General features: G+C 60.5%; 49 protein-coding genes and 1 tRNA gene (2 of these 50 only partly in view). 20 read left to right on the forward strand and 30 right to left on the reverse strand.

Features of this window, described 5'->3' with window-relative positions; genetic code table 11:
• On the reverse strand, nucleotides 1–305 hold the beginning of the coding sequence (locus FIV39_RS17215; RefSeq protein ID WP_090401777.1) for a ComF family protein. 433 nt of this gene lie to the left of the window's left edge; 305 of the gene's 738 nt are visible here — the first part of the coding sequence; the start codon lies at nucleotides 303–305; its stop codon lies off the left edge, out of view.
• A 92-nt stretch (nucleotides 306–397) separates the two neighbouring features.
• Here FIV39_RS17215 and bioB point away from each other — a divergent pair, with 92 nt between their 5' ends.
• The 10 genes from bioB (at nucleotide 398) to FIV39_RS17265 (ending at nucleotide 12680) form a co-directional block, all read left to right on the forward strand.
• Nucleotides 398–1453 carry a biotin synthase BioB gene (gene bioB, locus FIV39_RS17220; RefSeq protein WP_090401778.1) on the forward strand — a complete coding sequence of 352 codons (1056 nt, stop codon included), beginning with the start codon at nucleotides 398–400 and terminating at the stop codon, nucleotides 1451–1453.
• A gap of 140 nt (nucleotides 1454–1593) precedes the next feature.
• The gene (gene bioF, locus FIV39_RS17225) at nucleotides 1594–2775 is read left to right on the forward strand and encodes an 8-amino-7-oxononanoate synthase (RefSeq protein WP_090401779.1); all 1182 of its coding nucleotides are present in this window, start codon (nucleotides 1594–1596) and stop codon (nucleotides 2773–2775) included.
• The gene (locus FIV39_RS17230) at nucleotides 2768–3499 is read left to right on the forward strand and encodes an alpha/beta fold hydrolase (protein WP_090401780.1); all 732 of its coding nucleotides are present in this window, start codon (nucleotides 2768–2770) and stop codon (nucleotides 3497–3499) included. The genes bioF and FIV39_RS17230 overlap by 8 nt, the downstream gene beginning before the upstream one ends.
• Nucleotides 3492–4304 carry a malonyl-ACP O-methyltransferase BioC gene (bioC, locus tag FIV39_RS17235; RefSeq protein WP_090401781.1) on the forward strand — a complete coding sequence of 271 codons (813 nt, stop codon included), beginning with the start codon at nucleotides 3492–3494 and terminating at the stop codon, nucleotides 4302–4304. Before FIV39_RS17230 ends, bioC begins: the two co-directional genes overlap by 8 nt.
• Complete coding sequence (gene bioD / locus FIV39_RS17240; RefSeq protein ID WP_090401782.1) at nucleotides 4301–4981, forward strand: dethiobiotin synthase; 681 nt, start codon at nucleotides 4301–4303, stop codon at nucleotides 4979–4981. The genes bioC and bioD overlap by 4 nt, the downstream gene beginning before the upstream one ends.
• 106 nt (nucleotides 4982–5087) lie before the next feature.
• Nucleotides 5088–5369, forward strand: a complete 282-nt coding sequence (locus FIV39_RS17245) for a pyrroloquinoline quinone biosynthesis protein PqqE (RefSeq protein WP_065938217.1) — start codon at nucleotides 5088–5090, stop codon at nucleotides 5367–5369.
• A gap of 251 nt (nucleotides 5370–5620) precedes the next feature.
• Nucleotides 5621–7426: a phenylacyl-CoA dehydrogenase gene (locus tag FIV39_RS17250; protein WP_090401783.1), complete on the forward strand. Its 1806-nt coding sequence runs from the start codon at nucleotides 5621–5623 to the stop codon at nucleotides 7424–7426.
• Between the two features lie 203 nt (nucleotides 7427–7629).
• The gene (locus FIV39_RS17255) at nucleotides 7630–8919 is read left to right on the forward strand and encodes a GGDEF domain-containing protein (protein WP_090401784.1); all 1290 of its coding nucleotides are present in this window, start codon (nucleotides 7630–7632) and stop codon (nucleotides 8917–8919) included.
• A 90-nt stretch (nucleotides 8920–9009) separates the two neighbouring features.
• On the forward strand, nucleotides 9010–10779 hold the full coding sequence (locus FIV39_RS17260; protein ID WP_090401785.1) for an acyl-CoA dehydrogenase C-terminal domain-containing protein: 1770 nt from the start codon (nucleotides 9010–9012) through the stop codon (nucleotides 10777–10779).
• Nucleotides 10780–10901: 122 nt separating this feature from the next.
• Nucleotides 10902–12680, forward strand: a complete 1779-nt coding sequence (locus FIV39_RS17265) for an acyl-CoA dehydrogenase C-terminal domain-containing protein (RefSeq protein WP_090401786.1) — start codon at nucleotides 10902–10904, stop codon at nucleotides 12678–12680.
• 240 nt (nucleotides 12681–12920) lie between these two features.
• Here the strand turns inward: FIV39_RS17265 and FIV39_RS17270 are convergent, their stop codons facing one another.
• Entirely contained in the window at nucleotides 12921–13820 is a 900-nt protein-coding gene (locus FIV39_RS17270) for a LysR family transcriptional regulator (protein ID WP_090401787.1), read from the reverse strand.
• A 209-nt stretch (nucleotides 13821–14029) separates the two neighbouring features.
• Here FIV39_RS17270 and FIV39_RS17275 point away from each other — a divergent pair, with 209 nt between their 5' ends.
• Together FIV39_RS17275 and FIV39_RS17280 are read left to right on the forward strand one after the other, a co-directional pair.
• Nucleotides 14030–15298 carry an aspartate aminotransferase family protein gene (locus tag FIV39_RS17275; RefSeq protein WP_090401788.1) on the forward strand — a complete coding sequence of 423 codons (1269 nt, stop codon included), beginning with the start codon at nucleotides 14030–14032 and terminating at the stop codon, nucleotides 15296–15298.
• A 181-nt stretch (nucleotides 15299–15479) separates the two neighbouring features.
• Entirely contained in the window at nucleotides 15480–15638 is a 159-nt protein-coding gene (locus tag FIV39_RS17280) for a YqaE/Pmp3 family membrane protein (protein ID WP_010207008.1), read from the forward strand.
• 5 nt (nucleotides 15639–15643) lie between these two features.
• Here the strand turns inward: FIV39_RS17280 and pqqE are convergent, their stop codons facing one another.
• The 10 genes from pqqE to FIV39_RS17330 form a co-directional block, all read right to left on the reverse strand.
• On the reverse strand, nucleotides 15644–16774 hold the full coding sequence (pqqE, locus tag FIV39_RS17285; RefSeq protein ID WP_090401789.1) for a pyrroloquinoline quinone biosynthesis protein PqqE: 1131 nt from the start codon (nucleotides 16772–16774) through the stop codon (nucleotides 15644–15646).
• Nucleotides 16767–17042: a pyrroloquinoline quinone biosynthesis peptide chaperone PqqD gene (pqqD, locus tag FIV39_RS17290; RefSeq protein WP_090401790.1), complete on the reverse strand. Its 276-nt coding sequence runs from the start codon at nucleotides 17040–17042 to the stop codon at nucleotides 16767–16769. The genes pqqE and pqqD overlap by 8 nt, the downstream gene beginning before the upstream one ends.
• Nucleotides 17039–17791, reverse strand: a complete 753-nt coding sequence (gene pqqC / locus FIV39_RS17295) for a pyrroloquinoline-quinone synthase PqqC (protein WP_090401791.1) — start codon at nucleotides 17789–17791, stop codon at nucleotides 17039–17041. The genes pqqD and pqqC overlap by 4 nt, the downstream gene beginning before the upstream one ends.
• Before the next feature lie 11 nt (nucleotides 17792–17802).
• Nucleotides 17803–18714 (reverse strand): pyrroloquinoline quinone biosynthesis protein PqqB, encoded by a 912-nt coding sequence (pqqB, locus tag FIV39_RS17300; RefSeq protein ID WP_090401792.1) that lies wholly within the window; start codon nucleotides 18712–18714, stop codon nucleotides 17803–17805.
• Nucleotides 18715–18785: 71 nt separating this feature from the next.
• Entirely contained in the window at nucleotides 18786–18860 is a 75-nt protein-coding gene (pqqA, locus tag FIV39_RS17305) for a pyrroloquinoline quinone precursor peptide PqqA (RefSeq protein WP_003194766.1), read from the reverse strand.
• Between the two features lie 159 nt (nucleotides 18861–19019).
• Nucleotides 19020–21389, reverse strand: coding sequence for a pyrroloquinoline quinone biosynthesis protein PqqF (gene pqqF / locus FIV39_RS17310; protein ID WP_090401793.1), 2370 nt, complete (start codon nucleotides 21387–21389; stop codon nucleotides 19020–19022).
• A gap of 48 nt (nucleotides 21390–21437) precedes the next feature.
• Nucleotides 21438–22232: a carbon-nitrogen hydrolase family protein gene (locus FIV39_RS17315; RefSeq protein WP_090401794.1), complete on the reverse strand. Its 795-nt coding sequence runs from the start codon at nucleotides 22230–22232 to the stop codon at nucleotides 21438–21440.
• Nucleotides 22233–22242: 10 nt separating this feature from the next.
• A complete protein-coding gene (locus FIV39_RS17320) occupies nucleotides 22243–23925 on the reverse strand; it encodes a flavin monoamine oxidase family protein (RefSeq protein WP_090409864.1) in 1683 nt (560 codons plus the stop codon).
• A 168-nt stretch (nucleotides 23926–24093) separates the two neighbouring features.
• Complete coding sequence (locus tag FIV39_RS17325; RefSeq protein ID WP_090401795.1) at nucleotides 24094–24540, reverse strand: Lrp/AsnC family transcriptional regulator; 447 nt, start codon at nucleotides 24538–24540, stop codon at nucleotides 24094–24096.
• Between the two features lie 36 nt (nucleotides 24541–24576).
• A complete protein-coding gene (locus FIV39_RS17330; RefSeq protein WP_090401796.1) occupies nucleotides 24577–25446 on the reverse strand; it encodes a LysR family transcriptional regulator in 870 nt (289 codons plus the stop codon).
• Between the two features lie 112 nt (nucleotides 25447–25558).
• On the opposite strand from FIV39_RS17330, the gene FIV39_RS17335 reads away from it, so the two are divergent.
• Complete coding sequence (locus tag FIV39_RS17335) at nucleotides 25559–25984, forward strand: VOC family protein (RefSeq protein ID WP_090401797.1); 426 nt, start codon at nucleotides 25559–25561, stop codon at nucleotides 25982–25984.
• A gap of 74 nt (nucleotides 25985–26058) precedes the next feature.
• On the opposite strand, the gene FIV39_RS17340 is transcribed toward FIV39_RS17335, so the two are convergent.
• From FIV39_RS17340 to rpsU, 5 genes are all read right to left on the reverse strand, one after another.
• Nucleotides 26059–26135 (reverse strand) — tRNA-Ile (locus tag FIV39_RS17340).
• A 15-nt stretch (nucleotides 26136–26150) separates the two neighbouring features.
• Nucleotides 26151–29894, reverse strand: coding sequence for an EAL domain-containing protein (locus tag FIV39_RS17345; protein WP_090401798.1), 3744 nt, complete (start codon nucleotides 29892–29894; stop codon nucleotides 26151–26153).
• Nucleotides 29895–30015: 121 nt separating this feature from the next.
• Nucleotides 30016–31866 (reverse strand): RNA polymerase sigma factor RpoD, encoded by a 1851-nt coding sequence (gene rpoD / locus FIV39_RS17350; protein WP_027605925.1) that lies wholly within the window; start codon nucleotides 31864–31866, stop codon nucleotides 30016–30018.
• Between the two features lie 67 nt (nucleotides 31867–31933).
• On the reverse strand, nucleotides 31934–33904 hold the full coding sequence (dnaG, locus tag FIV39_RS17355; RefSeq protein ID WP_090401799.1) for a DNA primase: 1971 nt from the start codon (nucleotides 33902–33904) through the stop codon (nucleotides 31934–31936).
• A gap of 445 nt (nucleotides 33905–34349) precedes the next feature.
• Nucleotides 34350–34565, reverse strand: coding sequence for a 30S ribosomal protein S21 (rpsU, locus tag FIV39_RS17360; protein WP_002551877.1), 216 nt, complete (start codon nucleotides 34563–34565; stop codon nucleotides 34350–34352).
• Nucleotides 34566–34768: 203 nt separating this feature from the next.
• Here rpsU and tsaD point away from each other — a divergent pair, with 203 nt between their 5' ends.
• On the forward strand, nucleotides 34769–35794 hold the full coding sequence (gene tsaD, locus FIV39_RS17365) for a tRNA (adenosine(37)-N6)-threonylcarbamoyltransferase complex transferase subunit TsaD (RefSeq protein WP_090401800.1): 1026 nt from the start codon (nucleotides 34769–34771) through the stop codon (nucleotides 35792–35794).
• A 33-nt stretch (nucleotides 35795–35827) separates the two neighbouring features.
• Here tsaD and plsY read toward each other — a convergent pair whose 3' ends face one another.
• Nucleotides 35828–36397, reverse strand: coding sequence for a glycerol-3-phosphate 1-O-acyltransferase PlsY (plsY, locus tag FIV39_RS17370; RefSeq protein WP_090401801.1), 570 nt, complete (start codon nucleotides 36395–36397; stop codon nucleotides 35828–35830).
• Nucleotides 36398–36469: 72 nt separating this feature from the next.
• Here plsY and folB point away from each other — a divergent pair, with 72 nt between their 5' ends.
• The gene (gene folB / locus FIV39_RS17375; RefSeq protein WP_090401802.1) at nucleotides 36470–36823 is read left to right on the forward strand and encodes a dihydroneopterin aldolase; all 354 of its coding nucleotides are present in this window, start codon (nucleotides 36470–36472) and stop codon (nucleotides 36821–36823) included.
• A complete protein-coding gene (folK, locus tag FIV39_RS17380) occupies nucleotides 36814–37332 on the forward strand; it encodes a 2-amino-4-hydroxy-6-hydroxymethyldihydropteridine diphosphokinase (RefSeq protein ID WP_090401803.1) in 519 nt (172 codons plus the stop codon). Before folB ends, folK begins: the two co-directional genes overlap by 10 nt.
• Nucleotides 37333–37404: 72 nt before the next feature.
• On the opposite strand, the gene FIV39_RS17385 is transcribed toward folK, so the two are convergent.
• The 11 genes from FIV39_RS17385 to FIV39_RS17435 form a co-directional block, all read right to left on the reverse strand.
• Nucleotides 37405–38637 (reverse strand): multifunctional CCA addition/repair protein, encoded by a 1233-nt coding sequence (locus tag FIV39_RS17385; protein WP_090401804.1) that lies wholly within the window; start codon nucleotides 38635–38637, stop codon nucleotides 37405–37407.
• Nucleotides 38638–38700: 63 nt separating this feature from the next.
• Nucleotides 38701–40266, reverse strand: a complete 1566-nt coding sequence (locus FIV39_RS17390) for a SpoVR family protein (protein ID WP_090401805.1) — start codon at nucleotides 40264–40266, stop codon at nucleotides 38701–38703.
• Entirely contained in the window at nucleotides 40263–41534 is a 1272-nt protein-coding gene (locus FIV39_RS17395) for a YeaH/YhbH family protein (protein ID WP_065925392.1), read from the reverse strand. Before FIV39_RS17395 ends, FIV39_RS17390 begins: the two co-directional genes overlap by 4 nt.
• 101 nt (nucleotides 41535–41635) lie before the next feature.
• On the reverse strand, nucleotides 41636–43558 hold the full coding sequence (locus tag FIV39_RS17400; RefSeq protein WP_003194732.1) for a PrkA family serine protein kinase: 1923 nt from the start codon (nucleotides 43556–43558) through the stop codon (nucleotides 41636–41638).
• A 285-nt stretch (nucleotides 43559–43843) separates the two neighbouring features.
• The gene (gene glpE / locus FIV39_RS17405; RefSeq protein ID WP_090401806.1) at nucleotides 43844–44173 is read right to left on the reverse strand and encodes a thiosulfate sulfurtransferase GlpE; all 330 of its coding nucleotides are present in this window, start codon (nucleotides 44171–44173) and stop codon (nucleotides 43844–43846) included.
• Between the two features lie 9 nt (nucleotides 44174–44182).
• Nucleotides 44183–45034 carry a symmetrical bis(5'-nucleosyl)-tetraphosphatase gene (locus tag FIV39_RS17410; RefSeq protein WP_090401807.1) on the reverse strand — a complete coding sequence of 284 codons (852 nt, stop codon included), beginning with the start codon at nucleotides 45032–45034 and terminating at the stop codon, nucleotides 44183–44185.
• Complete coding sequence (apaG, locus tag FIV39_RS17415) at nucleotides 45034–45414, reverse strand: Co2+/Mg2+ efflux protein ApaG (RefSeq protein ID WP_090401808.1); 381 nt, start codon at nucleotides 45412–45414, stop codon at nucleotides 45034–45036. The genes FIV39_RS17410 and apaG overlap by 1 nt, the downstream gene beginning before the upstream one ends.
• Nucleotides 45415–45517: 103 nt before the next feature.
• On the reverse strand, nucleotides 45518–46330 hold the full coding sequence (rsmA, locus tag FIV39_RS17420) for a 16S rRNA (adenine(1518)-N(6)/adenine(1519)-N(6))-dimethyltransferase RsmA (protein ID WP_090401809.1): 813 nt from the start codon (nucleotides 46328–46330) through the stop codon (nucleotides 45518–45520).
• Nucleotides 46327–47316, reverse strand: coding sequence for a 4-hydroxythreonine-4-phosphate dehydrogenase PdxA (pdxA, locus tag FIV39_RS17425; protein ID WP_090401810.1), 990 nt, complete (start codon nucleotides 47314–47316; stop codon nucleotides 46327–46329). The genes rsmA and pdxA overlap by 4 nt, the downstream gene beginning before the upstream one ends.
• Nucleotides 47313–48653 (reverse strand): peptidylprolyl isomerase, encoded by a 1341-nt coding sequence (locus FIV39_RS17430; RefSeq protein WP_090401811.1) that lies wholly within the window; start codon nucleotides 48651–48653, stop codon nucleotides 47313–47315. The genes pdxA and FIV39_RS17430 overlap by 4 nt, the downstream gene beginning before the upstream one ends.
• Nucleotides 48628–51441 carry an LPS-assembly protein LptD gene (locus tag FIV39_RS17435; RefSeq protein ID WP_090401812.1) on the reverse strand — a complete coding sequence of 938 codons (2814 nt, stop codon included), beginning with the start codon at nucleotides 51439–51441 and terminating at the stop codon, nucleotides 48628–48630. The genes FIV39_RS17430 and FIV39_RS17435 overlap by 26 nt, the downstream gene beginning before the upstream one ends.
• A gap of 130 nt (nucleotides 51442–51571) precedes the next feature.
• Here FIV39_RS17435 and FIV39_RS17440 point away from each other — a divergent pair, with 130 nt between their 5' ends.
• From FIV39_RS17440 to FIV39_RS17450, 3 genes are read left to right on the forward strand one after another with little or no spacing between them, the layout of a single operon-like run.
• Nucleotides 51572–52597 carry an aminoglycoside phosphotransferase family protein gene (locus FIV39_RS17440; protein ID WP_090401813.1) on the forward strand — a complete coding sequence of 342 codons (1026 nt, stop codon included), beginning with the start codon at nucleotides 51572–51574 and terminating at the stop codon, nucleotides 52595–52597.
• Nucleotides 52594–53268: an N-acetylmuramate alpha-1-phosphate uridylyltransferase MurU gene (murU, locus tag FIV39_RS17445; RefSeq protein ID WP_090401814.1), complete on the forward strand. Its 675-nt coding sequence runs from the start codon at nucleotides 52594–52596 to the stop codon at nucleotides 53266–53268. The genes FIV39_RS17440 and murU overlap by 4 nt, the downstream gene beginning before the upstream one ends.
• 1 nt (nucleotide 53269) lies before the next feature.
• On the forward strand, nucleotides 53270–54037 hold the full coding sequence (locus FIV39_RS17450; protein WP_090401815.1) for a TerB family tellurite resistance protein: 768 nt from the start codon (nucleotides 53270–53272) through the stop codon (nucleotides 54035–54037).
• Between the two features lie 58 nt (nucleotides 54038–54095).
• Here the strand turns inward: FIV39_RS17450 and FIV39_RS17455 are convergent, their stop codons facing one another.
• Entirely contained in the window at nucleotides 54096–55070 is a 975-nt protein-coding gene (locus tag FIV39_RS17455; RefSeq protein WP_090401816.1) for an alpha/beta hydrolase family protein, read from the reverse strand.
• A gap of 77 nt (nucleotides 55071–55147) precedes the next feature.
• Here FIV39_RS17455 and FIV39_RS17460 point away from each other — a divergent pair, with 77 nt between their 5' ends.
• On the forward strand, nucleotides 55148–56845 hold the 5' portion of the coding sequence (locus tag FIV39_RS17460) for a PAS domain-containing sensor histidine kinase (protein WP_090401817.1). Its footprint extends 297 nt past the window's final position; only the first 1698 of its 1995 coding nucleotides appear in the window; the start codon lies at nucleotides 55148–55150; its stop codon lies beyond the right edge, outside the window.

Below are 56845 nucleotides of genomic sequence, written 5' to 3' on the forward strand. Positions count from 1 at the left end.
CCGAGGGGCCAGCGTGCCTGGTGCTTGAAGCGACTGATCAGGGTGTCCACGGGAAAGCTGTAGGTCCAGGGGGCGATCACTTGTTTAAAGGCGGGTGGTTGTTTCAAGCATTGGCCGCAGACCAAACCGTCCATCGGCAAAGGCAAGGCGCAGACTTCGCAATGCTCCATCAGCCAGGGCAGCTCGGTTTCGCAGACGTTGCAGACGCAGTCGGCTGTTTCAGTCGTCTCGTCGCAGATTAAACACTTCTGTATGTTTTTTAACCAGATGTAAACTTCGTGTTTGTATCTTGGTTGACAGTGCATGAATCTTCCTTAAATATGCCGAGCATCCGTGTCGCGCCTGTGGGTATTGCCCTTTCCGCAGCGCTTGCCAAAGCATAATCAAGGAATCGCCCATGAGCGCCAGCACCACCGCCACCTTGCGTCACGATTGGTCCCTAGCCGAAGTCAAAGCGCTGTTCGTGCAGCCGTTCAATGACCTGTTGTTCCAGGCGCAGACCGTGCACCGCGCGCACTTCGATGCCAACCGTGTACAGGTGTCGACCCTGCTGTCGATCAAGACCGGCGCCTGCCCGGAAGATTGCAAATATTGTCCGCAGTCGGGCCACTACAACACTGGCCTGGAAAAAGAAAAGCTGATGGAAGTGCAGAAGGTCCTCGAAGAGGCCGCCCGCGCCAAGGCCATCGGTTCGACCCGTTTCTGCATGGGCGCCGCCTGGAAACACCCGTCGGCCAAAGACATGCCCTACGTGCTGCAGATGGTCAAAGGCGTAAAGGCCATGGGCCTGGAAACCTGCATGACCCTCGGCCGTCTCGACCAGGACCAGACCGAAGCCCTGGCCCAGGCCGGCCTCGATTACTACAACCACAACCTCGATACATCGCCGGAGTTCTACGGCTCGATCATCACCACCCGCACCTACAGCGAGCGCCTGCAAACCCTGGCCTATGTGCGTGATTCGGGGATGAAGATCTGCTCCGGCGGCATCCTTGGCATGGGCGAGTCCCTCGATGACCGCGCCAACCTGCTGATCCAGTTGGCCAACCTGCCGGAGCATCCGGAGTCGGTGCCGATCAACATGCTGGTGAAAGTCGCCGGTACACCGCTGGAAAACGCCGAGGACATCGACCCGTTCGACTTCATCCGCATGCTGGCCGTGGCGCGCATTCTGATGCCGCAATCCCATGTGCGCCTGTCGGCGGGTCGCGAAGCGATGAACGAGCAGATGCAGGCCCTGGCGTTTTTTGCCGGTGCCAACTCGATCTTCTACGGTGACAAACTGCTGACCACCGCCAACCCGCAGGCCGACAAGGACATGCAACTGTTCTCGCGCCTGGGCATCCTGCCGGAAGCCCGTGAAGAGCACGCGGATGAAGTGCACCAGGCGGCGATCGAGCAGGCCTTGGTGGAGCAGAAGAGCAGCGAGCAGTTCTACAACGCTGCTGTTTGATTGAAATGAGTTCCGAATGTGGGAGGGGGCTTGCCCCCGATGAGGGCGGTCCAGTCAGTACATCTACCGACTGATCCACCGTAATCGGGGGCAGGCCCCTCCCACATTTGACTGAGTGAACCTATTAAACCGAGGCCTGCATGTCTTTTGATCTCTCCGCGCGCCTCGCTGCCCGCCGTGCCGAACACCTTTACCGTCAACGCCCGCTGCTCCAGAGCCCTCAAGGCCCGGAAGTGGTGGTCGACGGCCAACCGCTCCTGGCGTTCTGCAACAACGATTACCTGGGTCTGGCCAATCACCCGCAAGTGATCGAGGCCTGGCGCGCCGGGGCGGCCCGTTGGGGCGTGGGCGGTGGTGCTTCGCACTTGGTGGTGGGCCATGCCACGCCGCACCATGAGCTGGAAGAAGCGCTCGCCGACCTCACCGGCCGCCCGCGGGCATTGTTGTTTACTACCGGTTACATGGCCAACCTCGGTGCGGTCACGGCGTTGGTGGGGCAGGGCGATACGGTGCTGGAAGACCGTCTCAACCATGCCTCGCTGCTGGATGCCGGTTTGCTGTCCGGTGCGCGCTTCAATCGCTACCTGCACAACGACGCCACCAGCCTGGCCAAGCGCCTGGAGAAAGCCACTGGCAATACGCTGGTGGTCACCGATGGTGTGTTCAGCATGGACGGCGACCTGGCCGACCTGCCGGCGTTGGCCCGTGAAGCCAGGGCCAAAGGCGCCTGGTTGATGGTGGATGATGCCCATGGCTTTGGTCCGCTCGGTGCTAATGGCGGCGGGATCGTCGAGCATTTCGGCTTGAGCCAGGACGACGTGCCGGTCCTGGTCGGCACCCTGGGTAAGGCGTTCGGCACGGCTGGGGCATTTGTGGCAGGCAGTGAGGATTTGGTCGAAAGCCTGATCCAGTTCGCCCGGCCGTATATCTACACCACCAGCCAACCGCCGGCGCTGGCCTGCGCCACCCTGAAAAGCCTGGAGCTGCTACGCACCGAACATTGGCGGCGCGAGCACCTCAACCGTCTGATTCGTCAGTTTCGCCAGGGCGCCGAGCAGCTTGGCCTGGACTTGATGGACAGCTTTACACCGATCCAGCCGATCCTGATCGGTGACAGTGCCAAAGCCATGCGCCTGTCGCAGATGCTGCGTGAACGCGGCCTGATGGTCACGGCGATCCGCCCGCCCACCGTACCCGCCGGCAGCGCGCGTTTGCGCGTGACCTTGACCGCAGCCCACAGCGAGGCGCAGGTGCAGCTATTGTTAAACGCATTGGAAGAGTGTTTCCGCTTGTCTGGTGCCACGGAGCCCGACCATGCGTGATCGACTGATCTTGCTGCCCGGCTGGGGCCTCGGCGTATCGCCGCTGGAGCCTTTGGCTGCCGCCTTGCGTGGCCTGGACGAACACCTGCAGGTGCAGATCGAGCCGTTGCCGGCGCTCGATTCCAGCGACCTTGATGAATGGCTCGATGAACTCGACGCCACCCTGCCTGACAACGCCTGGCTGGGCGGCTGGTCCCTCGGCGGCATGCTCGCCTCCGAACTGGCGGCGCGGCGCGGCGAGCGTTGCTGCGGCTTGCTGACCCTGGCGAGCAACCCGTGTTTCGTCGCCCACGACGGCTGGCCCCATGCGATGCCCGCCGAGACCTTCGATGCGTTCCTGGCCGGCTGTCACGCCGACTCCCAAGTCACCCTCAAGCGCTTCGGCTTGTTGTGCGCCAAAGGCGCCGAAGACCCGCGCGGGCTGTCGCGCCTGCTGGTCAGTGGCGCGCCGAATTCAGCGTCCAGCGTGTTGATGCCCGGTCTGGAATTGCTGGCCCAACTGGACACCCGCGACGCCTTGCTGGCCTATCGCGGCCCACAGTTGCACCTGTTCGCGGGCATGGATGGATTGGTGCCCGCGGAAGCCGCCAGCGACCTGCTGGTGTTGCTCCCCGATGTGGAAATCGGCCTGATTGAACAGGCTGGTCACGCTTTTCTTCTGGAAGATCCCCATGGCGTAGCGGGGGCCATCCAGGCTTTTTTGCATGAGTGCGTCGATGACTGATTTATCCCATCCCTCCCTGCCGGGCGCCTTGCCGGACAAGCGCCAGGTGGCGGCGTCGTTTTCCCGTGCGGCAGCCAGTTACGACAGCGTCGCCGAGTTGCAGCGAGCGGTGGGGCATGAGCTGCTGGCCCATCTGCCATCAGCGTGTACGCCGCGGCGTTGGCTGGATATGGGCTGCGGCACGGGTTATTTCAGCCGTGTGCTGGGTGAGTTGTTGCCCGCCAGCCAAGGTGTGGCGCTGGATATTGCCGAAGGCATGCTTAACCATGCGCAGCCTTTGGGTGGCGCGCATCATTTTGTCGCGGGTGATGCAGAACGCTTGCCGCTAAAAACTGAGAGCTTCGAGCTGCTCTTCTCCAGCCTCGCGGTACAGTGGTGTGCGAACTTCGATGCGGTGCTCAGCGAGGCCTATCGCGTGCTGCAACCGGGTGGCGTGCTGGCGTTCGCCAGTTTGTGCGTCGGCACGCTCGATGAGCTGCGCGAAAGCTGGCGGGCGGCGGATGGCCTGGTGCACGTCAATCGCTTCCGCACCTTTGAGGCGTACCAGCAGTTGTGCGCGGCCAGTGGTTTGCGCGTGCTCAGCCTGGAGCGGCGTCCCCATGTGCTGCATTACCCGGATGTGCGCAGCCTGACCCATGAACTCAAGGCGCTGGGGGCGCACAATCTCAATCCGGGCCGCCCGGGAGGGTTGACGGGCCGTGCGCGGATTGTTGCACTGGTAGACGCCTACGAGCAGTTCCGTCAGGCCGAGGGACTGCCGGCTACTTATCAAGTGGTGTACGCCGTCCTGGAGAAGCCCCTATGAGCGCCGCTTATTTCATCACCGGCACCGATACGGATGTCGGCAAGACCACCATCGCCGCAGGCCTGTTGCACGCCGCGCGCCAAACCGGCAAAAGCACCGCGGCTGGAAAACCCGTGGCTTCCGGTTGCGCAGTTACGCCCAAGGGCTTGCGCAACGCCGATGCCCTGGCGTTGTTGGCCGAGTGTTCATTGCCGTTGAGTTATGCCGAGGTCAACCCGGTGGCGTTCGAACCCGCCATCGCCCCCCATCTGGCCGCGCGGGAGGCAGGCGTTGCGCTGACGGTGCAATCGTTGTTGAAACCCATGCAGCAGATCCTGGCGCGACAAGCGGATTTCACCCTCATCGAAGGCGCGGGCGGTTGGCGCGTGCCGCTGGCCGATCAGGACAACCTGTCGGACCTGGCCATGGCGCTGCAGTTGCCGGTGATCCTGGTGGTGGGCGTGCGCCTGGGTTGCATCAGCCATGCCTTGCTCACCGCCGAAGCCATCGCACGGGACGGTTTGTCCTTGGCCGGTTGGGTGGCGAATATCATCGACCCCAAGACCTCTCGTCTGGAAGAAAACCTCGCGACCCTGGCCGAACGCTTGCCCGCGCCGTGCCTGGGCCGAGTGCCCAAGCTCAAGCACGCCAGCGCCGAAGCAGTGGCTGAGCACCTGCAACTGGACCTGCTTGACTGATTCTGGCTATCGACAAGGCATTATGCCATTAGTGTTTTTGACGGGCTTTTTGCCAGGATGTCTGCTTCAATTCAACTTCACGATTCTCTAAAGGCAGGTTAAAGCCATGGAAATCTCTGGCAGCAGCGCGTTTTACTCGGGGCTGAGCACTATTCAGGCCGGGCAGAGCCGTGTCGACCAGGCCGCCGGCAGAATTGCCAGCGCCGCGACCACCCAGCCGTCGGACGCACAGAGCGACCGGTTGCAGGCAAATGACCGCGCCCAGCCGACGAACTCGGCGAGCAATATGGTCGAAATGGCCCAAGGCAAGTTTCAAGTGGAGTTGGGCGCCAAAGTCGCCAAGGCTTCGGATGAAATGCTCGGTACCCTGATCGACACCTTCGCTTAATCCCTCTTTCGTATGACCGGCTTCTTCCTGAGGCTGGTCGCCCTGCGTAATCCTTCATTTTCTTCTGAACACCTTGTGGCGTGACGCCGCAGGCCTCCCTATGCCTGCCATTGACCCGCGTCATGACAAACGGTGTCTGGACGACGCTTGACATCCCCAGGTCGTAAACGTATGTTTCAAACACCTGTTTGACCGCCATAACAAATCCACGCGGTTGTTCATTCCAGATACATCAGCAGAGGTTTATCGCTATGCCTGACTACAAGGCCCCCTTGCGTGATATTCGCTTCGTTCGTGACGAACTGCTCGGCTATGAAGCGCACTATCAGAGCCTGCCGGCTTGCCAGGACGCTACCCCGGACATGGTTGACGCCATTCTCGAAGAAGGCGCCAAGTTTTGTGAGCAAGTGCTGGCACCGTTGAACCGCGTGGGTGACATCGAAGGGTGCACCTGGAGTGAGTCTGGCGTTAAAACCCCTGCTGGTTTCAAAGAAGCCTACAAACAATTCGTCGAAGGTGGCTGGCCAAGCCTGGCCCACGACGTGGAGCACGGTGGCCAAGGCCTGCCGGAATCCCTGGGCCTGGCCGTGAGCGAAATGGTCGGCGAAGCCAACTGGTCGTGGGGCATGTACCCTGGCCTGTCCCATGGTGCGATGAACACCATTTCCGAGCACGGTACCCCCGAGCAGCAAGAGGCTTACCTGACCAAGCTGGTATCGGGCGAATGGACCGGCACCATGTGCCTGACCGAGCCACACTGCGGTACCGACCTGGGCATGCTGCGCACCAAAGCCGAGCCTCAGGCTGACGGTTCCTACAAAGTTTCCGGCACCAAGATCTTCATCTCGGCCGGTGAACACGACATGGCCGACAACATCGTCCACATCGTGCTGGCCCGCCTGCCGGACGCGCCGGCCGGTACCAAAGGCATCTCGCTGTTCATCGTGCCGAAATTCCTGCCTGACGCCGATGGTTCGATCGGTGCGCGTAACGCAGTGAGCTGTGGTTCCCTGGAACACAAGATGGGTATCCACGGCAACGCCACGTGCGTGATGAACTTCGACGCGGCCACCGGTTTCCTGATCGGCCCGGCGAACAAAGGCCTGAACTGCATGTTCACCTTTATGAACACCGCTCGCCTGGGCACCGCGCTGCAAGGCTTGGCCCACGCCGAGATCGGCTTCCAGGGCGGCCTGAAATATGCCCGCGATCGCCTGCAGATGCGCTCCCTGACTGGCCCTAAAGCGCCGGAAAAGGCCGCTGACCCGATCATCGTGCACCCCGACGTGCGCCGCATGCTGCTGACCATGAAAGCCTTCGCCGAAGGTAACCGTGCGATGGTGTACTTCACCGCCAAGCAAGTGGACATCGTCAAGTACGGCACCGACGACGAGGCCAAGAAACAGGCCGACGGCCTGCTGGCATTCATGACCCCGATTGCCAAGGCGTTCATGACCGAAGTCGGTTTTGAATCCGCCAACCACGGCGTGCAGATCTATGGCGGCCACGGCTTCATCGCCGAGTGGGGCATGGAGCAGAACGTTCGCGACAGCCGTATCTCCATGCTGTACGAAGGCACCACCGGTATCCAGGCGCTGGACCTGCTCGGCCGTAAAGTGCTGATGACCCAGGGCGAAGCGCTCAAGGGCTTCACCAAGATCGTGCACAAGTTCTGCCAGGCTAACGAAGGCAACGAAGCGGTCAAAGAGTTCGTGACGCCGCTGGCTGCGCTGAACAAGGAGTGGGGCGATTTGACCATGAAGGTCGGCATGGCCGCGATGAAAGACCGTGAAGAAGTGGGCGCCGCCTCGGTGGATTACCTGATGTATTCCGGTTACGCGTGCCTGGCTTACTTCTGGGCCGACATGGCACGCCTGGCGGCCGAAAAACTGGCTGCCGGTACCAGCGAAGAAGCGTTCTATACCGCCAAGTTGCAAACCGCGCGGTTCTACTTCCAGCGCATCCTGCCGCGTACCCGCACTCACGTGGTGACCATGCTGTCGGGCGCCAACAACCTGATGGACATGAAAGAAGAAGACTTCGGCCTGGCTTACTAAGCCTTACCGGGTTCATCTGAAACCGTCGCTTCCCTTGGGAGCGGCGGTTTTTTATTGGGGGATAAAAAACACAGTACAGCGCTCAGGGATTGCCTCCGGCTGCCGTTACAGTGATGGCGATGTGATACACGACGGGCAGGTTGTGCTTAACTGTCCGCATCAAGGCACAGTGCCATTACTTTTTTGCGGGTCGGAGTTTACCCTTGTCACGCGTGTCTGCTTTACGTTTCAGTCACTTTCTCCCTTCGTTGCTGCTGTTACTGGCCGGGCTCTCGGCTGCGTACGTCAAGGACCTCAGCGTCTTCTTCACTTCACTGTTCAATGTATTGCCGACCCTGGTGCTGTTGCTGGGCGGTTCGTACTGCGCGGTGTATCGCCGTCAGCGTGAATTGTTCCTGATGATCACGGTGTACATCGCCTATTTCCTGCTCGATACCCAGACTGACTTCTACCGCGACAATGGCCGCGTGCGCGAAGACGCGGCCGTGGTGTTTCACCTGTGTTGCCTGTTATTGCCGCTGCTGTTCAGCGTCTACGCGCTGTGGCAGGAGAAGACCCACCTGTTCCGCGACTTCGTCGCCCGTTGTGCGGTGCTGCTGGCAATCGGCAGCGTGGCGCTGGCGCTGGAGCAAAGTTATCCCCAGGCACTCCTGAACTGGCTGGCGGAGATCCGCTGGCCCGCCCTGCATGGGACCTGGATGAGCCTGATCCAGCTGTCGTACCCGATGTTCCTGGTCGGCTTCCTCGCCCTGGCGGCGCAATACTGGTACCAGCCGCGCCCGCTGCATGCCGCGCAACTGGTGGGCTTGCTGGGGTTGTTCTGGATGTTGCCGCAGACCTTCATCCTGCCGTTTACGCTGAATATCATGTGCAGCCAGGTCATGCTGATGATCGCCGCCGGCGTGGCTCACGAGGCCTATCAAATGGCGTTCCGCGACGAACTGACCGGCCTGCCGGGGCGCCGTGCCCTGAATGAACGCATGCAGCGGCTGGGGCGCAACTATGTGCTGGCGATGACCGACGTCGATCACTTCAAGCGCTTCAATGACACCCATGGTCACGATGTGGGCGACCAGGTGCTGCGCCTGGTGGCGAGCAAGCTGTCCAAGGTCAATGGTGGTGGGCGTGCCTATCGCTACGGCGGTGAAGAATTCGCCGTGGTGTTTGCCGGCAAGACCCTGGATGAGTGCATGCCGCACCTGGAGGAAATCCGCGAGATCGTCGCCAACTACGACATCAAGCTGCGCAACTCGGACCGGCCCCAGGATGATCAACAAGGCCGTCAACGCCGGGCGGGCAGCGGCGCGTCGAGTGTGTCGGTGACGGTCAGCATCGGCGTGGCCGAACGCCAGATCGACCAGCGCACGCCTGAAGAAGTGCTCAAGTCCGCCGACCAGGCGCTGTACGCCGCCAAGGGCGCGGGGCGTAACTGTGTGATCGCGTCCGGACAAACCCGCCGTGGCGCGGTGCGTATGCAGGGCGCTGCCGGTTGAGTGATGGCGGTGTATTCAGCGGTTCTACAATGATTGTCCGGGGCACTGGCCGGCAGTAGGTTAAAAGAATCTGCTGCCGGAGACATCGCCATGCCTGAGTACAAAGCTCCCCTGCGCGACATGCGCTTTCTGATCGACAACGTGTTTGATTTCCACGGCCACTACGCTGCCCTGGGCGCCACGGACGCCAGCCCGGACATGGTCAATGCAATCCTCGAAGAAGGCGCGAAATTCTGCGAGAACGTGCTTTCGCCACTCAACCGCAGTGGTGATGAAGAGGGCTGCCATTTCGACAATGGCGTGGTGACCACACCCAAGGGTTTCAAGGAAGCCTTCGCCCAGTACGTCGAAGGTGGTTGGCACGGCGTGGCGGCGGACCCGGCCTACGGTGGCCAGGGCCTGCCGCAATCGTTGGGCCTGGTGCTCAGCGAGATGATCGGCTCCAGCAACACCTCGTGGGGCATGTATCCGGGCCTGACCCACGGGGCGATGTCGGCGATTCACGCCCACGGCACCGAAGAGCAGAAGGCCACGTTCCTGAGCAAACTCACCGCAGGCGAATGGACCGGCACCATGTGCCTGACCGAAGCCCATTGCGGCACTGACCTGGGCCTGATCAAGACCCGCGCCGTGCCCCAGGCGGATGGCAGCTATGCGATCACCGGGAGCAAGATCTTCATCTCGGCCGGTGAGCACGACATGAGCGCCAATATCATCCACCTGGTGCTGGCCAAGCTGCCGGATGCGCCGGCGGGCACCAAGGGTATCTCGTTGTTTATCGTGCCCAAGTTCCATGCGGATTCGGCTGAGCGCAACGCGGTGCACTGCGGCTCTATCGAGCACAAGATGGGCATCAAGGCCTCGGCCACCTGCGTACTCAACTTCGACGGCGCCAAGGGCTTTTTGATTGGCGAAGCGAACAAAGGCCTCAACTGCATGTTCACCATGATGAACCACGCCCGTCTGGGCACCGGCATGCAGGGCCTGTGCAATGGCGAGGCGAGCTTCCAGGGCGCGATCAAATACGCCAACGATCGCCTGCAAATGCGCGCGCTGACCGGCGCCAAAGCGCCGGAGAAAGCCGCTGACCCGATCATCGTGCATCCCGATGTGCGCCGTATGCTGCTGACCATGAAAGCCTTCAACGAAGGCAACCGCGCACTGACCTATTTCACTGCGCAGTTGCTCGACACCGCGCACCTGAGCAGCGACGCCGGCCAGCGCCAGGAGGCCGAAGACCTGTTGGCGTTCCTCACTCCCATCTGCAAAGCCTTTATGACCGACACCGGGCTGGAGGTGACCAACCACGGCATGCAGATATTCGGCGGGCATGGCTACATTCGTGAGTGGGGCATGGAGCAACTGGCGCGCGATGCGCGGATTGCGCCGATCTATGAAGGCACCAATGGCATCCAGGCCCTCGACCTGCTGGGCCGCAAGGTGCTGGGCAGCCAGGGCAAGCTGTTGCGCGGCTTTACCAAAATTGTGCATAAGTTTTGCGCGGCAAATGCCGAACATGCACAGCTCAAGGGCTATGTGGCGCAGCTCAATCAACTGAATCAGGAATGGGGCGAGCTGACCACCCGGGTCGGTATGGCCGCGATGAAAAACCCTGATGAGGTGGGCGCAGCGGCTGTGGATTACTTGATGTACAGCGGTTACATCATCCTCGCCTATCTGTGGCTGCGGATGGCTATTGCAGCGCTGGCGCACGATGACACTGAGTTTGCCAAGGCCAAGCTGGCGACCTGCGACTTCTACTTCAAGCGCCTGCTGCCACGTACCGCAACCCATCGCGCCGCCGTGGAAGCGGGCAGCGAATGCCTGATGAGTCTGCCCGCGGAGTCGTTTGCGCTGTGATGACTTAAAAATACCAGTCGGTCACAAGTGGACCCTATGTGTCTGAAAAGTTGTTCGGGTACACTCGGAGCCTGTAAAACCGATCCCATCGAATCACTTTTCACGTTCTTACGAGGTTTGCCATGGCTGATTACAAAGCGCCGCTGCGTGATATGCGCTTCGTCCTCAACGAAGTCTTTGAGGTCGCCACCACTTGGGCCCAATTGCCGGCATTGGCAGACACCGTTGACGCCGAAACCGTAGAGGCCATCCTCGAAGAAGCCGGCAAGGTCACCGCCAAATCCATCGCCCCGCTCAGTCGCGGTGGCGATGAGCAGGGCTGCCGCTGGGATAACACGGCGGTGTTTACTCCAGATGGTTATCCACAGGCCTACAAAACCTACGCTGAAGGTGGCTGGGTCGGCGTAGGCGGTGATCCCGTGTTTGGCGGCATGGGCATGCCCAAGTCGGTATCGGCCCAGGTTGAAGAGATGATCAACTCGTCGAGCCTGGCGTTCGGCCTGTACCCGATGCTGACCTCCGGTGCCTGCGTGTCGATCAACACTCACGCCAGCGAAGAGCTCAAGGCCACCTATCTGCCGAAGATGTACTCCGGTGAGTGGGCCGGCTCCATGTGCCTGACGGAAGCGCACGCTGGTACCGACCTGGGGATTATCCGCACCAAGGCCGAGCCGCATGTAGACGGTTCCTACACGATCAGCGGGACCAAGATCTTTATCACTGGCGGTGAACACGACCTCACCGAGAACATCATTCACTTGGTGCTGGCCAAGTTGCCGGACGCACCGGCCGGTCCCAAGGGCATTTCGCTGTTCCTGGTGCCGAAGTTCATGGTTAACGCCGACGGCAGCCTGGGCGCGCGCAACCCGGTGAGCTGTGGCTCCATCGAACACAAGATGGGTATCCAGGCGTCCGCCACCTGCGTAATGAACTTCGACGAAGCCGTGGGCTACCTGGTGGGCGAGCCCAACCGTGGGTTGGCGGCGATGTTCACCATGATGAACTACGAGCGTCTTGGCGTCGGTATCCAGGGCCTGGCGTCCGGCGAGCGTTCCTACCAGAACGCTATTGAATATGCCCGCGATCGCCTGCAAAGCCGTTCGCCGACCGGTGCCCAGGCCAAAGACAAAGTGGCCGACCCGATCATTGTCCACCCCGACGTGCGCCGTATGCTGCTGACCATGAAAGCCGCGAACGAAGGCGGTCGCGCGTTCTCCACCTATGTGGCGACGCAGCTGGACATCGCCAAGTTCAGTGAAGATGCCGCTGCCCGCGAGCGTGCCGATAACCTGGTGGCATTGTTGACGCCGGTCGCCAAGGCGTTCCTCACCGACCTGGGCCTGGAAACCACCGTGCTCGGCCAGCAAGTGTTTGGCGGCCACGGTTACATTCGTGAGTGGGGCCAGGAGCAACTGGTGCGTGATGTACGCATCACCCAGATCTATGAAGGCACCAACGGCATTCAGGCACTGGACTTGATGGGGCGCAAGATCGTCGGCAGCGGCGGTGCGTTCTACACCTTGTTCGCCGACGAGATCCGCCAGTTCATCGCCTCGGCGGGTCCCGAACTGGCTGAGTTCACCCAACCGCTGAGCACGGCGGTGGATAACCTGGACGAGTTGACCGCCTGGGTCCTGGATCGCGCCAAGACCAACCCGAACGAGATCGGCGCAGCCTCGGTGGAGTATTTGCATGCATTTGGATACATGGCCTACGCCTACATGTGGGCGCGTATGGCCAAGGCCGCGTTGGGCAAAGAGACTGAGGAAGACTTCTACGCCAGCAAGCTAGGCACCGCGCGCTTCTACTTTGCGCGGCTGTTGCCACGTATTCACTCGCTGAGTGCGTCGGTAAAAGCCGGTAGCGAGTCACTGTTTTTGCTGGATGAGGCACTGTTCTAAGGGCTTGGAGGGCGTGTAAGCATTCTCTTACATGACGTACTGCTAATCGTCCTCTATCGCCAAATTGGATCCACAGATAATCTACTTCACATGGACGTCGCGCAGGAAGCGCAAAGCAACAACACGGACACGTAGGATTCTGCCAGGATGGCGGAGTGAAATGGATGTCAGGGAAACAGTCTGCAAAGCCCCGCTTCGGCGGGGTTTTCTTTTGCCTGCGAAAAAGTCAGTCCCTGAGTTTCAGGCCAGGGCCGGCGGCGCATTCATCACGTCTTCCAGCAACGTGCGCAACAGGGCCACCGTCGCCTGTTGGCGCTGCACATCGCGACAGACCAGCCCGACTTTCAGCGGCACCCTCGGTTCGCTCAAGGGTTTCCACAGCAGCATTTGACTGTTGTGCTCATCCTGAGAGCGCCCCGGCAGCACCGTTGCCAATTGGGTGTTAGGCAAGCTGTCGAGAATCCCCACCATGGTATTGAGCTCCGCCTGAACCTGAGGCCGTCGCCCAAGGTTTGCGAGCTGGCCTTGCCAGATCTGCCTGACTTGAAACTCCTCCCCCAACAGCAACATCGGCAACTCGGCGGCCTGTTTCAGCGAGACTTTCTTGAATTCGCGCAGCGGATGATCTTCGGGGATAACCACCTTCAGCTCATCCTCATACAGCAACACACCGTGCAGCCCCGGCTGGCGTGGCGGCAGGTAGCTGATGCCGATGTCCAGCGAGCCGTTAAGCAACCGCCGTTCAATCTCAAGCCCGGTCAATTCGTAGATCTGCACCACGAGGTGCGGCTGGGCCTTGCGCACGCGCTCCAACATTTGCGGGACCAGGCTGGTGTGCACGGTTTGCAGTACGCCGATGGCCAGGGTGCGCATGGCCTGGCCCTTGAAGTTACGCAAGGCTTCGACGGCTTGCTGCATGCCGTCGATCAGCGGCAAGGCGTGGTTGTACAACGTATGGGCGGCCAGGGTGGGCAGCAGGCGTTTGCTGCTGCGTTCAAACAGGCTCACATCGAGGTTCTGCTCCAACTGGCGGATCTGTTGTGACAGCGCCGGCTGGGAGATCGACAGGCGTTCAGCGGCACGGCCCACATGGCCTTCTTCGTACACCGCGACGAAATAACGCAGTTGCTTAAAATCCATAAGGTTTACTTATCGAAAAAGCTGGAAAATCGAAATGGCCGTTGGCCCCCGAGGCGCCTAGTCTAGCGCCTATTCGCAGGGCTTACAGGGCCGGATCGGGCAATGAACAGCGTTTATGTTGATGGCGTTTACATAGGCAAGGCAACACACGAGCAGACAGCGATTGCAGGAAAACCCCACCAAGGCCCGGTTGCCATCGGGGGCAAGCTGTGAATCTATTCAATATGCGTCGCCCCGTGCCCAGCCTGGATGACCTGGTTCTGGAGGCTTCACCCGATACGCTGTCCAGTGAGGCGCTGATGCCCACGGTAGCGAGACCAGCTCAGGTGTTCGTACGCGGCCAGGGTTCCTGGCTGTGGGACAGCGACGACCGTGCCTACCTGGATTTCAGCCAGGGCAACGCTGCCAACAGCCTCGGCCACAGCCCGCAGGTCTTGATCAAAGCCCTCGCCGACCAGACGCAGGCCCTGATCAATCCGGGCATGGGCCTGCATAACCGCGCTCAACTCAACCTTGTCGACCGCCTGTGCCATCGTACCGGCAGCGACCAGGCCTACCTGCTCAACAGTGGCGCCGAGGCCTGCGAAGCGGCGATCAAGCTGGCGCGCAAGTGGGGCCAACTGCATCGCGGCGGGGCCTACCGCATCATCAGCGCGAGCAATGGTTGCCATGGGCGCAGTTTCGCGGCACTGGCGGCGTCGGCGGGCGCACTGGAAAACCGCTTTGAACCGCAATTGCCCGGCTTCAGCCATGTGCCCTTCAACGACCTGCCGGCCCTGCATGCAGCGGTCGATGCACAGACGGTCGCCATCATGCTGGAGCCGGTTCAGAGCGAGGCCGGTGTGATCCCCGCAACGGAGCATTACCTCAAGGGGGTTGAACGGCTGTGCCGCGAACTGGGGATCCTGCTGATCCTCGACGAAGTACAAACCGGCCTCGGCCGTTGCGGCACCTTGCTTGCCGAACAGCAGTACGGCGTACGGGCCGACATCGTCACCCTCGGCAAAGGCCTGGGCGGCGGCGTGCCGTTGGCAGCCCTGCTGGCGCGCGGCAGCGCCTGTTGCTTCGAAGTGGGTGAGCTGGAAGGCACCCATCATGGCAACGCGCTGATGGCATCGGCCGGGCTGGCGGTGCTCGATACGGTGCTGGAGCACGGCTTCCTGGAACACGTACGTGAATCCGGTCTTTACCTGAGCGAAGGCCTTGCCCGGCTGGCCTACCGCTACGACCTGGGCCCATTGCGCGGCCACGGTCTGATGTGGGGCCTGACGTTGTCGGATGATTCTGCAGATGCAGTGGTAAAAGCCGCCCTGCACGAAGGCCTGATCCTCAACGCCCCGCAACCTGACTGCCTGCGCTTCACTCCGGCGCTTACGGTGAGCAAAAGCAACATCGACGAAATGCTCCTGCGCCTGGCCCGCGCCTTCTCCCGCGTGCGCACTGCACAGTTGCAATGCCGCAAGGGCATCGCCGTTTAACCCACATTCCTGAACCGTCTCGCGGTATACGCGGCGCCTCCAGCCTGATTTTTTCGGCTGGGGGCGTTTTTTTGTCTGATCATTAAAGGATGGCCCGGTGCCAGATCCCAATGAACCCTCACGAACGCCCAAGGTCGATTAGCTACACGGCTCACACGAGCCGATTTTCTGGAGCTGACCCATGGACATCATTCGTATCATCATCGCCATTCTGCTGCCGCCACTGGGTGTGTTCCTGCAAGTGGGTTTCGCTGGCGCGTTCTGGCTGAATATTCTGCTGACCTTGTGCGGTTACTTCCCGGGCATCATTCACGCCGTGTACATCATCGCCAAACGCTGATGGCCTCAGCCTTTTGCGATGAGCCGTGAATTGCGCTCATTGCGAAAGGCCAGTTGCTCGATGGTCTGGGTGGCATGTTCGGCTTCTTCCCGCGCCTTGAGGATGATGCCGTGCTGCTCGGACTTGCTGCACACCGGGTCGGCATTGCTTGCATCCCCGGTGAGCATGAAGGCCTGGCAACGGCAGCCGCCGAAGTCCTTTTCTTTTTCATCGCATGAACGACACGGCTCGGGCATCCAGTCGTAGCCGCGAAAGCGGTTGAAGCCAAACGAGTCGTACCAGATGTGCTGCATGCTGTGGTCGCGCACATTGGGAAACTGCACCGGCATCTGTCGGGCGCCGTGACAGGGCAGGGCGGTGCCGTCTGGCGTCACGGTCAGAAAAATGCTGCCCCACCCGTTCATGCAGGCCTTCGGGCGCTCCTCGTAGTAATCCGGTGTCACGAAAATCAGCTTGCACGGGTGGCCTTCGGCTTCGAGCTTGGCGCGGTACTCGTTGGTGATGCGTTCAGCGCGCACCAGTTGTTCCTGGGTCGGCAACAACCCCACGCGATTGAGTTGCGCCCAGCCATAGAACTGGCACGTGGCGAGCTCGACAAAGTCGGCCTCCAGCGCGATGCACAGTTCGATGATGCGGTCGATCTTGTCGATATTGTGCCGATGGGTGACGAAGTTCAGCACCATTGGGTAGCCGTGCGCCTTCACGGCACGGGCCATTTCCAGCTTTTGCGCGAAGGCTTTTTTCGAACCGGCCAGCAGGTTGTTCACCTGTTCGTCGCTGGCCTGGAAGCTGATCTGGATATGGTCCAGGCCAGCTTTCTTGAAGTCGCTGATCTTCTGTTCGGTCAGGCCGATGCCCGAGGTAATCAGGTTGGTGTAGAACCCCAGCTTGCGCGCCTCGGCGATCAACTCGGCAAGGTCCTGGCGCACCAGCGGCTCACCGCCGGAAAACCCCAATTGCGCGGCGCCCATCTCACGGGCCTCGCGAAACACCTTGATCCACTGCTCGGTGCTCAGCTCCTTGCCCTGCTCGGCAAAGTCCAGCGGGTTGGAGCAATACGGGCACTGCAACGGGCAGCGGTAGGTCAGCTCGGCGAGCAACCACAGCGGCAGGCCGATGGCTGGTTTTTCAGGCAAGGGTGATCCAGTGCTCAGCACGGGCGACCTCCATGAATTGCTCGATGTCGTCACCCAACTCAGGCACGCCGGGGAACTGTGCTTCGAGCGCGGCAATGATCGCCGCCACGTCGCGCTCACCGTCAATCAAGCCACCAATCAGCGCGGCGCTGTCGTTGAGCTTGATCATGCCTTCGGGGTAGAGCAACACATGGCCTTTTTGCGCGGGTTCGTACTGGTAGCGGTAGCCCTGGCGCCAGGTCGGTTTTCTGCTGCGATCGAAGCTCATAAGGTGATCCCTTTGTGCCAGACCCGCTGCTCGGTCACGCTGTGGTACGGCGGGCGTTTCAGTTCGTAGGCCATGCTCATGGCATCCAGCATGCTCCACAGGATGTCGAGTTTGAACTGGAGAATTTCCAGCATGCGCTCCTGGCCTTCACGGGTGGTGTAGTGCTGCAAGGTGATTGCCAAGCCGTGCTCCACATCGCGCCGGGCCTGGCCCAGGCGGGTGCGGAAGTACTCGTAGCCAGTGGGGTCGATCCATGGGTAATGCTGCGGCCAGCTGTCGAGACGCGACTGGTGGATCTGCGGCGCGAACAGCTCGGTGAGCGAGCTGCTGGCGGCTTCCTGCCAACTGGCGCGGCGCGCAAAGTTGACGTAGGCGTCTACCGCAAAGCGCACGCCGGGCAGCACCAGTTCCTGGGAACGCAACTGGTCCGGGTCGAGGCCGACCGCTTGGCCCAAACGCAGCCAGGCTTCGATACCGCCGTCTTCACCCGGTGCGCCATCGTGGTCGAGCAGGCGCTGGATCCACTCGCGACGGATCTCACGGTCCGGGCAGTTGGCCAGGATCGCGGCGTCTTTCAGCGGGATGTTCACCTGATAGTAGAACCGGTTGGCGACCCAACCCTGGATCTGCTCGCGGGTTGCGCGGCCTTCATACATCGCCACATGGTATGGGTGATGGATATGGTAGAAGGCGCCCTTGGCCCGCAAGGCTGCTTCGAATTCGGTTGTGGTCAACGGTGCGTCAGTCATGTCGTCTGCTCCTACAATTCAATGCTCATGCCGTCGTAAGCGACTTCGACATTGCGCCGCACCAGTTCCGCGCGCTCGGGGGAGTCTTCATCGAGGATCGGGTTGGTGTTGTTGATGTGGATAAGCACCTTGCGCTGCTTGGGCAACTGCTCCAGCACTTCGAGCATGCCGCCGGGGCCATTCTGCGCCAGGTGGCCCATCTCGCGGCCGGTACGGGTGCCGACGCCACGGCGCTGCATTTCGTCGTCGTCCCACATCGTGCCATCCACCAGCAGGCAGTCGCTGCCGGCCATGATCTGCAGCAATGGCGCGTCGACCTTGCCCAGGCCCGGGGCGTAGAACAGTTTGCCGCCAGTGCGCAGGTCTTCGACGATCAGGCCGATGTTGTCGCCTGGGTGCGGGTCGAAGCGGTGCGGCGAGTAGGGCGGGGCGGCACTGCGCAGTGGCAGTGGGGTGAAGCGCAGGTTGGGGCAGGCCGGGATGGTGAAGCTGGCATCCAGCTCGATACGGTTCCAGGCCAGGCCGCCGTTCCAGTGGGTGAGCATGGTGAACAGTGGGAAGCCGGTGCTCAGGTCTTCGTGGACCATGTCGGTGCACCACACCTGGTGTGGGCAACCTTCGCGCAGGCTCAATAAACCGGTGGTGTGGTCGATCTGGCTGTCCATCAGGATTATGGCACTGATGCCGGTATCGCGCAGTGCGCGGCCGGGCTGCATCGGCGCAAAACCCTGGAGTTGCGCGCGGATATCCGGCGAGGCATTGCACAGTACCCAGTTCACGCCATCGTCGGAAATCGCGATGGATGACTGGGTCCGCGCCTGCGCCCGCAGGCTGCCGTCACGAAAACCTACGCAATTCACGCAGTTGCAGTTCCACTGCGGGAAGCCGCCGCCAGCGGCGGAACCTAGAATCTGGACAAACATGGCCGCTCCATCAAGCAAAGCTCAAAACAAAAACGCCCCGGGCGAACCGAGGCGTTGTATTACCCAGCGGCTTAGCGACTGGCGAAGTACATGGTGACTTCGAAGCCGATGCGCAGATCAGTGTAAGCAGGTTTGGACCAGGTCATATTCTTACTCCTACGAAGGGATGGGACGTTTACTACCAAGTAATACATATAGTCCACCTCCAGTCGGAGATGTTCAGATGTGTGCGTGGGAATGTTACGCAATTCTTTTCAAGTTAGCGCTGTCTTGGTGGAAAAAGCCTGTTGCAGGGTTGGCAATGATCAGCTCGCCGGTTGCCAGCTCTCGTCGATGCGTGGGCCGGTGGCGATGCAGCGCCAGCCGCCAGTCGCGTCCTGCAGCTGTTGGGCAGCGCGTTGCAGATCCTCCGGGGTTCGGGTCTGGATCAGTGTTTGAAGCTGGCACAGATAATCCGACGGATGGCCCGCCAAGCGTGCGTGCCACAGCAGTTCGGCGCTTTGGGTGATCGGTAGCGTCGCGGCGCAGAACTGCTGTGCCAAGGCGTGATTGCCCAAGTCATCGCTGCCATCAATCAGCAACGGTAGATGTTTAAGAAAGGTGTGCAGGTGATCGACGATACCTTCCAATGAAACGCTGGGTGATTGCACACCAAACAGCAGGCCGGTTTGCCCGTTGATCTGTCGGACGCCGCTGAATACGGCGTAGCCCAATTGCAGCTCGACCCTCAGGCGTTGGTAGAACGGCCCTTGGAGCAGGTGCCCAAGCAGTCGCCAGGACGCTTCATCGTCCAGGGATTGGCTGGGTGTCGGGCAAAACAGCAGCGCGGCGGCTTCGGTTGAGTCGGTTTTAACCGTATGCCACACACGTTGACCGCTGAGGTGTTGAAGAGGCCGTTCGAATTGTGCAGGTTGCCCAGGCAGACGGGCTGCGGCGGTCTTTATCAACGCCTCACACGCGGCGGGCATGCCCAGCCCCAGGCCGTGCCAGCGCGCCGTGGCCCAGGATGCAGGCTGCTCGCTGGCGTCGACATTGCCGATGGCGCAGCACGTCGGCAGGGCCTTGAGCAGTTCCCGGATAGCAATCATTGGCGCGGGGGCTGGGGGCGCTTCTTGCGGCAGCTGCAGGCGCTGAGCCAACGCCTCCAGGACGGCCGGCATGGGCTCGTGCAGCCCGCTCATCTTCATCAGCCAATCATTGCCGGCGGTTTCGAAAGATAATTCGACGCCCGCCTGGCGCGCATTCTCACGCAGTGGCTGCAAGGTGCTTTCCAGCCCAGCAGGCACTGGCGCGTCGAAGCGCCACTGCAAGTACAGCGCGCCCTCATCGCTGTCATCCGCCAAGGCCGGGCTGAAGGTCAGCGCCGATATGTCCCTTCGGCCCCGTGAACGGTCCTGGGCAAACGTGCGCAAGCCTCGGTGAGCGCTGGTTTGGCCGCGAATCAGGCCAGCGCGTTCTTCTTTGACCGGTGGGCGCAGGAACGGGTTGTTCGGGGGCAACTGCCAACGGTGTTCGGCGAGCGGCAAGTGCAGCGAATCAAGCAGGGCCTTGAGCGCAGCGACGCTCTGTTCACTGAGGTCTTCGCTGTCGTTCCGAGCCAGTGCCAGGGCGCCCTGGGTCTGTTGTTGGCGAGCGTTCAGCAGGGCGAACTCTTCGCGCAGTGGCGTCCAATCGCTGTGTGCGAAAAAGCTCAGCCAGTCGTGCAACAGCGCCTCGATTTGTGTCGTCGGTTCGTTTTCGGTATCGAGCGTAAAGTCGATGTCCAGTACGGCCTGTCCGGCGAAGTGGTACAGCACTGACGCTTGCAGTGCGCTGGCCACGTGTCGGGTTTTCAGCTCGGCGAGCAGCCCGCCCTGCGCAGGCGCATTGAGCCAGGTGCAGAGGAACTCCAGGGCTTCACGGGGCGCGTCACAGGTGATGACGTGGTGCAGATGGCCGCTGGCTATGTGTTGATAACGCCGAGCCTGGCCTCGCATCAAGGCCGCTGGTGAGGCCTGCGGATGCAGGGGGCCAGTGATCAGTTGCGTGCTGAAGCGCTGCGCCAGGGCTTCCAGTTCTTGCAGCGGTTGCGGGCCGGCAAGGCTCAGTGTCATCTGCCCGCTTTGATAGAAATGCGCGTGGAATTCCCGCAGTGCTTGCTGAAACGCCTCACGCTCCACGGGCAGGCTGTCGCGGTTGCCCGCGTGAAAGCCGCGCAGCGGGTGATCCGCCGCCAAACCTTCGAGCAGCGCCACCTGCTGCTGCGCCTTGGCATCCTGGGACCAGGCGACGTACTCGGCGTGCAGCACTTCGCGCTCGCGCAGTTGATCTTCCAGGGCCAGGTGCGGGTGGGACAGCATGTCCGCCAGGCGCTCCAGCCCGGGCGCAAAGGCTGAAACCGGTAGTTCAAAAAAGAAGTCCGTGGTGCGTTCGCGGGTGCTTGCATTCACCTGGCCGCCGTGGCGCTGCACGTAGGTCATAAGCCCTTCGCCCGCGGGAAAACGCTCGGTCCCCAGAAACAACAAATGCTCAAGAAAATGTGCGAGCCCCGGCCAGGCCAACGGCACGTCGTGGCTACCGGCAGCCACCCGCAGCACCGCTGCGCAACGCTTTAAGCGCGGTGTATGGCGCAGGGAAACCCGCAGGCCATTGGCCAGGGTCAGGTGAACGGGATAAAGGTGGGCCGGGGCGGGCATGGGCACTTCCAGAGCGGGGCAAGTGCCTATGCTAACAAACCCGTTCAATCAGGGCTTGTGCAGCGGGCCGTAAAGCTCGGGACGCCGGTCTTGCAGGTAGTGGTTGGCGGCGCGGGCGTCGAGGATCGATTGCCGGTTCAGTGTCCCGACAATCAAGGCTTCATCCAGGCCCGCCTGGGCGATTCGCTGGCCATCCGGCGCGGCAATGCTGCTTTGCCCACAGTACTGAATCTCGCCTTCGTGCCCGCAGTAATTGGCGTAGGCCACGTAGCACTGGTTTTCGAAGGCCCGCGCCCGCACGGTGACGTCGGCGACGAAGTCGAACGGCACCATATTGGCGGTGGGCACCAGGATCAGCTCGGCACCGGCCAGGGCCAGGCGTCGGGTGTTTTCCGGGAACTCGAGGTCATAGCAGATCAAGAACCCCAGCTTCCATCCGTTGAGCTCCACCAGGGGGAAATCATCGTCGCCGGCACTGAACATCGAGTGATCCAGATCGCCGAACAGATGGGTCTTGCGGTAGTTGCACAGGCGCTGACCGTGGGCGTCGATCAACTGCACGGCGTTGTAGATCTGCCCGTCTTCGGCCCGCTCCGGATAGCCGTACAGAATCGCCAGGCCGGCGCTTTGCGCCAGTTCGGCAATCGCTTGCGCCGACGCCCCATCCTGGGCCTCGGCCAGTGCCCCAACCGCCTCGGTGCCAATGTTGTAGCCGCTGAGAAACATCTCCGGCAGCACCAGCACATCCGCACCGCAGGCTTCATGCGCCAGCTGGTGCAGACGCTTGAGGTTGCCCGCGACATCCAGCGGCAACGGCGGGCATTGGTACAGGGCGACGCGCATGTTCAACTCCTTAGTCAGCCAGGGCAATCGGCCCGATCTCATCAAACACATCACCCGGCCCCGGGTTTTCGGGGTGAGTGCTGCCGCCAAAGTGGGTCATGATGCCCCATACCGCGTTCAGTGAGGTTTGCACCGCACCCTCCACCCACGCAGGGGTCCAGGATACGTCGTCACCGGCGATAAAAATTCCACGCTGTTCAGCGGGCATGTCCTTCTGCATGAAATGCGCATACATGCGCTGGTTATAGCGATAGTGGCCGGGCAACGCGCCTTTGAAGGCCCCAAGGAAATGCGGGTCGGCTTCCCAGGACACGGTGATCGGGTCGCCGATGATGCGCGCCTTGATGTCGACTTTCGGGTAGATCTTGTTCAAGGCGTCCAGCGCCAGTTTCACCCGCTTATCGATGGGCTGCGGGAGCATTTTCAGTGCGTCGCTCATCCACGAGTACGACAGGCAGATCACCCCTGGTTTATCGTCGCCGTTGTCGAAAAGGTAAGTGCCGCGAGTGAGGCGATCGGTGAGGGTCATGCTCATCAGGTCGCGGCCGGTCTCCGGGTCTTTGTCTTTCCAGAACGGGCGGTCGACCATCACGAAGGTCTTCGACGATTGCATGTAGCGCGTACGGTCCAGGGCCATCCACATCTTTTGCGAGAACAGTGTTTCATCGCACTCGATCTGGGTGGTCAGCAGCCAGCTTTGGCAGGTGGTGAGCACGGCGGCGTATTCGCGGGTATCGCCGTAGTTGTCGGTCACCGCGAAACGGCCATCGGCAGCATGGGCGATGCGTTTAACCCCGGCCCGTGGTGCACCGCGGTGCAGCGAACTCAGGCTGGTACCGGCGGGCCAGTGGGCGCATCGTTCCGGCACGTGGCGCCAGATGCCCATCGGCACCTGGGCAACGCCGCCGACGACCAAATGTTGGTGGTCGTCGCAGTTGGTCATCACCACACGGAAGATCTCCAGCATCGAGTTGGGGAAATCCGAGTCCCAGCCACCGGTGCCAAAACCCACTTGGCCAAACACTTCGCGGTGGTGAAACGATAATTTTGCGAAGGCCTTGGAGGTCGCCACGAAGTCGTAGAAGGTGCGGTCGTCCCACAATGGCACCAGCTTGTTCCACAACGCCTTGAGGCGCGGTACATCACGGTCGCGGATGGCTTGCTGGATGTCGCCGAATTGCGAGCCGGCTTCCAGGGCATCGGCCCAGGCGTCAGCCACTTCCTGGAACAGCGCAGGCAAATCGGACAGCTTTTGTGCGTAGTGCGTCTGGCCTTCCAGATCGATCACCGTACTGCCGGAAGCTGGCGTCAGCGGGTTGGGGAAGGGTTTGGTTTCCAGGCCCAGCTTGTCGACGTAGTGATAGAACGCGGTGGACGACACCGGGAAGCGCATGCCGCCCAGCTCGGCAATGATGCCTTCGGCGCCTTCGAAAGCCTGGGAACGTAAACGGCCGCCCATCTTCGAAGCTTCATACACCACGGGTTTGAGGCCCAGCTTCATTAATTCGTAGGCGGCGACCAGCCCGGCGATACCGGCGCCGACGATGGCCACTTCAGCGCCATGGTTGGCGGCGGGGATACTGCCGAGTCCAGCCGGGTGTTCGATCCAGTCATCAAAGGCAAACGGGAAATCCGGGCCAAAGATGGTGATGGGTTTTTTACCGTCTGCAGGGTGGCGATTGGTCTTGCTGATGGTGCTGGACGGAATGCTCATGGCGGGCCCTTGCTGACGACTCGGCGGGAAGTGACCTGCTGAGTATAGGAAAAGATGGCAGCCAGTTTAGGGAGCGTTGCGTTCGTTAATAAGACGCAAAGTGTCGTCGGATTGGATTGTTTTTAGTCAAAGTGACGAGATTGGTGGTCAGGTTGGCTGCCCGCGGTCCAATTTGTTACTGAGGATGATGGAGGTGGTGGTTTTCTCCACGCCATCGACACTGCCGATCTGGTCCAGCAATTGATCGAGTTGCTCTGGCGAGTCGGTGCGCAGCCAGGCGACGTAATCGAACTCACCGCTCACCGCGCACAGTTGTTGAACCTGGGCCATGGCGCTCAGCCTGCGCAGCACTTCTTTGCCCGAGCGCGGTTGCACGGTGATCCCTACATAGGCCTGCAAGCCGCCATCCGCCACGCGTTGGCCCAGGCGCACACCGTAACCGGTGATTACCTGGGTTTTCTCCAGGCGCGCAAGGCGCGACGTCACCGTCGTGCGCGCGATGCCCAACTGCCGGGCAAGCATGGCCACGCTTTCGCGGGCATTGATCTGCAATGCGGCGATCAACTGGCGATCAATTTCATCTAGAACAGGCACGTGAGGCTCCATGACGGGCGGCAATGGGAACGGATGTTACAGGCTTGGATCGGCCAGCAGGCAGCGGGCAAACAGCTGTGGCACCGGCAGATGACGTTGGCTGTAGCGGCTCAGCAGGATGATCTCGCGGTAAAATGTCAGCTTGCCTAGCGGGATTATTCTTACTTGAGGCGAGCGTTCCAGCCACAGGCCTGCCTTTGGAATCAACGACACACCCAGGCCACATTCCACCATCCTGACGATGGCTTCCAGTTCATCCAACTCCAGCGCCACTTGCACATCAAGCTTCTGCTCGCGCAGAAACCGGCTCACGAGCCGGCCGCCAAACGAAGCACGGTCATAGCGCACATGGGGCTGGGTGTTGAGCAGTTGCAAAGGGTCATCGCCTGCCAATGTGTTCGGCACAACCAACACGAACGGCTCCTTGCGCAGCACCTGCACGTACAACTCCTTGGGCAGGTCGAAGGGCGGGCGAATGATAATCGCCGAATCCAGCTCCGCGGCGTCGACCTGGCTCAACAGCTCCAGGGATACGCCAGGCGCCACCTTACACTCAACCGTTGGTGCTGCCTGGCGCAAACGCACTAGCGCCTGGGGCAACAAACCGGTTTGAGCGGTGGTGATGGCGCCCACTTTCAACTCGCCCCGGTACTCATTGGCATTCACCGGTACCGCCATGCGGTTGAAGGTCTCCAGAATCTCCTTGGCCAAAGGCAATGCGCGCAAACCGGCGGCATTCAGTGTGGCCTGGCGGCCAGTGCGGTCGAATAACTGCACGCCCAGTGCTTGCTCCAACTGACGTATCTGCGCACTCACCGCTGACTGCGTCAGCCCGATATGCATCCCCGCTGCCGCGAACGTGCCGTGGCGCGTTACCGCAATAAAGGTCTTCAATTCACGCAGCATGGGCGTCTCGATTCATCGAATTTTTTTGAGCTCGACGCAAAAACTATCGTCTTTTCATCGTTGGCAGCAAGGCTAAACTCAGGGCGACTAACGCCCATAGAGGTTTGAACTGATGACACTCGCGCCCTTTCATCTGGCAATTCCGGTATTCGATCTCGCCGCTGCACGGCACTTCTACGGCGACGTCTTTGGGTTGGAGGAGGGCCGCTCCAGCGAACACTGGGTTGACTTCAACTTCTTCGGCCATCAACTGGTGATCCACGAACACCCGAAAACCGCCTCCCAGGAAGCCGCCCACACCAACGCTGTCGACGGCCACGACGTACCTGTACCGCACTTTGGCGTGGTGCTGGGCTGGGAAGATTGGCACGCCCTGGCAGAGCGTCTACAGGCGCGGCAGACGACGTTCGTGTTGGAGCCGCATATTCGGTTCAAGGGGCAGGTGGGGGAACAGGCGACATTGTTCCTGTTCGACCCGTGCGGCAATGCGCTGGAGTTCAAGGCGTTCAGGGATATTGGGCAGTTGTTTGCGAAGTAAGGTTGCAGGCAGCCCTGCCTCGCAAAACGTTTGTGCCAGACACACAAAAGCCGCGCAATGCGCGGCTTTGGAGTTGGTGGGCCCACACGGACTTGAACCGTGGACCAAAGGATTATGAGTCCTCTGCTCTGACCAACTGAGCTATAGGCCCTCAGTAGGTCGCGGATTATAACGATGGTTTCTCCACTGTGCTATCCGAAAAGTCCTCAACGTTCATACGAAGGAAGGTAGCAGCAAAAAGCTCGGGCGGTAGAGGCAGGCTGACGATGTAGCCCTGCATCTGTTCGCAGCCCTCAGCGGCCAGGAACGCTTGCTGTGCGGAGTTCTCCACGCCTTCTGCGATGATGGTGAATTGCATGCTGTGGCCCAGGGCGATGATGGCGCGCACGATGGCGGCGTCGTGGGGGTCGTCGGGTAGGCCGCGGACGAAGGATTGGTCGATCTTCAGGAAATCCAGCGGCAGGCGCTTGAGATAACTGAGGGACGAATAGCCGGTGCCGAAGTCGTCGATCGCCAACTGCACGCCCAGGTGTTTGAGTTCGTGCAGGACTGCCAACGCTTCTTCGGCTTGGCTCATGATGAAGTTTTCAGTGATCTCCAGTTGCAGGCAGCCCGGTTCGAGACTGTAGTCACGCAATAGCTGTTCGATGCGATCCAGTAAACCAGGGTGGCGCAGTTGTGCGCCGGCAAGGTTGACCGATAGCGGGCCGAAGTCATCGAAAGTGGTTTGCCAGGTGTGCATTTGCAAGCAGGCCTGCTCCAGGACCCAGTCGCCAATCTGCAGGATCATGCCGTTCTCTTCGGCCAGGGCGATAAAGTGTTCGGGCGGGACGTCGCCAAAGGTGGGGTGGTGCCAGCGGATCAGGGCTTCGGCGCCGATCAATTCTTGTGTCAACAGGCTCAGTTTTGGCTGGTAATACAGGCTTAGCTCATCACGCTCGATGGCACGCCGCAGTTCGTGCTCCAGTGCCACGCGCTCGTTGGCCTGGGCTGTCAGGTCGCGGGTGTAACTTTCGACCCGGTTACGGCCCTTGGCCTTGGAACGGTACATCGCGGCGTCGGCGTTCTTGACCAGGGTGGCAACGTCGGTACCGTCCTGGGGGTACAGGCTGGTGCCGATGCTGGCGCTGATGAAGAACTCGTGTTCGCCGGCCTGGAACGGCGGGGTGAAGCAGGCCAGCAGTTTATTGGCCAGTTGCTCGGCGTCGCTGGCGTGTTGCAGGCCGGGTAGCAGAATGATGAATTCATCGCCGCCCAGGCGTGCGACGGTGTCGATGTCACGCAGTTGCTCTTTGAGGCGTACGGCGATGTCTTTGAGCAGCAGGTCGCCGACCGGGTGGCCGAGGCTGTCGTTGATGTGTTTGAAGCGGTCCAGGTCGAGAAACAGCACCGCGCCTTGTTTACCGGTTTCCTGATGGCCGTTGAGGGCCGCCTGCAACCGACTTTCAAACAGCGTGCGGTTCGGCAGGCCGGTCAGCGGGTCGTGGTGCGCCTGATAGTCGAGCCGCGCCTGGGCCAGCTTGAGGCTGGAGATGTCGGCAAACACCGCGACAAAATGCGTGATCAACTGATCGCCGTTGCGCACGGCGCTGATGGTCAGCCAGCTGGGGTACAACTCGCCGTTCTTGCGGCGGTTGGAGATCTCGCCCTGCCAATGACCTTGGGCCGTCAGTTGGTGCCACATTGCGGCGTAGAAGGCGCTGTCATGCAGGCCGGAGGCGAGCAGGCGTGGTGTCTGGCCAAGGGCTTCGGCTTCACTGTAGCCGGTGATCTCACTGAAGGCGCGGTTCACGGCACTGATGTTCTGGCGGGTGTCGGTGATCAATACGCCCTCGGCGGTACTCTCGAATACCGTGGCGGCCTGTTGCAGTTTTTCCTGCATCAGCTGGCGCTCGGTGATGTCCCGGGCGATGGTGAGCATGCAGTCGTCGTCGCCGATGGGCAGTGGCCGGCTGGATAATTCACACAGACGGATTTGGCCATCCTTACGGCGTATATGGCAGATGAAGTCACGCACAAAACCATCTCGTTGCATCAACTCCAGCATGTGTTTGCGTTCGTTGAGGTCGACCCAGATGCCCAGCTCCAGGGTTGATTGGTCGATGGATGTCGCACTGGTGAAGCCGGTGATGCGACTGAAACCATTATTCACTTCAATCAGCAGGCCATCACTCTGGCGGCTCAGGAGCAAGCCGTCGGGAGAGGCGTGGAAGGCCTTGGCGAATTTTTCTTCGGAGGTTTGCAGTTGTTGCCGGGTTTCCTTGAGCTGGGTGATGTCGCGTACCACCACCACAATGGCTTCAATGGTGTCGAGTTGAAACGGTTCGGCGGAAATCAGCCCGGTAAAGGCCTGGCCATTGCTGCGCAGAAAGGGCATTTCCAGATTGCGAATGCTGGTGGTCTGCACCCGCTGCAACAGGTCCGGGCCGACGCCTGGGATGCCCCAGATGTTCAGGGCGGTAGCGGTTTTTCCGATCACGTCTTCGGCCTTCAAGCCCACTTGATCCTCAAACGCTTTGTTGACCTCCAGCAGGCAGCCATCGGACAGCCGTGCGATCACCAGGATGTCCGGGCATTGCTGGAACACTGAGGCAAACTTTTGCTCGGAAAGCTGCAGCGCCTCTTCAGTGCGTTTGGCTTCGCTGATGTCGATCATCAAGCCCCGCAGCACCGGCTCATGGCCGTGCTCGATCAGGCTGACAATGTCACGCACCCACAGGCAGCGGCCGTCGGCTGTGATCACGCGATAATCGACGCTGTGATCGCGGTTGGCGCGGGTTTCGCGGTAGCAGTACGTTTCGGCACGCAGCAGGTCGGCGGGGTGGATGATGTTGCGCCAGAAGCCTGGAATCAGCCAGTGAGCGCGAGGATAGCCGAGTAGATCCTCGGCATGAGGCGAAACATAGCTGTAGGTGAAATCGGTAACGCTGGCTTCCCAGGCGATGGCAGACAGGCTCTCCACCAGGCCGCGATAGTGGTATTCGCTGCTGCGCAGTTCCTGCTCGAGGGCGACGCGGCGGGAAATTTCCGAGCTGAGCCGGCGATTTATCCGAATCACGATGGCCAATATGGTGCTCAACAACAGGACAGTGGGCAGGCCGTACTTCAGCAAGTCCGTCCAGAACGTACGGTGGTCGGTGAGGCTGCCCACCCAGTGTTGCTGGATGGCTTCGGTTTCGTCCGGGCTGAGGTCAGCAAGAACCTTGTCCAGGATGCCCACCAGCATTTTGTTGTCGCGTGGTACACCCATTGCCAATTGATAGCGATAAGGCGTTTCGCCACTTACGTACAGGCCATCGAGCTTGAGCTGACGCAGGCTCCAGACGCTCGAAGCGAGGTCGCCTACCACGGCGTCGACTTCGTCGGTGGCCAGCGCCTGCAGCGTCGAACTGACATTCGGCATGGCCACCAGGTTGAGGTCTGGATGGTGGGTACGTAGCAGTTCATGGGGGGCATAATTTTCCACCACGGCAATCTTCAACCCATACAGGTCATTGAGGTTGCGTGGCTTGGCGCCGCCTTCATGGGCGAGGATGACAATAGGGAAGTCCAGGTAAGGGCGTGTGAATGCCATGAAGCCCTGGCGCTCGGGGGTCGACATGATGCCCGGCAGCAGGTCGAGTTGGTTGTGGCGTGCCTGCTCCAGTACCGCGCTCCAATTGACCGGCTCGATCAGTTTGATCCTGACGCCCAGGCGCTCCTGGATCAGGCGCACGTAGTCCGCCGCCAAGCCTTGGTAGCGGCCTTCTTCATCACGGTATTCGAAGGGTGGCCACGAGGCGTCCACCCCCAGGCGCAACTCCTGATGGTCCGCCAGCCAGCCACGCTCGTCATCGCTAAGAGTCAACGCGCCAGCCGTTGCGGTCCAGGTCAGCAGCGACAGCAGTATCACGGTCGGCAATCTGGGCATAACGGTCTCGTTATGGCACGGGGAATGTTTCGAGTGTAGACGGGCATTGCGGGGGAGGGGCGTAGCGGGGAATTTTATCGATAGAAAGCAAAACCCCCGGCCTGGGCCGGGGGTTCTGGTGTCACTCGTCGAGGAAGGAGCGCAGATGCTCGCTTCGCGTCGGGTGGCGCAACTTGCGCAACGCCTTGGCTTCGATCTGACGGATCCGCTCGCGGGTCACGTCAAACTGCTTACCGACTTCCTCAAGGGTGTGGTCGGTATTCATGTCGATGCCGAAACGCATGCGCAGTACCTTGGCTTCACGGGCAGTGAGGCCGGACAGTACGTCGCGGGTCGCTTCTTTAAGGCTCTCAACAGTGGCGACATCGATTGGCGACTGCATGGTCGAGTCTTCGATGAAGTCACCCAGGTGGGAGTCTTCGTCATCACCGATCGGGGTTTCCATGGAGATCGGCTCTTTAGCGATCTTCAATACCTTGCGGATTTTATCCTCAGGCATTTCCATGCGTTCGCCCAGCTCTTCCGGGGTCGGTTCGCGACCCATTTCCTGCAACATCTGCCGGGAAATACGGTTGAGCTTGTTGATCGTCTCGATCATGTGCACCGGAATACGGATGGTGCGGGCCTGGTCGGCGATCGAGCGAGTGATCGCCTGACGGATCCACCAGGTGGCATAAGTCGAGAATTTGTAGCCGCGACGGTATTCGAACTTGTCCACAGCCTTCATCAAGCCGATGTTGCCTTCCTGGATCAGATCGAGGAACTGCAGGCCACGGTTGGTGTACTTCTTGGCGATGGAGATCACCAGACGCAAGTTCGCTTCAACCATCTCTTTCTTCGCGCGGCGGGCCTTGGCCTCACCGATCGACATGCGACGGTTGATGTCCTTGATCTCGGCAATCGTCAGACCGGTTTCGGTCTCAAGTGCGGTCAGCTTCTGCTGGCAACGGATGATGTCCGGCTGCAGGCGACCAATGGCTTCAGCGTACTTCGCCTTGCCTTTGGCCAGGGCGTCGCTCCAGCTTTCGTCAACTTCGTGGCCAGGGAACTGGCGCAGGAAGTCGGTACGCGGCATGCGCGCATCACGGACACAGAGCTGCATGATCGCACGCTCTTGTGCACGCAGACGCTCAAGGGCGCTACGAACGCGTTCAACCAGGCCTTCGAATTGCTTCGGTACCAGCTTGATCGGCATGAACAGCTCAGCCAGCGCCAGCAGCTCGGCAATTGCCAGCTTGTTGGAGCGACCGTGCTTTTTCAGGGCCTTGCGGGTGATTTCCATTTGATCGGAAACCGCACCGAAACGCTGGGCAGCAATGATCGGGTCTGGGCCGCTTTCGACTTCGTCTTCGTCGTCGGTGCTGGCTTCAGCATCGTCGTCTTCGGTGTCATCGTCCGCTTTCGCGGCTTTGGCATCGACAGGCGGCGGTACTTCGGCAGCAGGCGGCGCGATGCCGTCGTCCGGGTCGATATAACCGCTCAGGACGTCGGACAGGCGGCCACCTTCGGTGGTGACGCGAGTGTACTCGGAGAGAATGTGGTCAACCGTGCCAGGGAAGTGCGCGATTGCGCCCATCACTTCACGGATGCCCTCTTCGATACGCTTGGCGATTTCGATTTCGCCTTCCCGTGTCAGCAACTCGACAGTACCCATTTCACGCATATACATGCGCACAGGGTCAGTCGTGCGACCGATGTCGGTCTCCACCGCGGCCAACGCGGCAGCGGCTTCTTCAGCGGCTGCCTCGTCGGTATCGGCGTCGGCCAACATAAGGGCGTCCGCATCCGGAGCACTCTCGTGTACGGGGATCCCCATGTCATTAATCATGCGGATGATGTCTTCCACCTGCTCAGGATCTGAAATATCCTCAGGCAGGTGATCGTTGACCTCTGCGTAAGTCAGATACTTCTGCTCACGACCAAGGGTGATCAACTCTTTGATACGAGACTGCTGTTGCGCTTTTCCGGACATAACACCCTATCCACTGAAGGTCTTGGCGGGCAAAAAACAAGCCGAGGATTATACCCGAGCTATGACCTCACACGCCAGCTGAGGTCGGGTTTGATGCGGAAACATTCTGTTTTAAGAGGTCGCGCATCTGTTTTGCTATCTGAATTTGCTCTTCAGCCGATAATCCCGGCTGTCTTGCTCTCTTGATGAGTTCATCGAGGGTCTGCGTGTGCTGACCCGCAGATAACCTAGTAATGGTGTCTAAAAACTGTTGTTCAAGGTTATCGCCGTCAATTAGCCACTCCTTTTCCGCGAGTGCTTTCAATAAGCGACCTTGTTCTGTGCCATGCCAACGAGCCATCAGCTGAATTGAGTTTAGCTTAGGATTTTTCTGCACCGCCTCGATCAGCGCGATCAGCACTTGAGCGTAAGTGTTGCTCGCGTTGGCAAAGTGGTCAGCGCTTTCAACCTTGCTCGCCAGTTGTGGGTGGTGGATAAGCGTGCGCAGGGCAATCAACGTGGGAGCTTCGACGGCGACCGGCGTGCGAGGGGCGTAGGCCTCATCGCGATCACCGCGCTTGCCGTTTTTGCTCCAGGGTTTTTTGTCCCATTTCTTGCCGCCGGCACCGGGTTTCTTCGGCGTCCATTCCTGTTGGGGCGCGTACGCCTCCTGGGGTTGATGGAAGTCGGCGTAGTCCGGCATGGCGTCATAATCCATGCCTGGGTCGTAGGCCGGCGGCGCGTCCTGCGGCGCGCTGTGCACCAGCTGGCTGACGGCTTCGCCACTCAGCCCGGTAATTTCCAGCAGGCGTTGGCGCATCAGGGTGCGCAGGTTTGCGCCTGGAACCTTGTCGATCAATGGCGCCGCGAGGGTGGCCATATGGGCCTTGCCTTCGAGGGAGCGCGGATCGGCCTCTTCGGTCAGTTGCTGGAAGAAATAATCCGCCAACGGCTGCGCATGTTGATTGATGCGCGCGCGGAATGCGTCGGTGCCTTCGGAGCGCACCAGGGTATCCGGGTCTTCACCTTCAGGCAGGAACAGAAAGCGCGCGCGGCGCCCATCCTGCAGGCTCGACAGCGTGGCTTCGAGTGCGCGCCAAGCAGCGTTGCGGCCGGCCTGGTCGCCGTCGAAACAGAACAGCACACTCGGCACTACGCGAAACAGGCGCTTCAAGTGTTCTTCGCTGGTGGCGGTGCCAAGGGTGGCCACCGCGTTGCGCAACCCCTGCTGGGCCAGGGCGATCACGTCCATATAGCCTTCGACCACGATGATTTCATCGAGGTTTCGATTGTTCTTGCGCGCCTCGAACAGGCCGTAGAGTTCCTGGCCCTTGTGGAATACCGGGGTTTCCGGGGAGTTCAGGTACTTGGGCTTGTCATCCCCCAGCACGCGGCCGCCGAAGGCGATGATGCGACCACGGCTGTCGCGGATCGGGAACATCACGCGGTCGCGGAAGCGATCGTAGCGCTTGCCGGTCTCGGCGTTCTCAACCAGAAGGCCGGCGTCGATCATGGCCTTTTGCTGCAGGGTGTCGCTGCTCAGGTGTTTGTACAGATTGTCCCAGCCGGGTGGGGCGAAGCCGAGGCCGAAGTCGCGAGCGATTTCGCCGGTCAGGCCGCGACCCTTCAGGTAGTCAACGGCGGCCTTACGCTGCGGATGGCTTTTAAGTGCCTGACGGTAAAAGTCGGCAGCGGCGGTCAGCAGCGGGTACAGCGGCGAGTCGGTGGGTTGCCGTGGTTTATGCGGACGGCCACTTTCTTCGCGGGGGACTTCCATGCCGGCGGCTTTCGCCAGGTCCTCGATAGCCTGGGGGAAGTCCAGGTTGTCGTGGTCCATCAGGAAGCCGAGGGTGTTGCCGCCTGCGCCGCAGCCGAAGCAGTAGTAGAACTGCTTGTCCGGGCTGACGCTGAATGACGGGGTCTTTTCCTTGTGGAACGGGCAGCAGGCTGTGTAGTTTTTGCCGGCTTTCTTCAATTGCAGGCGCGAGCTGACAACATCGACGATGTCGGTGCGGTTCAGAAGGTCGTCAATAAAGCTCTGGGGAATCAGCCCGGCCATGGCGTTCTCGTCATCGCTGCGTGTAAATGAGTGCCCGTGAAATGCTCAAGCGCACGTATCGAATGGCTCGACCATCAATCGTCTGCTTGGGCTGTCAGGAAGTGTATCTGCCGAACATTCACTGACGTTAGTTTCAATCAGTTTTTCGGCGTAGAAATGTTGCCCTGGAGTCCGGCGTTGGCCAGTGGTGGCCTCGGATGCTCGTCGGTGGGCACAGCCGATACAGTTGATCGCCTGCTTATAAAATGAGTGTGCTCGTCAGTAGCCTTGTTAGGCTCGTCAGAAGAGACGTGCACCGCTGGCAAAAGAGCCAGTCCTGACGTTTGAAGCAGGTGTATCAGTCGCGTGTGCGGCGTCAACGATGAAGCATCAAGCGATATCCGCAAATGCCAACAGCCCGGCTGAGGGCCGGGCTTGGCAGAAGCTTGCTACGAACGTCTGTGTATTAGTACAGACGAACGGCGCGGCGCTGTTCGCGCTGAACTTTCTTGGCGTGACGCTTAACAGCGGCTGCTGCTTTACGCTTACGCTCAGAAGTTGGCTTCTCATAAAATTCGCGGCTACGAACTTCAGCCAGAACACCGGCTTTTTCGCAGGAGCGCTTGAAACGACGCAGAGCTACGTCGAAGGGTTCGTTCTCTTTTACTTTGACGGCTGGCATCCAGAGCTACCTTCTTTCATTACCGGGAATCAACGTTCTCGTCGCAAAAAATTCGCGGCTGAGGTCGTCGGTTTTTAAGGGTTGCGGATGTTAACCCCTCATTGGCAGGAATGCAAAGCCTCTGATCGAAAACCGCTAGTCGGGAGAGGGAGTGGCGACTATTATGCGCGCCTTCGAATTCAGCCTCTACAAGGCGCAAACCCATGCTAGTACTGGGACTTGAAACCTCCTGCGACGAAACCGGTGTCGCACTTTACGACAGTGAACGCGGGCTTTTGGCCGATGCACTGTTCAGTCAGATCGACTTGCATCGAGCCTATGGCGGTGTTGTGCCGGAGCTGGCCAGTCGTGATCACGTCAAACGGATGCTGCCGTTGATTCGCCAAGTGTTGGACGAGGCCGGTTGCGTGCCGACCGAGATCGATGCGATTGCCTATACGGCAGGGCCCGGATTGGTCGGAGCCCTTCTGGTTGGCGCCTCTTGCGCTCAGGCGCTGGCTTTTGCCTGGGATATTCCGGCCCTCGGCGTGCACCATATGGAAGGCCATTTACTGGCGCCGATGCTGGAAGAAAACCCGCCGCAGTTCCCGTTCGTCGCTTTGTTGGTTTCGGGCGGGCATACGCAGCTGGTTCAGGTCGACGGAATCGGTCAATACACGCTTTTGGGCGAGTCCTTGGACGACGCCGCCGGCGAAGCTTTCGACAAGACCGCGAAGATGATGGGCCTCAATTACCCGGGTGGTCCTGAAATCGCCCGCCTCGCCGAAAAAGGCGTGGTCGGCCGCTACACCTTCCCGCGCCCGATGTGCGATCGCCCTGGCCTGATGTTCAGCTTCAGCGGCTTGAAAACCTCCGCATTGAATACCTGGCAGCACAGCGTCAGCGCCGGGGACGACAGTGAGCAAGCCCGTTGCGACATCGCGCTGGCGTTCCAGCAGGCCGTGGTGGAGACTTTGACCATCAAGTGCAAGCGCGCCCTGAAACAGGCGGGCATGAAGCGCCTGGTGATCGCAGGCGGTGTCAGCGCCAACAAGGCATTGCGCAGCTCATTGGAGAAGATGCTCGGTGATATGAAGGGGGATGTGTTCTACGCCCGTCCTGAGTTCTGCACCGACAACGGCGCGATGATCGCCTATGCCGGTTGTCAGCGCCTGCAGGCGGGGCAGCACGAAAGCCTGGCGATCAGCGTGCAGGCGCGCTGGCCGATGGAGCAACTGCCGCCCTTGTAAATGCGCAACCTGAATCGGGCTCATTGACGGTATTTAAAAATGCCGTTCGCGCCCGGCAAACAGGTCGCGTAAATTGCCCCGGTGTCGCCAGACGATCAGCAGTGTCAGCACGCTCATCGGCAGCAGCGCCGCCGGCTCCTGCCAGGCCAGCAATGGCAGGGTGAGCGGCGTGGCGATCAGCGCAGCCAGCGAGCTGGTGCGGGTCAGGTAGAACGTCAGCAGCCAGGCGAGCACGGCCAGCAACGCTGCCGGCGGGTAGATTCCCAGCAGCATGCCGGCTGCCGTGGCGACACCTTTGCCACCGCGAAAGCGGAAGTACAGGGGAAACAAATGGCCGAGGACGGCGCACACGCCCACCCAGGCCTGCTGCTGCAGGGTCAGGCCGGCGAGGTTGGCGATCAGTACGGGCAGCAGGCCCTTGCATAGGTCGCCCAGCAGCGTCAGTACGGCGAGCTTCTTGCCGGCCAGGCGCAACATATTGGTGGCGCCGGCATTGCCGGAGCCACTCATTCGCGGGTCGGGATTTCCCGTCAGGCGGCTGAGCAAAATGGCGAAGGACAGCGAGCCGAGCAGGTAGGCGATAATCGCCAGTGACCAAAACATGCTAACTATTCCGGGCGAGGACGCCCTGATTCTAACGGGGCATCGCGCCCTTGTCGTGCTGCGGAGAAGAGCTTGGACAGAGTGTTTATCGAAGGCCTGGAAGTCGACACCGTGATTGGGGCCTACGACTGGGAGCGCGGGATCCGCCAATGCCTGCGCCTGGACCTGAGCTTCGAGTGGGATAACCGCCCGGCTGCGGCCGGTGACGACCTGACCCTGGCGCTGGATTACGCCAGCGTGTCCGCGCGTATCCAGACCTTTGCCGAACAGTCCCAGTACCAACTGGTGGAGACCTTTGCCGAGCGCCTGGCCGAAGTGCTGATGAGCGAGTTCCAGATTCCCTGGTTGCACCTCAAGCTGACCAAGCCCGGCGCAGTACCGGCTGCCAAGGGTGTGGGCGTGGAGATTGAGCGCGGATGTCGCTAACTCAGGTTTACCTTGGCCTCGGTAGCAATATCGAGCGCGAGTCCCATCTGTGCGCCGGGCTCGACGCGTTGGCGAGTTTTCTGACGGATATGCGCTGCTCGGCGGTGTTCGAAAGCCAGCCGGTGGGCATAAAAAGCGGGCCGTTCTTCAATCTGGTGGTGTCGGCCTATACCGACTTGCCGTTGATGGAGTTGGATCGCCGGCTGAAATTCATCGAAGCCGAAAACGGTCGCTATGCGCCGGACCGCAAAGGCTTGCCGCTGGATATCGACGTGCTGCTGTACGGCGAGTTGGTGGGTAACTTCGATGGTTTGATCTTGCCGCGGGCAGAGATCCTGAAAAATGCCTTTGTGTTGTGGCCGCTGTCGATGATGGCGCCGGATCGCTTGCACCCTGAGGCGGGCAAGACAATGGCTGCGCTGTGGCGTGATGCTCGGATTGATCAGGTGCTGGCGCCTGTCAGGTTTGAATGGCAGGGCCGGCAACTCACCCCGAACTCGCTCCTGTAGGAGCGAGCGTGCTCGCGAAAAAACTGAGAGCGCTGCGTTATCGTCGACGTTCTTCGCGAGCAAGCTCGGCTCCTACAAGGGCTTGTGTTGTTCCTTGTAGGCTTTGAGTGCCTTGAGCCGTTCATGCTTGAGCGCTTCGCCCAGCGCCGGTCCCTTGAATCCTTTCTCAAGCAGTGGCGCAACGGCAACCTCGCGCGCTGCTTTTGCTGCGCCACGCAAGTAATCCGCCTGTGGGTAACTTCTTTGCTCCAGCCCTTTGCGGCCCCGGGCATCCATTTCGCAGGCGACCACAAACTCCTCAAAGCGCTGTGGCCGACGATACACATCAAAACTTTGCAGCAACTCCAGCAGCGTCGAGGCTTTCAGCTCCAGCGCACGATGGCCGTGGGTGTGATACTGACCCACCAACAGCGCCAATTCCTGGCAATCCCTTGGCACTTTGAAGCGTTCATTGACGGCCTTGATCAGCTCCAAGCCTCGGTGCTCATGACCGATGTGCTGCGGTAACTTATCCACAGGCGTCAGACCTTTGCCCAGGTCATGCAGCAGGCAGGCCCAGCGCACCGTCAGTGGCTCTTTGTGCAAGGCGGCTTGTTCCAACACGCTCAATGTGTGCACGGCAGTATCTATTTCGGGGTGATGGGCCGCGGGTTGGGGCACGCCGAAGAGTGCGTCCACTTCCGGCATTAAGGTTTTCAACGCATTGCAGTCTCGAAGTACCTGGATAAACACCTGGGGCTGATCTTCCATCAGCGCCCGGGAGATCTCTTTCCAGCTACGCTCCGGCGTCAGGGCCTCCAATTCGCCGGACTCGCTGAGTTGACGCATCAGCTCCAGCGTCTCCGGCGCCACCGTGAAACCCAGGTGCGCATAGCGTGCGGCAAAGCGCGCAACACGCAACACTCGTAGGGGATCTTCGGCGAACGCGGGTGAAACATGGCGAAGTATGCGGGATTCCAGGTCGCGCTGGCCGTGATAAGGGTCGGTCAGGTTACCGTCATCGTCTTGCGCCATGGCGTTGATGGTCAGGTCGCGCCGGATCAGGTCTTCTTCCAGCGTAACCTCGGGGCTGGCGTGAAACACAAAACCACCGTAACCCCGGCCACTCTTGCGCTCGGTGCGGGCCAGGGCGTACTCATCGCCGTTTTTCGGGTCCAGAAACACCGGGAAGTCCGAACCCACTGGCTTGAAGCCCTTGGCGAGCATCTCTTCGGTACTCGCGCCGACGACCACGCGGTCGATATCGGTGACCTTGATGCCCAGCAAGCGGTCACGCACAGCGCCGCCGACTTTGTAGATTTTCATGAAAAAGCCTCCATTAGCGGCACAGGATACCGCCTGTGCCTGGCCAATGGAGGCTTTGCTGTTTCAGAGGTGAACGACGGCCAGGTCCAGGCGGCCGTAGTCATTGTCGTTGTGATCGTTGCGCGGTGGCACATGGTGGGTCTTCATCACTTGGTCGCCTTGCAGGGTTTCCAGGTGGATGTCGAAGCCCCAAAGCCGATGCAGGTGCTTGAGTACTTCCTCGGTGGATTCGCCGAGGGGTTTACGGTCGTGCTGCTGGTGGCGCAGGGTCAGCGAGCGGTCGCCGCGCACATCGATGCTGTAGATCTGTACGTTCGGCTCGCGGTTGCCCAGGTTGTATTGCGCCGCCAGGGTTTCACGGATGGTGCGGTAGCCGGGTTCATCGTGGATGGCCGGCACTACCAAATCGTCCTTGAGGTCATCATCCAGGATGCTGAACAGCTTGAGGTCGCGGATCACCTTGGGTGAGAGGTACTGCAGGATAAAGCTCTCATCCTTGAAGCTGCTCATGGCGAACTTGATGGTCGATAGCCAGTCACTGCCGGCGATTTCCGGGAACCAGTGGCGGTCCTCATCGGTGGGGTGTTCGCACATGCGCCGAATATCGCGGTACATGGCAAAACCCAGCGCATAAGGGTTGATCCCGCTGTAATACGGGCTGTCGAAGCCGGGTTGGAACACCACGCTGGTGTGGGACGTCAGGAACTCCATCATGAAGCCGTCGGTGACCAGGCCTTCGTCGTACAGGTCGTTCATCAGTGTGTAGTGCCAGAACGTTGCCCAGCCTTCGTTCATCACCTGGGTCTGGCGCTGTGGATAAAAGTACTGGGCGATCTTGCGTACGATACGCACGATTTCCCGTTGCCACGGCTCTAGCAGCGGTGCGTGCTTTTCCAGAAAATACAGGATGTTTTCCTGGGGTTCGGCGGGGAAGCGCGCGTTGTCCTTGTCGCTGTTCTTGCCGGCGCGTTTGGGAATGGTGCGCCACAGGTCGTTGATCTGCTTCTGCAGGTGCTCTTCGCGCTCCTTCTGGCGCAGGCGCTCTTCCTCGGCAGAAATAGGGTACGGGCGCTTGTAGCGGTCGACGCCATAGTTCATCAGGGCATGGCAGGAGTCGAGCAAGTCTTCCACGGCGTCGATACCGTGGCGCTCCTCGCACTGCATGATGTACTGCTTGGCGAACACCAGGTAGTCGATGATCGAACTGGCATCGGTCCAGGTGCGGAACAGGTAGTTGCCCTTGAAGAAGCTGTTGTGCCCATAACAGGCATGAGCCACCACCAGCGCCTGCATGCAGATGGTGTTTTCTTCCATGAGGTAGGCGATGCACGGGTCGGAGTTGATCACGATCTCGTAGGCCAGGCCCATCTGGCCGCGAGTGTAGGACTTTTCGGTACTGAGGAAGTGTTTGCCGTACGACCAGTGGTGGTAACCCAGGGGCATGCCGACGGAGGCATAGGCATCCATCATCTGTTCGGCCGTGATCACTTCGATCTGGTTGGGGTAGGTGTCCAGGGCATAACCCGCCGCGATGCGGCTGATTTCCCGGTCATAAGCCTGGATCAGTTCAAAGGTCCACTCGGAACCGGTGGAAATGGGTTGGCGCTTAGTCTCTTTTTTGGCGGTCATGTCACTAACCTGCGCTGGAAGAGTTCACGGAAGACCGGATAGATATCGCCGGCCGAGACCAGTTGCTGTTGGGCGAACGTGTCGGCAAAGGCTTCGCCGATGCGCTCGTATTCGAACCACAGGGCCTGGTGCTCACGGGGGGTGATTTCGACGTAAGTGTAGTACTGCACAAACGGCATGATGTGGTTGATCAGAATGTCGCGGCAGATCGGCGAATCGTCGTTCCAGTTGTCGCCGTCGGAGGCCTGGGCCGCGTAGATATTCCACTCGTTGGCCGGGTAACGCTCGGCCATGATCTCCTGCATCAGCTTCAAGGCGCTGGACACGATGGTGCCGCCGGTTTCCCTCGAGTAGAAGAACTCCTCCTCATCCACTTCCCGTGCGCTGGTGTGGTGGCGGATGAAGACCACGTCGATCTTGTCGTAGTTCCGCTTCAGAAACAGGTACAGCAGGATAAAGAAACGCTTGGCGATGTCCTTGGTCGCCTGGGTCATCGAGCCGGACACGTCCATCAGGCAAAACATCACGGCTTTGGAGCTGGGGTTGGGCTGCTTGACCAGCAGGTTGTACTTGAGGTCAAAGGTATCGAGGAACGGCACACGGTGGATGCGCGCGCTGAGTTTCTCTATTTCTGCCTCGATTTCCTGGATATCGCCGAAGTTATCCGGTTCTTCGCGCTTTAAGCGCGCCAACTCTTCCTTTGCCGTCCTCAATTTGGCGCGACTGCTGCCCGAGAGGGCAATGCGCCGCGCATGGGCCGAGCGCAACGTGCGGATGATGTTGATTCGAGAGGGGTTGCCTTCGTTGCTGATCCCCGCCCGTACGGTCTTGAAGGTATCGGTGCCGGTCAGGTTACGCTTGACCAGGTTGGGCAGTTCCAGGTCTTCGAACATGAACTCGAGGAATTCTTCCTGGGTGATCTGGAATACGAACTCGTCCATGCCTTCGCCGGAGTTGCCAGCCTTGCCTGGGCCTTTGCCGCCGCCACCGCCCTGCGGGCGCTGGATATGCTCGCCGGTGGTGAACTCTTTGTTGCCTGGGTGCACGACGGTCTGTTTGCCGCCCCGGCCATGGTGCAGCACCGGTTCGTCGATGTCGCGTCCGGGAATGCTGATTTGTTCGCCATGCTCCATGTCTGTGATGGAGCGGCGGCTGACGGCCTCTTCAACGGCCTTTTTGATGTGGTCACGATAACGCCGCAGGAAACGCTGGCGGTTTACCGTGCTCTTGTTCTTGCCATTGAGGCGTCGGTCGATCACATAGCTCATGGGGCCCCTCCGGGGAGCTTCAAGTCGTAAGCTGCAAGCGACAAGTAAAAGCCGATCGGCTTTTACTTGCACTTGTAGCTAGAAGCTTGCAGCTGCTTCTCTCACTGCGATTTCCGGACCCGTAGGTACCATTCCGAAAGAAGCCGTACCTGTTTGTCGGTGTAGCCGCGCTCGACCATTCGTGTGACGAAGTCGTTGTGTTTTTGCTGGTCCTCCTTGCTGGCCTTGGCATTGAAGCTGATGACCGGCAGCAGATCCTCGGTGTTGGAGAACATTTTCTTCTCGATAACCACCCGCAGCTTCTCGTAGCTGAGCCAGGTAGGGTTCTTGCCGTTGTTGTTGGCGCGGGCACGCAGCACGAAGTTGACGATCTCGTTGCGGAAATCCTTCGGATTGCTGATGCCAGCAGGTTTTTCGATTTTTTCCAGTTCCTCGTTGAGGGCTACGCGGTTGAGAATTTCGCCGGTTTCCGGATCGCGGTATTCCTGGTCCTGGATCCAGAAGTCCGCGTACAGCACGTAGCGGTCGAAGATGTTCTGGCCGTACTCGCTGTAGGACTCCAGGTAAGCGGTCTGGATTTCCTTGCCGATAAACTCGATGTAGCGCGGCGCGAGGTACTCCTTGAGGAAGCGCAGGTAGCGTTCGCGGGTTTCCGCCTGGAATTGTTCCTGCTCGATCTGCTGCTCCAGCACATACAGCAGGTGCACCGGGTTGGCGGCGATCTCATGAGGGTCGAAGTTGAAGACCTTGGACAGGATCTTGAACGCAAAGCGTGTCGACAGGCCGTTCATGCCTTCATCCACGCCTGCTGTGTCGCGATATTCCTGGATCGACTTGGCCTTGGGATCGGTGTCCTTGAGATTTTCGCCATCGTATACGCGCATCTTCGAATAGATATTCGAGTTTTCCGGCTCCTTGAGGCGCGACAGCACGGTGAACTGGGCGAGCATCTTCAGGGTGTCGGGTGCGCAGTGGGCCTTGGCCAGGGAGCTGTTGAACAGCAACTTGTCGTAGATCTTGATTTCATCGCTGACCCGCAGGCAGTAAGGCACCTTGACGATGTAGATCCTGTCGATGAAGGCTTCGTTGTTCTTGTTGTTGCGGAAGGTGTGCCATTCCGATTCGTTGGAGTGGGCCAGCAGGATCCCGGTGAACGGAATCGCGCCCAGGCCTTCGGTACTGTTGTAGTTGCCTTCCTGGGTTGCAGTGAGCAGTGGGTGCAGCACCTTGATCGGTGCCTTGAACATCTCCACGAACTCCATCAGGCCCTGGTTGGCCCGGCACAATGCGCCGGAGTAGCTGTAGGCGTCGGCGTCGTTCTGCGGGAATTCTTCCAGTTTGCGGATATCGACCTTGCCCACCAGCGCCGAAATGTCCTGGTTGTTCTCATCGCCCGGTTCGGTCTTGGCCACGCCGATCTGGTTGAGGATCGACGGGTAGAGTTTCACCACGCGGAACTGGCTGATGTCGCCGCCAAATTCGGCCAGGCGCTTGGTGGCCCAAGGCGACATGATGGTGTTGAGGTAGCGTCGTGGGATACCGAAGTCTTCTTCGAGGATCGCGCCATCTTCCGTGGCGTTGAACAGGCCCAGCGGCGACTCGAAGACTGGTGAGCCCTTGATGGCGTAGAAGGGCACCTTCTCGATCAGTTGCTTGAGTTTTTCTGCCAGGGACGATTTACCGCCGCCCACCGGGCCGAGCAGGTAGAGGATCTGTTTCTTCTCTTCCAGGCCTTGGGCGGCGTGGCGGAAGTAGGAGACGATCTGGTCAATGCATTCTTCCATCCCATGGAAGTCTTCAAAGGCCGGATAGCGGCGGATCACCTTGTTGGAAAATATTCGCGACAGGCGCGAATTATTGGCGGTTTCCACCAGCTCCGGCTCGCCAATCGCCAATAGCAGGCGTTCGGCGGCCGACGCGTAGGTGCTACGGTCCTGTTTGCACAGCTCAAGATACTCTTGCAGCGTGAGTTCTTCCTGCTGTGTGGATGCGAAGCGTTGTTGGAAGTGGCTAAAAATACTCATGACGTCGTCACCTCGCTCGATACGTGGAGCCGACGCCGGATCTATCAGTCGATGCTGGCAGTCATTGACGAACGCCAATGGCTGTTTTCCCCCCAGAACACCCTGAAACGCTACCGATGACCCGCACGCCGGTGTACCGGCTCTCCCCTGATTCGGATGGCCTGCGCTTAAGGATAGTTCGGAATCTGAGAGGGCAAGGCGCGATGCGCAATTAGTTTGGCTGCGCCGTTCGTCAGAAACGGCGCGAGCCCAAGCGTCACGCGGGGTAGCGGGGTGTGAAAAAAATTATTGCGAATCGCCGGAGGCAATTTCCGCAGGATACGTCGTACGCCACAGCTCAAACCCGCCGTCCAGGCTGTAGACGTCGGAGAAGCCCTGGCTGACCAGATAGGCGGCTGCGCTCTGGCTGGAGTTGCCGTGGTAGCAGGCCACGATCAGTGGTGCATCGAGGTCGGCGGCGCGGATGAAATCGGCGATGTTGACGTTGTCCAGATGCCGGGCGCCAGCGATGTGGGCGGCGGCGTAAGTAGGCTGGTCGCGGATATCGACCACCACTGCACCTTGCTCGCGCAGGGCCTGGGCTTGTTCGGGAGGGATACGTTTGAATTCGCTCATGGCGGGCTCCTATGGCTTGGCAGCAGCCGGCAGGGTAACGGGAAGAGTGGGTTGGCATTGGCAGCTGTGGCGCTCGCCAGTGTCGATGTTCATCAGCGTCATGGCGCCGCCCCACACGCAGCCGGTGTCGAGGGCAAACACGCCAGGTTCGTCGCACTTGCCTTCGAGGGCTGCCCAGTGACCAAAGATGATCCTGGTGTCGCGGGTCTTGCGTTCCTTGTGGGCAAACCACGGTTTGTAGCCGGGCAGCGCAGTGTCGGCGCCTTCCTTACTCTTGAGGTCCAGCTTGCCCTCGGCGGTGCAGAAGCGCATGCGCGTGAAATAGTTGGTAATCACCCGCAGGCGGGCGACGCCAGTGAGGTCGTTGTCCCATTTCACGGGATCGTTGCCATACATGCCGTCGAGGTAGGCGGTGTACAGGCTGTCATCGGCCAGGGCGTTTTCGACTTCGGCGGCGCACTTGAGGGCTTTTTTCAGCGTCCACTGCGGCGGGATACCGGCATGGACCAAGGCAATATCGCGGCTTTCGTCGTAATGCATGAGCTTCTGCCGACGCAGCCAGTCAAGCAGTTGTGCGCGATCTGGCGCTTCGAGGATTTCCCGCAGGGTGTCGCCCTTTTTCAGGCGCTCGATGTTATTGCCGGCCGCCAGCAGGTGCAGGTCATGGTTGCCCAGTACGCACACCAGGGAATCACGCACGCTATACAGGTAACGCAGCGTCTCCAGGGACTCGGGGCCGCGATTGACCAGGTCGCCTACCAGCCACAGGCGATCATTCGCCGGGTCGAAGGCTACCCGTTCAAGCAGGCACTTGAGGGGCTCCAGACAGCCTTGCAGGTCTCCGACCGCGTACGTTGCCATCAGTGCAGGGACCCCGGTACGGCGAGGCGGAAAGGCTTGATGATGGCGTCGAACAGTTTGCCGTCAGTGGCTTTCATCTGATACGAGCCTTGCATGGTGCCGACCTTGGAGGTCATTACCGTACCGCTGCTGTAAGTGTGGCTGGCGCCAATGTCGATCAACGGTTGTTGGCCGACAACGCCTGCGCCGCGAACTTCCTCGACCTGACCGTCACCATCGGTGATCACCCAGTGGCGTGACAGCAGCTTGGCCGGCACCTGCCCGTTGTTTTTCACCGTGATGGTGTAGGCAAAGGCGAAGCGGTTGTGTTCAGGTTGCGATTGGTCCGCCAGGAAGCGGGTGACGACGCTGACGTCGATCTGGTAGCGAGGATCGGACATGCAAGAGGCCTTAAAAGCAAAAGCGGAGGACAGCAGATGCGGATCAGTCTAGGCCAAGAGGCGGGCACTAGGCCAGACATGTGTCTGGCCATGCCTGGGTGCTTCAGTCGGCGGCCGGCGCAGGCTGGATGGCAAGCTGGTCGGCCAGGCGCACGAACGCGGCCAGGTCCAGTTGTTCGGGGCGCAGGCTGCCGTCGACGCCGGCGGCTTCGATCTCGGCGTTGCTCAGCAGCGCCTTGAGCGTGTTGCGCAGGGTCTTGCGGCGTTGGTTGAACGCTTCACGCACCACACGCTCCAGCAGTTTGTGATCCTTGGCCGGGTGTGGCAACACGGCGTGAGGCACCAGGCGCACGATAGCCGAGTCGACCTTCGGCGGTGGGTTGAACGCACCCGGGCCGACATTGAACAGGTGTTCGACGCGGCAGTGGTACTGAACCATGATTGACAGGCGGCCCCAATCACCACCACCAGGGCCGGCGGCCAGGCGTTCGACCACTTCCTTTTGCAGCATGAAGTGCATGTCGCGGATGATCCCGGCGTTGTTCAGCAGGTGGAAAATCAGCGGTGTGGAGATGTTGTACGGCAGGTTACCCACCACGCGCAGGCTGTTGGGCGCGGCGTTGAGCGTATTGAAGTCGAACTTCAGTGCATCGCCTTGGTGCAGATTGAAGTTGGGCTTGTCGGCGAACTGCTGGTTGAGGATCGGAATCAGGTCCTTGTCCAGTTCAACCACGTCCAGTTGGCCACCACTGGCGAGCAAGCCTTGGGTCAGCGCGCCCTGGCCCGGGCCGATTTCCAGCAGACGGTCTTCTGGCTTGGCATGGATGGAGCGCAGGATACGGTCGATCACGCCAGCGTCGTGCAGGAAGTTTTGCCCGAAGCGCTTACGCGCCCGGTGTTGGTAATGCTCGGTCATATACGGGTCTCGGCCATCTGATAGGCGGTTTCCAGGGCCACGTGCAGGCTGCCGGTATCGATCTTGCCGCTGCCCGCCAGGTCCAGGGCGGTGCCATGGTCGACGGAGGTGCGGATGATCGGCAGGCCCAGTGTCACGTTGACTGCGGCGCCGAAGCCTTTGTATTTAAGCACCGGCAGCCCCTGGTCATGGTACATCGCCAGCACTGCGTCGCAGTGCTCCAGATATTTTGGGGTAAACAGAGTGTCTGCTGGCAGTGGGCCGCGTAGGTCCATGCCTTCTTGGCGCAGGCGCTCCAGGGTTGGTTCAATGATGTCTATTTCTTCATGGCCCAAGTGTCCGCCTTCGCCGGCATGGGGGTTGAGCCCGCAGACCAGGATGCGCGGTTGGGCGATGCCGAATTTTTTTTGCAGGTCGGCATGCAGGATGCGTGTAACGCGTTCCACACGCTCGGCGGTGATGGCGTCGGCAATGTCGCGCAATGGCAGGTGCGTCGTCACCAGGGCGACCCGCAGGCCACGTGTGGCCAGCATCATTACGACTTGAGCGGTATTAGTCAGCTCAGCCAGGAATTCGGTGTGGCCCGAAAACGCGATGCCCGATTCGTTAATCACGCCCTTGTGGACCGGCGCGGTGATCATGCCGGCGAAGTCGCCGTCGATGCAGCCTTGTCCGGCGCGGGTCAGGGTTTCCAGGACGAACGCCGCGTTGGCCTTGTCGAGTTGCCCGGCAACGACCTTGGCTTGCAGCGGGGTGTTCCACACATACAAGCTGCCAGCAGGCGCCGGCACGTCGGGCCAGTTGCCCGGTACCACGTCGAGCAGATTGACGACCACACCCAGCTGCGCGGCCCGCTCAAGGAGCAGGTCGCGGCTGGTAATGGCAATCAGGGGGTGCGGCTGGGGTTGCGAGGCGAGCAGCAGGCACAGGTCTGGACCAATGCCGGCCGGCTCGCCGGGTGTTACCGCGAAACGCTGTGGTTTCACTGTGTTGCCTGGTCGGTGCCTGTTTGCTCGGCGCCTGGCAGCTTGTTTTCCACGTAGGCTTCGTCACGGATCTGACGTAGCCAGGTTTGCAGCTCTTCGTCGTATTTGCGGTTACGCAGTACGTTCAGCGCTTGCTGCTCGCGGGCTTGGCTGGTGTTGTCGGTGGCGCGACGGCCAAGGACTTCCAGCACATGCCAGCCATATTGGGTCTTGAACGGCTTGGACAGTACGCCTTGCGGAGTATCGGCCATCACCTGCTGGAACTCGGGCACCAGGGCTTTCGGGTCGATCCAGTTCAGGTCGCCGCCGTTGAGGGCAGAGCCTGGGTCTTCCGAGAAGCTTTTGGCCAGGGTGGCAAAGTCTTCGCCGCTTTCGATGCGGTCATAGATCTTCTGGGCCAGTTCCTTGGTTTGTGCCTCGGTGCGAATTTCGCTGGGTTTGACCAGGATATGACGAACATGTACTTCGTCTTTCAACGAGGTCTCGCCACCGCGACGCTCCAGCAACTTCAGGATGATGAAGCCACCTGGGGTGCGAGCCGGCTGGGTGATGCCACCCACTTCCATGGCACTCAGCTCACGGTCGAACGGAGGTGGCAGTTGAGCAGCTTTACGCCAGCCCATATCGCCACCTTCAAGGGCGTTGTCGCTGCCGGACTGGGCAATGGCCATCTGAGCAAAGTCGGCGCCGGCTTTCAGGCGATCATAGATAGCCTGGGTTTTCGCCGCTGCCGCATTCAGTTGCTCGGAGTTGGCGCTGTCCGGGGTCGGGATCAGGATATTGGCCAGGTGCAGTTCTTCGGACAGCTGCATCTTGCCCAGGTCCGAAGCCAGGAAGTTCTTCACTTCCTGCTCGGACACCTGAACCCGCTCGGCAACGCGACGTTGACGTACACGGCTGATGATCATTTCGCGGCGGATCTGGTCACGGGCGTCTTCATACGAAAGACCGTCGTGGGCCAGGGCTGCGCGGAATTGATCAATGCTCATGTTGTTGCGTTGAGCGATGGTGCCGACCGCCTGGTTCAGTTCTTCGTCCGAAATACGGATACCGGAACGATCGCCGATCTGCAGTTGCAGGTTTTCGACGATCAGGCGTTCCAGCACCTGTTGGTCCAGCACGCTGGTAGGTGGCACGCCACCGCCACGCTTGGCGATGGTTTGCTGCACTTCCTTGACGCGCTGGTCCAGTTGGCTCTGCATGATCACGTCGTTATCGACGATGGCCACTACTTTATCCAGTTGCTGAACCGCAGCGTGAGCCGATACGGTGCCCAGGAACAGCGCGCCCAGCACTAGCGGGCGCAGACAATCAGAAAGCTTGGTCTTCACGTTCACGATAACCTTCAATGCCTTTGTCGAGGAAGCTCTCTACCTTGGCGCCGGTCAGGCCGCCGAGTCCTTTGAGGACGATCTGCAGGAAGAGCCCGTGGTCACCCTTTTCGTTAAGCGGGGCGATCTGGCTGTATTCGTCGTTGGAAACCCAGTAACGGTTGATGACGCGCAGTTTCCAGCAGCAGTTGTCGTACTCGAAACCACCGAAGGCTTCCAGGGTACGGTTGCGTGCGTAGTCATACTGCCAGCGGGTGATCAGGTTCCACTGGGGAATGATCGGCCACATCATCGAGAAATCGTGTTGTTGGATTTTGTAGTAATCCTTCACATAGTTATCCGCGCCTGGCGTGCCGTAGTCGCCACCGAACTGCCATTTGCCGGTCAGCTGGTTGTAGACGACTTGGTCGTTACGATAGCGATAACCGACGTTGATGATCTTGTTCGGGTTGTCTTCCGGCTGGTAGTGAAGCATCGCGCTACCGGAACGAGGGCTGTGCTCCTCGGTGTCCCAGTTGTAGTCGGCCGTGGCGCGCCAGTCGCGGTTGAAGCGGAACTCGTAGTCCAGGGCGACGGGCGATACATCGGACTGTGCATCGGCACGGTCAGCGGCGAGGATGCCCGGCAGTTGTACTTCACGATCCTTGAAGTACAGCGCCTGGCCCACGGATACGCGTTGACGTTCGAAGCCGTTGTCTTCGATCCAGCGGCTGGTCAAGCCCAGGGACAGCTTGTTTTCGTCGCCGATACGGTCGGAGCCGCTGAAGCGGTTGTCGCGGAACAGGGACGCGTAGCTGAACGAGTATTCGCTGGTGTCGAAGACCGGGATGTCGGCCTGGTCCTTGTTCGGCACGTACAGGTAGAACGCACGCGGCTCAAGGGTCTGGCGATAATCCTTGCCGAACCAGTTGGTATTGCGATCGAAGTACAGGCCGCTGTCGACGCTGGCCACCGGAACCGCACGGTCCTGGGAGCTCTTGAAGGTGCCGCCCGCGTACTGGGTACCGTTCTGCGCCGCAGCAGCTTGTGCGGCGATGATGTCATTTTTGCCAGTGCTGTCCAGGTCAAGGTCGTACTTGGTGTACACGTACTTGAGCTTCGGCGTAATGAAACCGTAGGTCCAGTTCATCGGATAATCGACGGCCGGCGCGACATTCAGGCGAGTACCGTTTGCACGGGTCAGGCCGGTCACGTAGGTGTCCAGGCGACGCTCGGAACCACCGTTTTCATTGATGAAGTTGCCGTTTTCCAGACTGCGCTCAAACCGAACTGCTTCGGTCTCGTAGCTGAAGTTCAGCCCGCCCGGATGGTATGGCAGTTGGCCGTTGAAGGTGATCTGTGGCAGACGGTCATAAGGTGTGACCTGGGAGATAGTCGCCAACTGATAAGCCTGGACATTCAATCGCGCCTGGAACGAGTCGCCACGATAAGTCACAGCACCCTGCTGGTTGACATAGTCCCGACTCTCAACACCTTCCTGGTACGACTTGAGATCCTGGAAGTAGTAAGGGTCACTGATCTTGGTGTAGTCGACCTGGGTCATTACACGCGAATCCAGCCCGCCCTTGTGCTGCCAATTGAGCATGTAGCGGGTTTTTTCGTAATCGGTCTGCAGCTTGCGTTCGTCGTTGTCGTCGTTCAGGTACGCGCCGCCGAACTGGCCTTCGCTGGACTTGGTGAGGTAGCGGAATTCGCCTTCCATCATCATGCCGCGCTTGGTCATGTATTGCGGGTACAACGTGGCATCGTAGTTTGGCGCCAGGTTGAAGTAGTACGGCGTGACCAGGGTGAAGCCGGTCTCGCTGGCGGTGCTGAAGCTTGGCGGCAGGAAGCCGGACTGACGACGGTCGTCGATCGGGAAGTAGATGTAAGGGGTGTACAGGATCGGAATGTTCTTGATCCGCAACGTCGCGTTGGTGGCCGTACCGAAACCGGTGGCCGGGTTCAACGTGATGTTGTTGCCCCTGAGCTGCCAGGCGTTGCTGTCCGGCTCGCAGGTGGTGTACGTACCGTCCTTGAGACGGATGATCGCGTTTTCGGCGCGCTTGGCGTACAGCGCGTTACCGCGGATACGCGACTTGTGCAGTACGTATTCGGCGTTGTCGATCTGCGCCGCGCCGGTGTCCAGTTGAACCTGGGCGTGGTCGCCGACGATCAATGCACCGTTGTCGCGCAGTCGCACGTTACCGTTCAGCTCGCCACGGTTCTCGGCCTGGTACAGGCTGGCTTCTTCCGACTCCAGCTGCATGCTGCCCTGGCGCATGACAACGTCACCGGCCAGGGTTGCGACCTGTTGTTCCTGCTCGTAACGAGAGGCCTTGGCACCGATGAAGGTCGGCGCATCGCTCTTGTTCGTCTTGTCGTTCATGCCAGGACGAGTTGGCTCGATGTACGCACCGCCGCAGTAAGGACCGGTTTCCGCCAGCTGGGCTGCGGTCAACTTTTCGCGAGGCACCCAGTCCAAGTGGCTGTAGTCGGCGCTGCGCGAACGCAGGCCACGGCCCTTGGACTCGGTGACCAGTGCGGTCTTCGGCTCGGCTTCGGCACTGCCGCCAGCGTCGGCCTGCGCCGTGCTGTTGGCCGAGCTGACGGCTGCGCCGTCATGCACCGGGCGCGGTGGCAATGGGGCGGCGGCCGTTTTCGGCGCGCAATCCCAGGCACCCGAAGCAGAGACTGAGCAGTCATACTGTTCCGCGGCGACCACGAATGAGGTGGCGAAGGGTTGCATGGCCAGCAGACTGCCGGTTACCAGCAACGGAAATTTTCTACGAAACGCGGGGGATTTCAATGCCATCTTATTAGTCCGGGCTTCCTGCGTGCCATCTGCCCGCGGTGTGGGCCGCACGCCTCTCGATGGTCTGAAAAAGATGCGTGATAATAAAGCATGACCCGCTTGACGGCTAGCGCCGTCGGAGACCCTTGTAATGCCCGAGCAAGATCTACGTTTACAACAGCTGGAAGTCTGGCTGGATGAGCAGTTGCCGATCCTTTTCAACGCTCAAGGCTGGGGTGCCGTACCCCCGGCCACATTGACCGCGGCCAGCAGCGACGCGAGTTTCAGGCGCTATTTTCGTTGGGACGGCGGCGGTCGGACTTTCGTGGTAATGGACGCTCCACCCCCCCAGGAAAACTGCAAACCTTTCGTCGATATCGCGCATTTGTTGTCGACGTCGGGAATAAATGTTCCGAAAATTTATGCGCAAGACTTGCCGCGAGGCTTTCTTTTACTCAATGACCTGGGCAGAAAAACCTATCTGGACGTGATTAACGACGAAAATGCCGATCAGTTGTTTGCCGATGCCATCGACGCCTTGCTGGCTTATCAGCAGTTGCCGATGGACGCACCACTGCCCAGCTATGACGTCGCCTTGCTGCGCCGCGAACTCGAATTGTTTCCCGAGTGGTACGTGCGCCGGCACCTGGGTATCGAGTTGGATACTCAGCAACAGGCCCTGTGGCAGCGTGTCAGTGATCATTTGATCGACAGCGCCCTGGCACAACCGAAGGTGCTGGTGCACCGCGACTATATGCCACGCAACCTGATGATCAGCGAGCCGAACCCCGGTGTGCTGGATTTCCAGGACGCGGTCTACGGCCCCGTCACCTACGACATTACCTGCCTGTTCAAGGACGCCTTTCTCAGCTGGCCCCAGGCCCGCGTGCGGGAATGGCAGCGAGGCTACTGGGAGCGTGCGCGCCAGGCCGGCATTCCGGTGCAGCCGGATTTCGAGGACTTCCTGCGCGCCAGCGACCTGATGGGTGTGCAGCGCCACCTTAAAGTCATCGGTATCTTTGCGCGCATCTGCCATCGTGACGGTAAGCCACGCTACCTGGCTGATGTGCCACGTTTCTTTGCTTATATAGAGGCGGTGCTCGCGGATCGTCAGGAGTTGAGCGAATTGGGCGAATTACTGACCAGCCTGCGCCAACCCGCTGAGGCCAGCGTATGAAGGCCATGATCCTGGCCGCCGGCAAAGGCGAGCGGATGCGTCCGCTCACGTTGCATACACCCAAGCCGTTGGTGCAGGCCGGCGGCAAGCGGCTGATCGAGTACCACCTGGAGGCGCTGGCCAAGGCCGGTTTCTCCGATGTCGTGATCAACCACGCCTGGCTCGGCCAGCAGATCGAGAGCTACCTGGGGGATGGCGCGCAGTTCGGCTTGCGCATCCGCTACTCCCCCGAGGGCGAACCGTTGGAAACCGGCGGCGGGATTTTCCAGGCGTTACCGTTGCTGGGGGATGAGCCATTCGTGGTGGTCAACGGCGATATCTGGACCGACTACGACTTCACCCAGCTCAAGCAGCCGCTTAAGGGCCTGGCTCATCTGGTGATGGTCGACAACCCGGCGCATCACCCCTCGGGCGGTGATTTTTACCTCGACCAGGGTCTGCTTCATGATGCGGCGCCCGGTGCCGATAACCTGACCTTCAGTGGCATTTCAGTGCTCGACCCCCAGTTGTTCGCGGGTTGCAGTGCCGGTGCCTTCAAGCTGGCGCCGCTGCTGCGTGCGGCGATGGCGAAAGGTTTGGTAACGGGGGAACACATGGCGGGACGCTGGATTGATGTCGGCACGCTGGAGCGCCTGGCGCAAGTCGAAACCCTGCTGACAGCGGGGCAGTAGCATGTTGTGGCCAGGGACGCTGATCGGCGCCGGGGCTGGCTTTGCCATTGCCAGTATTCCGGGGGCCTTGTTGGGTGCGCTGTTGGGGCAGGCGTTGGATCGCCGCATGCAACTGCACAGTTGGGCACAGTTGCGCGAGCGCTTGGGCGGGCGTCCGGCGTTACGCAATGACGAGTTATTGTTTGTGTTGCTTGGGCGCCTGGCTAAAAGCAACGGGCGTGTGTTGGACGGGCATATCCAGCAGGCGCGGCAAGAAATGCGCTCGCTGGACATGACCGAATCGGCCCAGCGCCGCGCGATTGCGGCGTTCAACCGCGGCAAATCCGGTTCCGACCGGGTGCGCCGCTACCTGCGTGTGCTCAAGGCCCAACCCCATGCGGCGGAAGGGGTGTTGCGGGCGTGCTGGCGGATGGTCTGGGCGGACGGCAAGGCGGATGACGCCGAGCGTGATTTGATCGACCAGTGGGGTAGGTGGTTGGGCTGGACACCGCAACAGCTCCAGGCATTGGCGGCCGACTACACACCTGAGCGCAAGCCGCTGGTCAATCGTGGCACGACCTATCAGGAGGCGTTGCGCTTGCTTGGCGTCACCGCTACCACCGAGCCGACGGCCATCAAGCGTGCCTATCGCCGCTTGCTGAGCCGTCACCACCCGGACAAGGTGGCCGGCAGTGGTGCCAGCCCTGCGCAAGTGCGTGAGGCGACCGAGCGCACCCGTGAATTGCACAACGCCTATTCGTTGATCCGCGAGCGCCGGGATTTTCGTTGACGATCTTGAAGTGACAACCCCGCCCCACAATGGATCTGCCGCGATTCTGGATAGGCGATCAGTCTGAACTCGCCTGCGGGCTCAACCAGCCGCGAATCCTGCGATACAACTGTTCCTGCTCGGCGGCGCTGTTGCCGGGCAGGGTCTTCAATGACACCTGCTTATAACCCTCATTCTTCAAACGCTTCGCGGCCTGGGCGCGGGCCAGGGCGTTTTTGCGTGCCTGAGCGTTGTCTTGATAGAAGACATCGGCGGTTGGCAATTTCAGGCCGGGGGCCAGTTGCTGCACGTCCGGATGACGCCCGGTGGGCGTCTGGGCCGCGACCATCACGAGCTTCTGCACCTGGGAGGGTTGTTTTTCACTCAGGTAGCGCGCAGCCCACCAAGCGCCGGTTCCATGGCCCACCAGCACCACGCTGCGTGCGCTCTGGGTCTGGGCAAAGGCCACGGCGGCATCAATGCGCGCAAAGATACGCGAGGCGTCGGTCTTGTCCTGTTCGTCGGCACCCGGGACCACCGCCGGGTCGGTGCCTTCCGCCTCGGCGCTGGCGGCTTGCTCGATCGGCTTGTCGGCGGTGCTCGCATCTTTACTGCTGGTATCGACGGTGGCGTTGGGCGCTTCCATCACGCGGGGCGGCAGAGTGTCCACGCTCACGTCCGGCAGCGACAGGCTGAGGCTGCCCCAATTGGCGTCCGGCAATTTGCGCCGTAAAGGGCCGATTGCTTGAGGCCAGTCAGCACTTTCTCCGCTGCCCGGTACGATAATCACCACGCCTTCGGGTTCGGCAGTGTTGGCCGGTTTCCACAGGGCGAGGAACGAGTCACTCCCGGCCTGCAACTGTTGCTGTTCCTGCTGCGGAAGAATGCGTTCCAGGGCGTTGGCCTCTTCCTGGCTACGCTCGGGCAGGGGCTGGCGTTCGACGGGTTTTTCGGCCGCGGGCTCAGGCGTGTCTGCGGCCTGTACAGAAAAGGCACTGGTAAACAGCAGTGACAGGCACAATGCTGGCAGTGCCGAACGGTTTCGATAGGGCATCGTTGATTTCCGGCCAGAAGTGATTCCAGCAGCCTAATGGGTTGGTCAGTATTTGTCAGTGATGTGAGACGTGGATCATGGGTTTTCGCTGTCTGCTGGTTATCGGCTGTTTGTGCGTTGCCTTGATGGCAAACGCTTCCCCCGCGCCCGCCGCACCGCAGGCGCAGCTTAATGCGCAGCAGCGCGAATGGCTGGCCCAGCACTCGGAACTGCGAGTAGGCGTGGTGTTGCAGGCGCCTTACGCGCAATACGACCGACGTCTGCAGCGCTTGTCCGGGGCGAATGTGGAGTTGATGCAGTGGTTGGCCAAGGCGCTGAACATCGAGCTGACCTGGCGCAACTTCCCTGATCAGGAGCAACTGGAAGCGGCCGTACGCGACGACGAGGTAGACATTGCCCCTGGCTTGCAGCAAACCCCGGCCGGGTTGCGCCTGTGGCTGTTCACCGACCCCTATATGCGTGTGCCGCAACATATTGTCGGCATCCGCGAGGGCGGTGGTGCCGTGGAACTGGAAAAACTCGACGATCAATCCCGCGTCGCCGTGCGCATGCCCAGCGCTGTGGCCGATTACCTGCGCAGTACCTACCCCGGTCTCAACCTGCAAGGCGTGCCCGTGGAGCGCCAGGCCTTGCAATTGTTGGTCAGCCAGCAGGCGCGTTACGCCGTGGTGGATGAAGCGCAATTGAGCCGCTTGTCCGCAGAGCCTGAGTTCAGTGGGCTGGCGGTGGTGGGGGATATCGGCCTGCCGCAATTGTTGCGGGTGGCTACTCGCCGGGATTGGCCTGAACTGGCCGGCATCATGGAAAGTGCCCTGAGCGCTATCCAGGCCCGCGACCTGGATCAACTGCACAGTCGCTGGCTGCAACCCAAATACCCACGGTTGTCCGAATCCAAAGGCCTGTGGCAAAACCTCAGCCTGCTGCTCGGCCTGTTGCTGCTCGCCAGCCTGGCCGTGGTGTTCTGGCAGCGCCGCCAGCAACGCGGGCTGGAGCATGACCTGCTGGCCGCCCGCGAAGAAAGCGCGGCCCGCGCCGCCGGTGCCGAAGCGTTGCGCCTGACGCAGTTTTCCATCGACCAAAGCACCGTCGGCATCCTGTGGGTCAACTGGGACAGCCATGTGCGCTACGCCAATCGTGCGGCCGAAAGCATGCTCGGTTACGCCCCCGGTGCACTGATCGAACGGCCGTTGGTCGCCCTCGACCCGACCCTGGATATGGACCGCTGGCTCAACCTGTGGAAGCGTGCACGGGCCAGCGAAGAGGGGCCGCAGAACTTCGCCACCGATTGTTTGCGCGCCGATGGCAGCATCCTGCCGGCCAATGTGTCCTTGAGCTTTCTGCGCTTTGCCGAGGCTGAGTACCTGGTGGTCTACCTGAACGATGTCACCGAACTGCGCCGCACCCTGGCCGCCTTGATGCAAAGTGAAGCGCAACTGCGCGAGTTGTCCGCCCACCTGGAAACCGTGCGCGAAGAAGAAAAGGCCCGCATCGCCCGGGAAGTGCACGATGAGCTCGGGCAAATGCTCACGGTGCTCAAGCTGGAAACCTCCATGTGCGAGCTGTCCTATGCGCAACTGGATCCTGGCCTGCATGAGCGCTTGAACAGCATGAAGCGCCTGATCGCCCAACTGTTCCAGTTGGTGCGGGACGTGGCGACGGCGCTGCGCCCGCCGATCCTCGACGCCGGTATTGCCTCGGCGATTGAATGGCAGGCACGGCGTTTCGAAGCGCGCACGCAAATCCCCTGCCTGGTGCAGGTACCGGATAACCTGCCG

The sequence above is a fragment of the Pseudomonas grimontii genome (genome assembly GCF_007858185.1).
Lineage (GTDB): Bacteria > Pseudomonadota > Gammaproteobacteria > Pseudomonadales > Pseudomonadaceae > Aquipseudomonas > Aquipseudomonas grimontii.

What these genes read in the sequence shown, in the direction of transcription:
- rpsU (WP_002551877.1), bottom strand. Translation starts at nt 34,565, where the DNA reads ATGCCAGCCGTCAAAGTAAAAGAGAACGAACCCTTCGACGTAGCTCTG.
- FIV39_RS17260 (WP_090401785.1), top strand. Translation starts at nt 9,010, where the DNA reads ATGCCTGAGTACAAAGCTCCCCTGCGCGACATGCGCTTTCTGATCGAC.
- FIV39_RS17330 (WP_090401796.1), bottom strand. Translation starts at nt 25,446, where the DNA reads ATGCTGCGTGAATTGAAGACCTTTATTGCGGTAACGCGCCACGGCACG.
- pqqF (WP_090401793.1), bottom strand. Translation starts at nt 21,389, where the DNA reads ATGCCCGCCCCGGCCCACCTTTATCCCGTTCACCTGACCCTGGCCAAT.
- FIV39_RS17440 (WP_090401813.1), top strand. Translation starts at nt 51,572, where the DNA reads ATGCCCGAGCAAGATCTACGTTTACAACAGCTGGAAGTCTGGCTGGAT.
- FIV39_RS17385 (WP_090401804.1), bottom strand. Translation starts at nt 38,637, where the DNA reads ATGAAAATCTACAAAGTCGGCGGCGCTGTGCGTGACCGCTTGCTGGGC.
- FIV39_RS17315 (WP_090401794.1), bottom strand. Translation starts at nt 22,232, where the DNA reads ATGCGCGTCGCCCTGTACCAATGCCCGCCGTTGCCGCTGGATGTCGCG.
- bioF (WP_090401779.1), top strand. Translation starts at nt 1,594, where the DNA reads ATGTCTTTTGATCTCTCCGCGCGCCTCGCTGCCCGCCGTGCCGAACAC.
- rsmA (WP_090401809.1), bottom strand. Translation starts at nt 46,330, where the DNA reads ATGACCGAGCATTACCAACACCGGGCGCGTAAGCGCTTCGGGCAAAAC.
- FIV39_RS17395 (WP_065925392.1), bottom strand. Translation starts at nt 41,534, where the DNA reads ATGAGCTATGTGATCGACCGACGCCTCAATGGCAAGAACAAGAGCACG.
- apaG (WP_090401808.1), bottom strand. Translation starts at nt 45,414, where the DNA reads ATGTCCGATCCTCGCTACCAGATCGACGTCAGCGTCGTCACCCGCTTC.
- FIV39_RS17450 (WP_090401815.1), top strand. Translation starts at nt 53,270, where the DNA reads ATGTTGTGGCCAGGGACGCTGATCGGCGCCGGGGCTGGCTTTGCCATT.
- FIV39_RS17245 (WP_065938217.1), top strand. Translation starts at nt 5,088, where the DNA reads ATGGAAATCTCTGGCAGCAGCGCGTTTTACTCGGGGCTGAGCACTATT.
- murU (WP_090401814.1), top strand. Translation starts at nt 52,594, where the DNA reads ATGAAGGCCATGATCCTGGCCGCCGGCAAAGGCGAGCGGATGCGTCCG.
- bioC (WP_090401781.1), top strand. Translation starts at nt 3,492, where the DNA reads ATGACTGATTTATCCCATCCCTCCCTGCCGGGCGCCTTGCCGGACAAG.
- FIV39_RS17400 (WP_003194732.1), bottom strand. Translation starts at nt 43,558, where the DNA reads ATGAGTATTTTTAGCCACTTCCAACAACGCTTCGCATCCACACAGCAG.
- FIV39_RS17455 (WP_090401816.1), bottom strand. Translation starts at nt 55,070, where the DNA reads ATGCCCTATCGAAACCGTTCGGCACTGCCAGCATTGTGCCTGTCACTG.
- FIV39_RS17250 (WP_090401783.1), top strand. Translation starts at nt 5,621, where the DNA reads ATGCCTGACTACAAGGCCCCCTTGCGTGATATTCGCTTCGTTCGTGAC.
- glpE (WP_090401806.1), bottom strand. Translation starts at nt 44,173, where the DNA reads ATGAGCGAATTCAAACGTATCCCTCCCGAACAAGCCCAGGCCCTGCGC.
- FIV39_RS17270 (WP_090401787.1), bottom strand. Translation starts at nt 13,820, where the DNA reads ATGGATTTTAAGCAACTGCGTTATTTCGTCGCGGTGTACGAAGAAGGC.
- pqqC (WP_090401791.1), bottom strand. Translation starts at nt 17,791, where the DNA reads ATGACTGACGCACCGTTGACCACAACCGAATTCGAAGCAGCCTTGCGG.
- tsaD (WP_090401800.1), top strand. Translation starts at nt 34,769, where the DNA reads ATGCTAGTACTGGGACTTGAAACCTCCTGCGACGAAACCGGTGTCGCA.
- FIV39_RS17410 (WP_090401807.1), bottom strand. Translation starts at nt 45,034, where the DNA reads ATGGCAACGTACGCGGTCGGAGACCTGCAAGGCTGTCTGGAGCCCCTC.
- FIV39_RS17280 (WP_010207008.1), top strand. Translation starts at nt 15,480, where the DNA reads ATGGACATCATTCGTATCATCATCGCCATTCTGCTGCCGCCACTGGGT.
- bioD (WP_090401782.1), top strand. Translation starts at nt 4,301, where the DNA reads ATGAGCGCCGCTTATTTCATCACCGGCACCGATACGGATGTCGGCAAG.
- rpoD (WP_027605925.1), bottom strand. Translation starts at nt 31,866, where the DNA reads ATGTCCGGAAAAGCGCAACAGCAGTCTCGTATCAAAGAGTTGATCACC.
- plsY (WP_090401801.1), bottom strand. Translation starts at nt 36,397, where the DNA reads ATGTTTTGGTCACTGGCGATTATCGCCTACCTGCTCGGCTCGCTGTCC.
- FIV39_RS17265 (WP_090401786.1), top strand. Translation starts at nt 10,902, where the DNA reads ATGGCTGATTACAAAGCGCCGCTGCGTGATATGCGCTTCGTCCTCAAC.
- pqqD (WP_090401790.1), bottom strand. Translation starts at nt 17,042, where the DNA reads ATGAGCTTCGATCGCAGCAGAAAACCGACCTGGCGCCAGGGCTACCGC.
- FIV39_RS17230 (WP_090401780.1), top strand. Translation starts at nt 2,768, where the DNA reads ATGCGTGATCGACTGATCTTGCTGCCCGGCTGGGGCCTCGGCGTATCG.
- bioB (WP_090401778.1), top strand. Translation starts at nt 398, where the DNA reads ATGAGCGCCAGCACCACCGCCACCTTGCGTCACGATTGGTCCCTAGCC.
- FIV39_RS17435 (WP_090401812.1), bottom strand. Translation starts at nt 51,441, where the DNA reads ATGGCATTGAAATCCCCCGCGTTTCGTAGAAAATTTCCGTTGCTGGTA.
- FIV39_RS17390 (WP_090401805.1), bottom strand. Translation starts at nt 40,266, where the DNA reads ATGACCGCCAAAAAAGAGACTAAGCGCCAACCCATTTCCACCGGTTCC.
- FIV39_RS17345 (WP_090401798.1), bottom strand. Translation starts at nt 29,894, where the DNA reads ATGCCCAGATTGCCGACCGTGATACTGCTGTCGCTGCTGACCTGGACC.
- pqqB (WP_090401792.1), bottom strand. Translation starts at nt 18,714, where the DNA reads ATGTTTGTCCAGATTCTAGGTTCCGCCGCTGGCGGCGGCTTCCCGCAG.
- folK (WP_090401803.1), top strand. Translation starts at nt 36,814, where the DNA reads ATGTCGCTAACTCAGGTTTACCTTGGCCTCGGTAGCAATATCGAGCGC.
- dnaG (WP_090401799.1), bottom strand. Translation starts at nt 33,904, where the DNA reads ATGGCCGGGCTGATTCCCCAGAGCTTTATTGACGACCTTCTGAACCGC.
- FIV39_RS17335 (WP_090401797.1), top strand. Translation starts at nt 25,559, where the DNA reads ATGACACTCGCGCCCTTTCATCTGGCAATTCCGGTATTCGATCTCGCC.